Source organism: Bifidobacterium angulatum DSM 20098 = JCM 7096 (assembly GCF_001025155.1).
In the GTDB taxonomy this organism is placed as follows: domain Bacteria; phylum Actinomycetota; class Actinomycetes; order Actinomycetales; family Bifidobacteriaceae; genus Bifidobacterium; species Bifidobacterium angulatum.
The window spans coordinates 1,441,785-1,499,455 of the sequence record NZ_AP012322.1 but is presented as its reverse complement, the minus strand read 5'-3'; the positions used below and the strand labels follow the sequence as shown (position 1 = coordinate 1,499,455).

37 protein-coding genes, 1 tRNA gene, 3 pseudogenes and 1 CRISPR repeat array (2 of these 42 cut by a window edge) are annotated in these 57,671 nt (G+C 59.0%); of the genes and pseudogenes, 32 read left to right on the top strand and 9 right to left on the bottom strand.

The window, feature by feature from the left end:
• The 7 genes in view from casA to cas2e are tightly spaced (at most 57 nt apart) and all read left to right on the top strand, a layout consistent with a single transcriptional unit that may run on beyond the window.
• On the top strand, nt 1-610 hold the end of the coding sequence (gene casA / locus BBAG_RS06040; RefSeq protein WP_003827012.1) for a type I-E CRISPR-associated protein Cse1/CasA. 1,112 nt of this gene lie to the left of the window's left edge; only the last 610 of its 1,722 coding nucleotides appear in the window; its start codon lies off the left edge, out of view; its stop codon occupies nt 608-610.
• The gene (gene casB, locus BBAG_RS06035) at nt 591-1,226 is read left to right on the top strand and encodes a type I-E CRISPR-associated protein Cse2/CasB (protein ID WP_003827011.1); all 636 of its coding nucleotides are present in this window, start codon (nt 591-593) and stop codon (nt 1,224-1,226) included. The genes casA and casB overlap by 20 nt, the downstream gene beginning before the upstream one ends.
• Nucleotides 1,227-1,283: 57 nt before the next feature.
• A complete protein-coding gene (gene cas7e / locus BBAG_RS06030; RefSeq protein WP_003827010.1) occupies nt 1,284-2,447 on the top strand; it encodes a type I-E CRISPR-associated protein Cas7/Cse4/CasC in 1,164 nt (387 codons plus the stop codon).
• Nucleotides 2,448-2,465: 18 nt separating this feature from the next.
• Nucleotides 2,466-3,212, top strand: a complete 747-nt coding sequence (gene cas5e, locus BBAG_RS06025; RefSeq protein WP_033509054.1) for a type I-E CRISPR-associated protein Cas5/CasD — start codon at nt 2,466-2,468, stop codon at nt 3,210-3,212.
• Nucleotides 3,213-3,222: 10 nt separating this feature from the next.
• Nucleotides 3,223-3,924 (top strand): type I-E CRISPR-associated protein Cas6/Cse3/CasE, encoded by a 702-nt coding sequence (gene cas6e / locus BBAG_RS06020; protein WP_003827007.1) that lies wholly within the window; start codon nt 3,223-3,225, stop codon nt 3,922-3,924.
• Nucleotides 3,921-4,964, top strand: coding sequence for a type I-E CRISPR-associated endonuclease Cas1e (gene cas1e / locus BBAG_RS06015; protein ID WP_003827004.1), 1,044 nt, complete (start codon nt 3,921-3,923; stop codon nt 4,962-4,964). Before cas6e ends, cas1e begins: the two co-directional genes overlap by 4 nt.
• A complete protein-coding gene (gene cas2e, locus BBAG_RS06010) occupies nt 4,958-5,317 on the top strand; it encodes a type I-E CRISPR-associated endoribonuclease Cas2e (RefSeq protein WP_033509052.1) in 360 nt (119 codons plus the stop codon). The genes cas1e and cas2e overlap by 7 nt, the downstream gene beginning before the upstream one ends.
• 61 nt (nt 5,318-5,378) lie before the next feature.
• A CRISPR array of direct repeats spans nt 5,379-16,283; the repeat unit is 29 nt; unit sequence GTGTTCCCCGCACACGCGGGGATGATCCC.
• A gap of 45 nt (nt 16,284-16,328) precedes the next feature.
• On the opposite strand, the pseudogene BBAG_RS08910 reads toward cas2e, so the two are convergent.
• Nucleotides 16,329-17,091, bottom strand: a pseudogene (locus BBAG_RS08910) (IS30 family transposase).
• 230 nt (nt 17,092-17,321) lie between these two features.
• Here BBAG_RS08910 and BBAG_RS08670 point away from each other — a divergent pair.
• The 7 genes from BBAG_RS08670 (at nt 17,322) to BBAG_RS05975 (ending at nt 26,711) form a co-directional block, all read left to right on the top strand.
• Entirely contained in the window at nt 17,322-17,777 is a 456-nt protein-coding gene (locus tag BBAG_RS08670; protein ID WP_197540489.1) for a hypothetical protein, read from the top strand.
• A 10-nt stretch (nt 17,778-17,787) separates the two neighbouring features.
• Entirely contained in the window at nt 17,788-18,543 is a 756-nt protein-coding gene (locus BBAG_RS08665) for a Fic family protein (protein WP_003826970.1), read from the top strand.
• 613 nt (nt 18,544-19,156) lie between these two features.
• Nucleotides 19,157-21,928 (top strand): carbon-nitrogen hydrolase family protein, encoded by a 2,772-nt coding sequence (locus BBAG_RS08145; RefSeq protein ID WP_231855851.1) that lies wholly within the window; start codon nt 19,157-19,159, stop codon nt 21,926-21,928.
• A 499-nt stretch (nt 21,929-22,427) separates the two neighbouring features.
• Nucleotides 22,428-23,372 (top strand): DMT family transporter, encoded by a 945-nt coding sequence (locus tag BBAG_RS05990; RefSeq protein WP_033508531.1) that lies wholly within the window; start codon nt 22,428-22,430, stop codon nt 23,370-23,372.
• 77 nt (nt 23,373-23,449) lie between these two features.
• Entirely contained in the window at nt 23,450-25,393 is a 1,944-nt protein-coding gene (gene recQ / locus BBAG_RS05985) for a DNA helicase RecQ (protein WP_033508529.1), read from the top strand.
• Nucleotides 25,394-25,528: 135 nt separating this feature from the next.
• Nucleotides 25,529-26,014, top strand: a complete 486-nt coding sequence (locus BBAG_RS05980) for an S-ribosylhomocysteine lyase (RefSeq protein ID WP_033508449.1) — start codon at nt 25,529-25,531, stop codon at nt 26,012-26,014.
• A gap of 211 nt (nt 26,015-26,225) precedes the next feature.
• Nucleotides 26,226-26,711 carry a GNAT family N-acetyltransferase gene (locus BBAG_RS05975; protein WP_045920183.1) on the top strand — a complete coding sequence of 162 codons (486 nt, stop codon included), beginning with the start codon at nt 26,226-26,228 and terminating at the stop codon, nt 26,709-26,711.
• Between the two features lie 207 nt (nt 26,712-26,918).
• Here BBAG_RS05975 and BBAG_RS05970 read toward each other — a convergent pair whose 3' ends face one another.
• On the bottom strand, nt 26,919-28,346 hold the full coding sequence (locus BBAG_RS05970) for an amino acid permease (RefSeq protein ID WP_003826961.1): 1,428 nt from the start codon (nt 28,344-28,346) through the stop codon (nt 26,919-26,921).
• A gap of 300 nt (nt 28,347-28,646) precedes the next feature.
• Here BBAG_RS05970 and alr point away from each other — a divergent pair, with 300 nt between their 5' ends.
• The 6 genes and pseudogenes from alr to BBAG_RS05945 all read left to right on the top strand — a co-directional run bounded on the left by alr (nt 28,647) and on the right by BBAG_RS05945 (nt 34,852).
• On the top strand, nt 28,647-30,005 hold the full coding sequence (gene alr / locus BBAG_RS05965; RefSeq protein ID WP_003826959.1) for an alanine racemase: 1,359 nt from the start codon (nt 28,647-28,649) through the stop codon (nt 30,003-30,005).
• Between the two features lie 108 nt (nt 30,006-30,113).
• Nucleotides 30,114-31,898 (top strand): annotated as a pseudogene (gene dnaG / locus BBAG_RS05960) (DNA primase); the annotation flags it as partial.
• Nucleotides 31,899-31,970: 72 nt separating this feature from the next.
• Nucleotides 31,971-32,177 (top strand): annotated as a pseudogene (locus tag BBAG_RS08865) (hypothetical protein); the annotation flags it as partial.
• A 495-nt stretch (nt 32,178-32,672) separates the two neighbouring features.
• Nucleotides 32,673-33,851 (top strand): anion transporter, encoded by a 1,179-nt coding sequence (locus tag BBAG_RS05955; RefSeq protein ID WP_003826957.1) that lies wholly within the window; start codon nt 32,673-32,675, stop codon nt 33,849-33,851.
• 114 nt (nt 33,852-33,965) lie between these two features.
• Nucleotides 33,966-34,039, top strand: a tRNA-Arg gene (locus tag BBAG_RS05950).
• Between the two features lie 234 nt (nt 34,040-34,273).
• The gene (locus BBAG_RS05945) at nt 34,274-34,852 is read left to right on the top strand and encodes a DUF805 domain-containing protein (protein WP_003826956.1); all 579 of its coding nucleotides are present in this window, start codon (nt 34,274-34,276) and stop codon (nt 34,850-34,852) included.
• Nucleotides 34,853-34,934: 82 nt separating this feature from the next.
• On the opposite strand, the gene BBAG_RS05940 is transcribed toward BBAG_RS05945, so the two are convergent.
• Together BBAG_RS05940 and BBAG_RS05935 are read right to left on the bottom strand one after the other, a co-directional pair.
• On the bottom strand, nt 34,935-35,300 hold the full coding sequence (locus BBAG_RS05940; protein WP_003826955.1) for a phage holin family protein: 366 nt from the start codon (nt 35,298-35,300) through the stop codon (nt 34,935-34,937).
• 154 nt (nt 35,301-35,454) lie between these two features.
• The gene (locus BBAG_RS05935; RefSeq protein WP_047750146.1) at nt 35,455-37,323 is read right to left on the bottom strand and encodes a 1-deoxy-D-xylulose-5-phosphate synthase; all 1,869 of its coding nucleotides are present in this window, start codon (nt 37,321-37,323) and stop codon (nt 35,455-35,457) included.
• A 204-nt stretch (nt 37,324-37,527) separates the two neighbouring features.
• Between BBAG_RS05935 and purE the strand changes: the two genes are divergently transcribed.
• The 8 genes from purE to BBAG_RS05895 all read left to right on the top strand — a co-directional run bounded on the left by purE (nt 37,528) and on the right by BBAG_RS05895 (nt 46,839).
• A complete protein-coding gene (gene purE, locus BBAG_RS05930; RefSeq protein ID WP_033508443.1) occupies nt 37,528-38,025 on the top strand; it encodes a 5-(carboxyamino)imidazole ribonucleotide mutase in 498 nt (165 codons plus the stop codon).
• Entirely contained in the window at nt 38,009-39,196 is a 1,188-nt protein-coding gene (gene purK, locus BBAG_RS05925) for a 5-(carboxyamino)imidazole ribonucleotide synthase (protein ID WP_003826951.1), read from the top strand. Before purE ends, purK begins: the two co-directional genes overlap by 17 nt.
• Before the next feature lie 8 nt (nt 39,197-39,204).
• On the top strand, nt 39,205-39,612 hold the full coding sequence (locus BBAG_RS05920; protein WP_033508525.1) for a Fur family transcriptional regulator: 408 nt from the start codon (nt 39,205-39,207) through the stop codon (nt 39,610-39,612).
• A gap of 158 nt (nt 39,613-39,770) precedes the next feature.
• Nucleotides 39,771-41,807, top strand: a complete 2,037-nt coding sequence (locus tag BBAG_RS05915; protein WP_003826948.1) for an LTA synthase family protein — start codon at nt 39,771-39,773, stop codon at nt 41,805-41,807.
• A 212-nt stretch (nt 41,808-42,019) separates the two neighbouring features.
• Nucleotides 42,020-43,060 carry a LacI family DNA-binding transcriptional regulator gene (locus BBAG_RS05910; RefSeq protein ID WP_003826947.1) on the top strand — a complete coding sequence of 347 codons (1,041 nt, stop codon included), beginning with the start codon at nt 42,020-42,022 and terminating at the stop codon, nt 43,058-43,060.
• A gap of 228 nt (nt 43,061-43,288) precedes the next feature.
• Nucleotides 43,289-44,245: a nucleoside hydrolase gene (locus tag BBAG_RS05905; protein ID WP_047750144.1), complete on the top strand. Its 957-nt coding sequence runs from the start codon at nt 43,289-43,291 to the stop codon at nt 44,243-44,245.
• A gap of 32 nt (nt 44,246-44,277) precedes the next feature.
• Nucleotides 44,278-45,720 (top strand): MFS transporter, encoded by a 1,443-nt coding sequence (locus BBAG_RS05900; RefSeq protein ID WP_003826945.1) that lies wholly within the window; start codon nt 44,278-44,280, stop codon nt 45,718-45,720.
• Between the two features lie 138 nt (nt 45,721-45,858).
• Nucleotides 45,859-46,839, top strand: a complete 981-nt coding sequence (locus tag BBAG_RS05895; RefSeq protein WP_003826944.1) for a ribokinase — start codon at nt 45,859-45,861, stop codon at nt 46,837-46,839.
• Between the two features lie 181 nt (nt 46,840-47,020).
• Here the strand turns inward: BBAG_RS05895 and purD are convergent, their stop codons facing one another.
• The 3 genes from purD to purF form a co-directional block, all read right to left on the bottom strand.
• The gene (gene purD, locus BBAG_RS05890; protein ID WP_003826943.1) at nt 47,021-48,289 is read right to left on the bottom strand and encodes a phosphoribosylamine--glycine ligase; all 1,269 of its coding nucleotides are present in this window, start codon (nt 48,287-48,289) and stop codon (nt 47,021-47,023) included.
• 121 nt (nt 48,290-48,410) lie between these two features.
• Nucleotides 48,411-49,445: a phosphoribosylformylglycinamidine cyclo-ligase gene (gene purM / locus BBAG_RS05885; protein WP_003826942.1), complete on the bottom strand. Its 1,035-nt coding sequence runs from the start codon at nt 49,443-49,445 to the stop codon at nt 48,411-48,413.
• Between the two features lie 64 nt (nt 49,446-49,509).
• On the bottom strand, nt 49,510-51,015 hold the full coding sequence (gene purF, locus BBAG_RS05880; protein ID WP_003826941.1) for an amidophosphoribosyltransferase: 1,506 nt from the start codon (nt 51,013-51,015) through the stop codon (nt 49,510-49,512).
• Nucleotides 51,016-51,178: 163 nt separating this feature from the next.
• Between purF and BBAG_RS05875 the strand changes: the two genes are divergently transcribed.
• The 3 genes from BBAG_RS05875 to BBAG_RS05865 all read left to right on the top strand — a co-directional run bounded on the left by BBAG_RS05875 (nt 51,179) and on the right by BBAG_RS05865 (nt 54,364).
• Nucleotides 51,179-52,807: a Y-family DNA polymerase gene (locus tag BBAG_RS05875; RefSeq protein ID WP_003826940.1), complete on the top strand. Its 1,629-nt coding sequence runs from the start codon at nt 51,179-51,181 to the stop codon at nt 52,805-52,807.
• Complete coding sequence (locus BBAG_RS05870) at nt 52,804-53,022, top strand: hypothetical protein (RefSeq protein WP_003826939.1); 219 nt, start codon at nt 52,804-52,806, stop codon at nt 53,020-53,022. Before BBAG_RS05875 ends, BBAG_RS05870 begins: the two co-directional genes overlap by 4 nt.
• A 481-nt stretch (nt 53,023-53,503) precedes the next feature.
• Nucleotides 53,504-54,364: a hypothetical protein gene (locus BBAG_RS05865; protein ID WP_003826938.1), complete on the top strand. Its 861-nt coding sequence runs from the start codon at nt 53,504-53,506 to the stop codon at nt 54,362-54,364.
• Between the two features lie 468 nt (nt 54,365-54,832).
• On the opposite strand, the gene BBAG_RS05860 is transcribed toward BBAG_RS05865, so the two are convergent.
• Nucleotides 54,833-55,780 (bottom strand): BsuBI/PstI family type II restriction endonuclease, encoded by a 948-nt coding sequence (locus BBAG_RS05860; RefSeq protein ID WP_003826937.1) that lies wholly within the window; start codon nt 55,778-55,780, stop codon nt 54,833-54,835.
• On the bottom strand, nt 55,771-57,168 hold the full coding sequence (locus tag BBAG_RS05855; RefSeq protein WP_003826936.1) for an Eco57I restriction-modification methylase domain-containing protein: 1,398 nt from the start codon (nt 57,166-57,168) through the stop codon (nt 55,771-55,773). Before BBAG_RS05855 ends, BBAG_RS05860 begins: the two co-directional genes overlap by 10 nt.
• Before the next feature lie 380 nt (nt 57,169-57,548).
• On the opposite strand from BBAG_RS05855, the gene BBAG_RS05845 reads away from it, so the two are divergent.
• Nucleotides 57,549-57,671 carry the 5' end (the start) of a DUF4230 domain-containing protein gene (locus BBAG_RS05845; protein WP_003826935.1) on the top strand. It continues 126 nt past the right edge of the window, so 123 of the gene's 249 nt are visible here — the first part of the coding sequence; its start codon is at nt 57,549-57,551; its stop codon lies beyond the right edge, outside the window.

Sequence of the window (57,671 nt, the reverse complement as noted above, 5' to 3'; positions counted from 1 at the left end):
TCATGTGTTGAATCTGGTGACGATTCATGCGCAAGGTATGGTCTATGGATCGCAGAGCAGCGTGTTCGAAACCGGAATCGACGATACGCTTTCGCTGAATACAATTATGTTCCGCCATGACTATGATGGAATAGCGGCGGTGATAGATGTGGCCAAAAGCGCTGACAACGCAGTGCAGGCCTTAACCCAATTCATTCGTAATCTGCAAATGTCAGCAGGTGATAAAGGCAAATCTGCAAAAGTGGAGAATCGAATCGAGGAACGAATTCGGGAAAGTGCATATACGGAGCTTGATAGACTTTGCCGAGACGAGCTGGCGGCTTTCGATAAATCCAAAGATTTCATTAAGTACTCTAATGATTGGAAGGATAAGATTCACCGCCGATTGCTTGAGATGGAACGGGACTATTTGGACCAGTCTTCGGTTCCGGTTTTTGACGAACATGAATTTGATAATAAACGTAAATCTCATACATCAAACATGATGAAGGCAACCCGTGCGCAATTATCGTTCCAGTCTAAGCTCAACAGGGAGCTTGGCTCGCTGAAACGAGAATCTTCAGTACATTCGGATAAAGGAGCAAGTGACTATGACGTCATCCATATATGACAAAGCGAATGCCGTCGGCAAATATGCTGCCAAACTGATATTCAGTGTGCAGCATGAATATGCCGCCGAAAGCGGCAGCAGCCCAAGCAGCCGTGCCCGTCTTGCTCGAATGCGCCGGGATCTGGATGGAATGTCCCCATCCTGGATGCTGATTGGTGACGAATTGTTCACGGATTGGCCTCAGGATCTTGCCGAGCCTTCAGATGGTTCGCCTGAATTTGATCGTCAGGTTAATGCCGTCCGTGCCGTGTTGGGGCTGTATGCGGTGCATCAGCAATCGAAGAGGCAAGGGGTTGCTCAGCCTTATCAGAAAGATCCGAGCAAGAGAATGACGTTCGGCCGTGCGTGCAGGGAACTCGCTCCCGATTTGGAACAGGGTAAGGGTATCTTGCGACGGTTGCGAGTCGCCGAGAATGCTCCTGATTTCAATGGAACGGTACGTGCTGTTCGTGCTCTCATCACGTTGATGCGTAAGACAGATGTTCAGGTCGATTATGGTTCTTTGGCCCGTGATCTGTACCTAGTACAACTTGCGGATAAACGTGGCAAGGTATTCCAGCAGTGGGGCAAGGATTATTACTGTTGGAAGCCCGTTTCAGCGCAGAAGCAGCAGTAATTAGGTTCATTCAAAAATATAAAACCAGCAAAATCTATTAGAAAAGAGACAAAGACCATGTTCATGGATATCCATTGCATTCAGCAAGTGCCGCCGAGCAACATCAATCGCGACGATACTGGAAGCCCGAAAACTGCATACGTTGGAGGTGCTCTGAGATCTCGTGTCTCCAGCCAGGCTTGGAAGCGCGCCATGCGTGGCGTTTTCGACGACATGCTGGATAGCGACAAGTTGGGAAAGCGCACCAAGGGTGTTGTAGCTCTGATTGCCAGTTCTATCACTGCGAAGCGGCCTGATCTGGCGGAATCTGCTGAAGAGCTTGGACAAAGGGTACTGGCTCTGGAGGGTATAGGTGTTAAAGCCTCGAACCGTGCTGGATCTGATAAGGGAACGTTGGTAACGGACTATCTGATTTTCATCGCCAATAACGAGATTGATAAACTCGCTGATTGGGCAATTGCAGCTTCAGACAAGGGCAGGGATTTTTCCAAGGTGGGAAAGAAGGGCCTTTCCAAGGCAGAAAAAACGGATCTTGCTAAGATGAAGAATGAAGTGTCTGAGATTTTCCACGGACCGCAGGCCATTGATATCGCCTTGTTCGGCCGTATGCTGGCTAATGCCCCGGATCTGAACACCGACGCCTCTGCACAGGTGGCTCACGCGTTCTCCATCGATCAGATTACGCCTGAATATGATTACTTCACCGCAGTCGATGATTGTGCGTCCGAGGATAATGCGGGTGCGGCCATGCTCGATACGGTCGGTTTTAACTCTTCGACGTTGTATCGCTATGCGGCGGTGAACATCGACGCATTGAAAGAACAGTTGCAGGATGCATCTGCGGCGGTGGAAGGTGCTGTTGCCTTTGTTGAGGCCTTCATCAAATCTATGCCTTCCGGCAAGCAGAACACCTTTGCCAACCATACGCTGCCCGAAGACGTGGTGGTGGTGCTCCGCGATTCCCAGCCGATTAGCGCTGCGGATGCGTTCGAGGAGCCGGTGAGGCGCAAAGAAGGCGTATCCGTTTCCCGCCAGGGCATCGAGCGTCTCGGCAAGCGCTTGAACGAGATCCGCGTGAATTATAGTGAGGAGCCGGTGAAGGCATGGTATATCGCATCCGGTGGGGAAGTGGATTCTCTGAAGGAGTGGAGCGAACAGGTCTCGTTGCCGGACCTCGAGCATGGTTTGCGGGAAACTCTGAACGCCGTATACTCGGCGTGACATTCGAGGGGGTCTACAATGAGCGTTCTGTTATTGCAATTGGCGGGTCCATTGCAGTCATGGGGCGATTCTTCGCGATTCGTTCGGCGTGAGACACGTAACGAGCCGACCAAAAGTGGCGTAATCGGTATGCTGGCTTCGGCGCAGGGTCGCAGTCGTGAGGATTCCATAGAGGATTTGCTGGGAATATCGTTTGGTGTGCGCACTGAACAACATGGCAGAGTGATTCGTGATTTGCAAACAGAGAAATCTATGACGCGGAAACGCAACTCCAATAAATTCGACAAGGAGATGCCGCTAACATACCGCTACTATTTATCGGATGCGCGCTTTCTGGTCGCACTTGGTGCTGATCGAGCGGTTCTGGAAACCCTGGAGCAGGCGATTCGTTCGCCCAAGTGGCCGCTTTACCTAGGCAGGCGTTCCTGCCCGCCGGATTATCCGCTGTCATTGGGAATTCGTGACGAGTACGAGGATGTTAGGAAGGCTCTGGAGTCTGAGCCTTGGCATGCTGCGGATTGGTATAAAAGACGCTACGGGCATCAAAAATTGGAGATCGTCTGTGATGCGTTGGAGGGTGATGACACGGAGGCTTGGTCTGATTTGCCATTAAGTTTCAGCTCCAGCGGGCGTCGGTACGCGGATCGTGCCGTGCGGCGATATCACATATCCAACCCTGATGAGCCGAAGGACGGGGATGATGACAACAGCAGGCCTCCCTCCTTCGAATCTACAGGTGAAGATGATCCCATGAACTTTGCATAGGGGAGAAGCAATGTTTATCTCAAGAATTCCTTTGAATAAGGTGCGCTATGGTGCGCGGCAGCTTATCGGTTCGCCATACAAGCTGCACGCCGCAGTGGAGTGCAGCTTTCCTCCCGATGCTGTTCGGAAGAACGATGAGGGTCGCATCCTTTGGCGGTTGGATGCGCTGACGAACGATAAAGGTGTCTGGCTCTATGTAGTGAGCCCAGAAAAGCCGGATTTTACTCATATCGTCGAACAAGCCGGTTGGCCGATGCATGAGGAGTGGGAGACGAAGAACTATGCCCCGCTGCTCGAGCGTATCGCAAAAGGTCAGCAATGGCATTTCAGGCTTCGCGCGAATCCGGCTCGAAAGGCAAGCGAGGATAAAGGGCGCCGGCATCGAGCCGAGGGAATTGTCGGCAAGATCCAAGGCCATGTCACGGTCGATCAGCAAATGCAGTGGTTGATTGATCGTTCGGCATCACATGGTTTTAAGATTCTTGACAATGAGGCCGGGCAGTCTGACGTAGTAGTGAAGGAGCGCCATAAAGAGCAGTTCAAACGAGGCGATGCGACTGTTACCTTGGTTACGGCTGTTTTCGAGGGGCATCTCGAAGTCACTGATGCTGACCTATTCCGTGAAACCTTGTGCCAAGGCATAGGAAGAGCGAAAGGGTTCGGATGCGGATTGCTGACGGTCGCTCCGGACGTAAAGAACAAGGTTGAATGATGATCGAGCAGACTGAGGACGGTGACGGATCCCGAATCGTCTCTTCAAGTGATACGTCTGGTGGCAGTCCTGCCAGAGGAGCACACTCATTTTTGGGGACGCCGCCGCCGGAGATCACTGAACTCGTTCGTGCCGAGGATCGTTTGTCCTTCGCCTATTTCGAGCATTGTACTATCGGCCGCGATGATAATGCCATTACCGCGACCGATAGCGCCGGTGTGATTCATATTCCTGCGGCGACGCTGAGCGTGTTGATGCTGGGGCCTGGAACACGAGTGACACATCAGGCGATGACCGTCATAGGCGAAAACGGTGCCACTGTGATCTGGGTCGGGGAACGGGGCGTGCGCATGTATGCGTTTGGGAAGCCATTAACCCATTCGTCCGCGCTGTTGCAGAAACAGGCGGAACTGGTATCGAACACCAGGAAGCGCCTTTCTGTGGCGAGGAGGATGTATCAGATGCGTTTCCCTGGCGAAGATGTGAGTGGTTTGACCATGCAACAGCTTCGAGGACGCGAAGGGGCGCGTATACGACGTGTCTACCGCGAATGCTCTGCTCGCACGGGCGTGGAGTGGAATAAACGAACGTATGACCATGATGATTTCATGGCCGGTTCGGAAATTAATAAGGCACTGTCTGCCGCGCACACGTGTCTGTACGGTTTGGCTCACGCTGCGATCGTGGCGTTGGGGTGTTCTCCGGGATTGGGCTTCGTGCATGTAGGGCATGAGCGATCGTTCGTCTACGACATCGCCGATTTGTACAAGGCCGAACTATCGATTCCAGTTGCCTTTGAAACGGCAGCTGCAGAGCCTGAAGACATTGGATCAGCAACCCGTCATAACATCAGAGACGCGGTGTATGATCTCGGTCTCCTTAAACGGATGGTGAGAGATATCCGTGCATTACTGGGATCTCCGGAGACCGACGAGACTGTTGTGGATGCGGACCATGTGGGTTTGTGGGATGAACGGGTAGGGGAGGTCTCTGCTGGAAAATCCTATGGTGACGATGAATGGGACGGCGGCGAATGGTAGTGATTGTGCTGACGGCATGCCCAATCGGTTTGCGAGGAGATCTTACCCGTTGGTTATTGGAGATATCACCAGGGGTGTTTGTGGGGCATGTCGATGCTCGAGTTCGGGAAAAGATATGGAAACGTATCGTTGAACTATCAAAAGATGGCCGTGCCATCATGGTCTATTCTGCGCGTAATGAGCAGCATTTGGCATTTAAGGTACATCGAGCGGACTGGAAGCCCACGGATTGCGACGGGCTGGAGTTGGTGAAACGACCTAAAGAAACGAAGGAAAAATCATTCGCGGGCACGCCTCGCCGAGGTTGGAGCAACGCCAGTAAATATCGGAAGGCAAAGAAATATTCAAAGTAAAACTGAATGAAAAATACTCACGTGATGAGAATGTGCCTTGATATTATGCTATTTTCTTAGTGTGTTCCCCGCACACGCGGGGATGATCCCGCGGCGATACACACCATAGACGACACGCTGCTGTGTTCCCCGCACACGCGGGGATGATCCCATGCTCTCAATCTTCAAAAAAGAGAATCTCTAGTGTTCCCCGCACACGCGGGGATGATCCCCAACGGCGCGCTTACCAAATCACGGCCATATCGTGTTCCCCGCACACGCGGGGATGATCCCGGATGTGCTCGGAACTCCTGCGCAGCCCCCTCGTGTTCCCCGCACACGCGGGGATGATCCCACGGCCATCCGGTACCGGTAGGTCGTGTCGCCGTGTTCCCCGCACACGCGGGGATGATCCCGGCCTGCCTGTAGCAGTGCTCAGCGCCTGATAGTGTTCCCCGCACACGCGGGGATGATCCCGCTTACGCGAAGGCCACCGAGAAGGCAGTGCGGTGTTCCCCGCACACGCGGGGATGATCCCTTGTCGTGTGCGTGTTGCCTTTGGAATCGGTCGTGTTCCCCGCACACGCGGGGATGATCCCGGTAGAATTGACTCCATACATATATACCTCCTGTGTTCCCCGCACACGCGGGGATGATCCTTGTTCGGCAACGGTGACGTTTCGCTGACATTCGTGTTCCCCGCACACGCGGGGATGATCCCCAATGACAACCTACACCAAGACAGACAATTACGTGTTCCCCGCACACGCGGGGATGATCCCGGGGTGGTGTTAGGGAACGTCTGGAACATGCCGTGTTCCCCGCACACGCGGGGATGATCCCCGGTGGGGGAAGAAGAACATGCCGCCGTTCACGTGTTCCCCGCACACGCGGGGATGATCCCGCTTAGGCGTGAAGGTGCAGGCTATCGGCTATGTGTTCCCCGCACACGCGGGGATGATCCCTTCTTTTTCGTGACCACGTTCAAACGGTATCAGTGTTCCCCGCACACGCGGGGATGATCCCGGTTGGTGGCCGACGTGGCGGGCGAGATAGACGTGTTCCCCGCACACGCGGGGATGATCCCTCGATCCACGATTGCTCGATATTCGAGTAAGTGTGTTCCCCGCACACGCGGGGATGATCCCGGTGACGTTAGGCCGGTGCTTCCGCGTCGACTGTGTTCCCCGCACACGCGGGGATGATCCCTTCTAGGCCATGAATCGGTTGAGACCACGGAGGTGTTCCCCGCACACGCGGGGATGATCCCTACCCACGAAAGCATGAGGGAAACCGGAAACCGTGTTCCCCGCACACGCGGGGATGATCCCGGTGACGTTAGGCCGGTGCTTCCGCGTCGACTGTGTTCCCCGCACACGCGGGGATGATCCCCGCATTGGCCTTACCGTGATGGCGCAGAACGAGTGTTCCCCGCACACGCGGGGATGATCCCGACATACAGAACACGTGGAACGCGTTCTATCAGTGTTCCCCGCACACGCGGGGATGATCCCGGGCTGCTGCTAGCACGAGGACACGCACCACTGTGTTCCCCGCACACGCGGGGATGATCCCGGTTGGAAGCTTTTGACGGGAAAGGAATTGGAGTGTTCCCCGCACACGCGGGGATGATCCCATGATGATGGATTTGCATGGATACGCGCAGGCCGCGCCGCTCTAGTGTTCCCCGCACACGCGGGGATGATCCCGTGAGCTTCAATGTCTCCGCATCCGCCTGTTCGTGTTCCCCGCACACGCGGGGATGATCCCCCGCTCAGGCCGAGCTCGCGGGAGGTCAGGTCGTGTTCCCCGCACACGCGGGGATGATCCCAGGAACGAAGCGGAACTGCTCGACATGTCCGAGTGTTCCCCGCACACGCGGGGATGATCCTTGAGTCCATACATATATGTACCTCCTATCTCTGTGTTCCCCGCACACGCGGGGATGATCCCGGGTATGCAGTCACCCACATCACACTCCATATGTGTTCCCCGCACACGCGGGGATGATCCCACGCGCTGAAACACGGAAAAGCCCCTCCCCCCGTGTTCCCCGCACACGCGGGGATGATCCCTGTCCGTGTTCGGTGCGCGCGTTAATCAAATCGTGTTCCCCGCACACGCGGGGATGATCCCGAGAGCAAGACCTTCAACTCTAACGCGCCCCAGTGTTCCCCGCACACGCGGGGATGATCCCGAGCTTGGTAACGCTTGCTTCATCGATACTGGGTGTTCCCCGCACACGCGGGGATGATCCCTACACCGACGAACTCGGGGACAATCTTGCCGAGTGTTCCCCGCACACGCGGGGATGATCCTCCGCTTGGCCGACACAAGATCGCCGGCATCCAGTGTTCCCCGCACACGCGGGGATGATCCACCACATGGGGGCGCTCATATCTCGACCGCGGACGTGTTCCCCGCACACGCGGGGATGATCCCGGTTCCGGTCGTTCGACGGTTTCCTGCCGTTCGTGTTCCCCGCACACGCGGGGATGATCCACAAGCTTACCCGCGAGAAATTCCCGGAATTGCGGTGTTCCCCGCACACGCGGGGATGATCCCCAATGGCCGTAACCTGATAACTAACCCCAAGCGTGTTCCCCGCACACGCGGGGATGATCCCACGCCATGCTCTTTCAGGACGCGGAAACACTCGTGTTCCCCGCACACGCGGGGATGATCCCTTCCTGTAGCGCTTCTTGTCGAAGCTCATGTTGTGTTCCCCGCACACGCGGGGATGATCCCTTGCCGATATGCTCCAACGTACTCGCCATGTCGTGTTCCCCGCACACGCGGGGATGATCCCGATGCGCAATACATGCGTTGTTGTCGCAAGATGTGTTCCCCGCACACGCGGGGATGATCCCCGGTAACGGTTTGCGTGACAACGTTGATGCTTGTGTTCCCCGCACACGCGGGGATGATCCCAATGCATTAACCCAAGCACAGACCAACGCAGCGTGTTCCCCGCACACGCGGGGATGATCCCGGAGAAGCCGCCGTGGGTGATCGAAACGGTCAGTGTTCCCCGCACACGCGGGGATGATCCCAAGGCACACGCTTCTGCGCCATCCACACACACGTGTTCCCCGCACACGCGGGGATGATCCCGGCATATGGGGCGTATGGCGTACCCCTGCCACGTGTTCCCCGCACACGCGGGGATGATCCCGGGACGCGCACCGTCATGCCGTCCTCCGTCTCGTGTTCCCCGCACACGCGGGGATGATCCCTGCGTGGTGCCATAAAGGGTGTCTCGCACCTGGTGTTCCCCGCACACGCGGGGATGATCCCGACGAAGCCGCGTGGCAAGCGAAACTATATAAGTGTTCCCCGCACACGCGGGGATGATCCCCGGCGGCGCGCTTACCAAATCACGGCCATATCGTGTTCCCCGCACACGCGGGGATGATCCCCGTTTGGTTAACTCCAATATTACCCGTTCGGCGTGTTCCCCGCACACGCGGGGATGATCCCATCAACTACACCGGCCTTCCATGCGCCACGACGTGTTCCCCGCACACGCGGGGATGATCCCCCGCGAAAGAGTCAACCAGCGTATCCAAACCCGTGTTCCCCGCACACGCGGGGATGATCCCTCACCAACGCCATCAACAATCTAAGCGCGGACGTGTTCCCCGCACACGCGGGGATGATCCCCGATTATGCCACCAAGCAGTACGTCAACAGCAGTGTTCCCCGCACACGCGGGGATGATCCCGGGGTGGTATTAGGGAACGTCTGGAACATGCCGTGTTCCCCGCACACGCGGGGATGATCCCACCAACCGTGATATCTACCGCGAACTCGCCGTGTGTTCCCCGCACACGCGGGGATGATCCCACTATTAGGCAAATAGAGAGGATATGACCATAGTGTTCCCCGCACACGCGGGGATGATCCCAGCCCGGCATCAGGATGCACCGGCGCTTCGGCGTGTTCCCCGCACACGCGGGGATGATCCCGCGAACATCGATCGGGTCACGAAACTGCCGGAGTGTTCCCCGCACACGCGGGGATGATCCCGGGCATGAGTCCGGTCGGACTGGTCAAATCCCGTGTTCCCCGCACACGCGGGGATGATCCCTTGAGGGGCGACGCGTCATCGCCCGGTTCGACGTGTTCCCCGCACACGCGGGGATGATCCCTCGCCGGTGAGGATGCGGCAGGTCCTCGGGTCGTGTTCCCCGCACACGCGGGGATGATCCCGGAAACGTGGGCGCTCACCGGCTCCATCAAGGGTGTTCCCCGCACACGCGGGGATGATCCCGGCGGCGGGGGAGGCTCGTCATCCGGCGGCACGTGTTCCCCGCACACGCGGGGATGATCCCAGGTGAGACAAATACAAGCCATCTACCTCAGGGTGTTCCCCGCACACGCGGGGATGATCCCTCGCCGGCCGAACGGTATTGGCCACCGATGACGTGTTCCCCGCACACGCGGGGATGATCCCGGCGGCGACGCGCGACCGCATGGCGACGGATGGTGTTCCCCGCACACGCGGGGATGATCCCGCGAACCCCATCGTCATCGTCATCACCGCGATGTGTTCCCCGCACACGCGGGGATGATCCCTGTTCTGGGTTGGCGGCGATGCGGTCGGCCATGTGTTCCCCGCACACGCGGGGATGATCCTACGAACCCTCACACAACGTGAGGGTCACATTCGTGTTCCCCGCACACGCGGGGATGATCCCGCGATGGGCGCGATGACCACGCGCATGTCCAGGTGTTCCCCGCACACGCGGGGATGATCCCCCGTCAGCGAGGCTGGTGCTTCCGGCCATGCTGTGTTCCCCGCACACGCGGGGATGATCCCCCGGATACACGCAGAACAGCTTCAAATACCCGGTGTTCCCCGCACACGCGGGGATGATCCCACGAAACACGCCGCGATGCCATTGGCGATATGGTGTTCCCCGCACACGCGGGGATGATCCCGTCAGGCCGTTGCCGCTCGTGAAGTCGGCCATGTGTTCCCCGCACACGCGGGGATGATCCCTGCTTATGCGCGTGATCGCCGTGGAATCACCGGTGTTCCCCGCACACGCGGGGATGATCCCGTTACGGGATTGTCAACCCCGCTCCACATCATGTGTTCCCCGCACACGCGGGGATGATCCCGGCCTCGTGCTGTTTTACCCCGACAAGCGGCAGTGTTCCCCGCACACGCGGGGATGATCCCTCGTCACGAAGGTAGGGGAAGTTGCGCATGGTGTGTTCCCCGCACACGCGGGGATGATCCCGTCGATTATGTGATCGATAAAGCAAACCAAATGTGTTCCCCGCACACGCGGGGATGATCCCTGTGCCATCTGCATCTTGATCCCGCCGGTTCCGTGTTCCCCGCACACGCGGGGATGATCCCTTCGCCGGCATCGACACCGCCAACGTCGAAAAGTGTTCCCCGCACACGCGGGGATGATCCCTGCAAATCTGCCGGTTTCATGTCCAAGGGCACGTGTTCCCCGCACACGCGGGGATGATCCACTCTGTCCGGTGGTCAGGTAGTCGCCCGCGTCCGTGTTCCCCGCACACGCGGGGATGATCCTAGGGTACTGATCTTTACGGTTCATCTCGTAGAAGTGTTCCCCGCACACGCGGGGATGATCCCCGCAAGCACCCGCAGACCAAGCACTATCTACGGTGTTCCCCGCACACGCGGGGATGATCCCGATATTCAGAACACTTGGAACGCCTTCTACCAGTGTTCCCCGCACACGCGGGGATGATCCCAAACGGCGGGCGTCAACGTAATTAAGCAAATCGTGTTCCCCGCACACGCGGGGATGATCCCACGCCTTGCGCAATGCGTAGGATTTATAATTCGTGTTCCCCGCACACGCGGGGATGATCCCCCCTACTTCGCCAAGTACAAGCTTGATATCGGGTGTTCCCCGCACACGCGGGGATGATCCCGTCTGAAACATGCCTGTGATATCCGCCGAATCGTGTTCCCCGCACACGCGGGGATGATCCCCGCGACCAAGGCCGGTGCCGCCAAGGCCAAGTGTGTTCCCCGCACACGCGGGGATGATCCCAACGCCTACGCTCAGGCGCAGGTGGGCACGCAGTGTTCCCCGCACACGCGGGGATGATCCCAACGCCTACGCTCAGGCGCAGGTGGGCACGCAGTGTTCCCCGCACACGCGGGGATGATCCCAGGCTAATGAGGAAAACATTGTGTATCTGCGGGTGTTCCCCGCACACGCGGGGATGATCCCGGGTCGTCGTAATGCGCCAGCACATCGGCAAGGTGTTCCCCGCACACGCGGGGATGATCCCAAGAAAAGCCTGAGCGCGGTGGACCTACTGCCGTGTTCCCCGCACACGCGGGGATGATCCCCTGCGACAAGATGACTCTTAGCAAAGGAGGATGTGTTCCCCGCACACGCGGGGATGATCCCTGCTTCACCCTCTGCACACGTCTACCGTCCTTGTGTTCCCCGCACACGCGGGGATGATCCCCTGTTCAGGTCGAGGCGCCCGGACCAGCCGCTGTGTTCCCCGCACACGCGGGGATGATCCCTGGTCGGCGAGTTTTCCGGTTGCGGTGGTGGTGTGTTCCCCGCACACGCGGGGATGATCCCTGGGACGAAGCGCCCTCGATGCGGTATGCAATGTGTTCCCCGCACACGCGGGGATGATCCCCATCATGGGCGATACGCACATCATCGCTGTCGGTGTTCCCCGCACACGCGGGGATGATCCTCGGCTGCGGCTTGGGCGGACCGGGCGGCATTTGTGTTCCCCGCACACGCGGGGATGATCCCAGCCGATACTTAGGAAACATGACAGATTATAGGTGTTCCCCGCACACGCGGGGATGATCCCTGGTACGACTGCCACACGTCCAATTGGATATTGTGTTCCCCGCACACGCGGGGATGATCCTGCAGCAGCACGTCGAAGATCTCCGGGTTCGCCTTGTGTTCCCCGCACACGCGGGGATGATCCCACGTATGACAATTTTGCGTGTGCGTGCGGTTTGGTGTTCCCCGCACACGCGGGGATGATCCCCGTGTAAGCGCTATGGAAAAATCACTGGCGGCGTGTTCCCCGCACACGCGGGGATGATCCCAGAAGGATTGTCAGACACGATACCATTATTTCGTGTTCCCCGCACACGCGGGGATGATCCCTACCCCATGACCATCTGCTCGCTGGGCGTGACGTGTTCCCCGCACACGCGGGGATGATCCCATGGCGAAAGAGACGGTAATCTCACGCACCGGGTGTTCCCCGCACACGCGGGGATGATCCCACCAGGAACCAAACAATGAATGACAGCACACTGTGTTCCCCGCACACGCGGGGATGATCCCCGGTCGTAGTGTGCCTGGGAACGATAATAGAGGTGTTCCCCGCACACGCGGGGATGATCCCCAGGGCAAGCTCACCATGACATCCACCGAACTGTGTTCCCCGCACACGCGGGGATGATCCCCATGTCCTCGACGGACTTCCTACGCCCGTCCGGTGTTCCCCGCACACGCGGGGATGATCCCGATGTGGAAGAACTTGGGGATGGCATCAGGGAGTGTTCCCCGCACACGCGGGGATGATCCCCGCCAGAAGGAGCCTGATGGGTTGCGCTGGTGGTGTTCCCCGCACACGCGGGGATGATCCCCGGATCGCCGCCTGTCTCAGTTCGGGCAGTTCGTGTTCCCCGCACACGCGGGGATGATCCCTCGACGACGAGAAGGCGCTCAAGACATACGCCGTGTTCCCCGCACACGCGGGGATGATCCCCGCATGCAGGCATGACCCGAGGCCGTCACGGAGTGTTCCCCGCACACGCGGGGATGATCCCGATTTCGGCTCGGGCTCGCCGCCTTCGCCGGAGTGTTCCCCGCACACGCGGGGATGATCCCTGCCAGCGTGCGGTTTTGGACGTGCCTTCCGTGTGTTCCCCGCACACGCGGGGATGATCCCCGTGCATCGAAGAGGCATGCGAGGGGCGGAGCGTGTTCCCCGCACACGCGGGGATGATCCCGACGGCCCGTGCGAAAGCCTCGAGGCGTTCTAGTGTTCCCCGCACACGCGGGGATGATCCCCTCATGGTCCGCCCGGTGTACGGGTCGTGGAAGTGTTCCCCGCACACGCGGGGATGATCCCGATGAACGAACCCACCGCACCAGACTGGAACCAGTGTTCCCCGCACACGCGGGGATGATCCCCGCTTCCGCCGGCCAGGGCCGGGTGCGCTTCGTGTTCCCCGCACACGCGGGGATGATCCCTACCTCCCAACGGGAATATGTCTCGTGTGTCCGTGTTCCCCGCACACGCGGGGATGATCCCGCGCTGCCGGTGGACAGGATCATCAAAAGAGCGTGTTCCCCGCACACGCGGGGATGATCCCGCCAAGCCGGGCGGCGGACTGCCAATCGATTGGTGTTCCCCGCACACGCGGGGATGATCCCCAGCAAGACACTACAAGAAAACCACCACAGACGTGTTCCCCGCACACGCGGGGATGATCCCTTACCCAGACAGCGAATTCCATTAAATCTCAGGTGTTCCCCGCACACGCGGGGATGATCCCCAGCTGCAGAATATGGATGTCGGCACCTTCCAGTGTTCCCCGCACACGCGGGGATGATCCCAGTGGACAACAAACAAGGCTATATCAAGACACGTGTTCCCCGCACACGCGGGGATGATCCCCTGCTCGTCAACAGCGACTTCAGCCAGGGCACGTGTTCCCCGCACACGCGGGGATGATCCCGGTCGTGCAGTGGGCTGCCGACGCCTGGGCTTGTGTTCCCCGCACACGCGGGGATGATCCCCTGCTCGTCAACAGCGACTTCAGCCAGGGCACGTGTTCCCCGCACACGCGGGGATGATCCCGGTCGTGCAGTGGGCTGCCGACGCCTGGGCTTGTGTTCCCCGCACACGCGGGGATGATCCCAGGCCGAGAAGACCGACGACGATACCTTGCAGGTGTTCCCCGCACACGCGGGGATGATCCCTGCGCGACCTTCAAAACACCTTGCATGACCTCGTGTTCCCCGCACACGCGGGGATGATCCCGAGAGGAAGAGAATGGAGGGAAGAAGAATCATGTGTTCCCCGCACACGCGGGGATGATCCCCAGCCTCGGCAAGGAATTCCAGACGCTGAAGAGTGTTCCCCGCACACGCGGGGATGATCCCTGGTGGGGAGCTCCAGGCAGATCATGTGGGCCGTGTTCCCCGCACACGCGGGGATGATCCCCCGGGTGGGTTATGCACAATGCTTGAAAAGGGGTGTTCCCCGCACACGCGGGGATGATCCCGGACGTGTTCGTGGCATCCACATCGACGGCCGGTGTTCCCCGCACACGCGGGGATGATCCCGTTTCGGTCGGAGCCGCGCCGTCGATAACAAGGTGTTCCCGCACACGCGGGGATGATCCCACCTACGGCGGCTACACCACCCTGAGCCGCCAGTGTTCCCCGCACACGCGGGGATGATCCTGTGGATGCGCCCGTGGCTGGCATGTTGGATTTGTGTTCCCCGCACACGCGGGGATGATCCCACTGAGGGGCAAGTCATGTGTGAGAAGTGCCCGTGTTCCCCGCACACGCGGGGATGATCCCGCGCCCACGCACGTAGCACACAACACGCCAAAGTGTTCCCCGCACACGCGGGGATGATCCCCGTCATCCGCAGATCGACCAGGGCACCACCGGGTGTTCCCCGCACACGCGGGGATGATCCCGCGATGAAAGACGGCAAGAGGAACGAAGGCAAGTGTTCCCCGCACACGCGGGGATGATCCCGCGATGAAAGACGGCAAGAGGAACGAAGGCAAGTGTTCCCCGCACACGCGGGGATGATCCCTCGGCGACCTTCCAGGCAAAAGTGTTATCTGTGTGTTCCCCGCACACGCGGGGATGATCCCGGTGATGCACGACGAGATCATGGCCGCGCACAGTGTTCCCCGCACACGCGGGGATGATCCCAGCACCAAGAAACGGCTTAAGCCCCTCCAAGGGTGTTCCCCGCACACGCGGGGATGATCCCGGTGCGGTTGGACCCGTCCTGCGCCTGGTAGGGTGTTCCCCGCACACGCGGGGATGATCCCCATTCAATAGGCCGTTAAGAATCGCGCTACCTGTGTTCCCCGCACACGCGGGGATGATCCCCGTGAGGTGCACCGGCTTCGACGGTGCACAACGTGTTCCCCGCACACGCGGGGATGATCCCGAGTTGTGCAATCTTCTGATTCCCCTCGTGTCGTGTTCCCCGCACACGCGGGGATGATCCCGCCAAGATTCAGGCTCAGCGTTTGGTCGAGATGTGTTCCCCGCACACGCGGGGATGATCCCCCTCCAGGTAAACCCTCCATGTGAACCCTCCTGTGTTCCCCGCACACGCGGGGATGATCCCGCGTAGGCGGCCGTCTCGGCACTGAAGCATGTGTGTTCCCCGCACACGCGGGGATGATCCCCGCATCAGCCGCCAGCCGGCCGGACCCGTCTAATGTTCCCCGCACACGCGGGGATGATCCCCGTGAGGTGCACCGGCTTCGACGGTGCACAACGTGTTCCCCGCACACGCGGGGATGATCCCGAGTTGTGCAATCTTCTGATTCCCCTCGTGTCGTGTTCCCCGCACACGCGGGGATGATCCCGCCAAGATTCAGGCTCAGCGTTTGGTCGAGATGTGTTCCCCGCACACGCGGGGATGATCCCCCTCCAGGTAAACCCTCCATGTGAACCCTCCTGTGTTCCCCGCACACGCGGGGATGATCCCGCGTAGGCGGCCGTCTCGGCACTGAAGCATGTGTGTTCCCCGCACACGCGGGGATGATCCCCGCATCAGCCGCCAGCCGGCCGGACCCGTCTAATGTTCCCCGCACACGCGGGGATGATCCCTCGGACGAGGCCGCGGCTGCCATCAAACGCATGTGTTCCCCGCACACGCGGGGATGATCCCAACGGCGGCAACTGGTACCCCGTCGCCAACAGGTGTTCCCCGCACACGCGGGGATGATCCCCTATGAGGATATCCGAATGCAGATGCTATGGGGTGTTCTCGTTGTCTATTTAGAAGTGCAACACCCTTGTTGGTCCTGTAATTCTAGCAGTTTGTCGGCGAACGCCTCGGCGGGCGTGCGGTAACCCAGCACGCGCATGGGCCGGTTGTCGGTTTCGTCGACCATCTCCCCGACATCCCCAGCCATATCCATCCGGATCCCGCTTCTTTTGGACGGATGCCGGCGGATCAAGCCGTTGCGGTTTTCGTTGCCTTCCCGCTGCCAGCTGGAGTACGGGTCGGCGAAATAGGCGTCCATGCCCAGCTCGTCGCGCAGGCGCGCGCCGGGCGAGCTCGGTGCCGTTGTCGTGTGTGACGCTGATTCTGGCGCCTTCGGGCATCCGGGGGAATATCGCCAGCTGCGCTCCGATGTTCTCCCCGGCGGTCTTGTCAGGGACGATCCGGGCCATGAGGAACCAGGTCTTCCGTTCAGCCTCGGTGTGCAGGTTGCATCCCACGCCGACCATGCTGTCGGCCTTCCAATGGCCGGATTCGCTCCTGTCTCCGGCCGTTCGGATATGGGCGTGCGTGGCCGGCGGCGATGTAGCACTTGCCGGTCCATGGGTCCGTCTTGAGCCGTTTTGACCGGTACGGCCGGTAGGACTCGCTCTCGTTGGACGGGAACCACGTGCTGCGCCTGATCTCCCGACTGACCGTCGAGGCGTTGCGGCCGAGCATGGCGCGATCCCGTTGGTGCTGGCACCGTTGCCGATCTCGATCCAGACGGCCTGGCGCTCCTCCTCCGACAGGCGCGAATATGCTTCTCCTATGGGTTCGACATCCCCTCGGACTGGTTTTCTAAGCAATCTCCAATCTAACGGGGTGTTGCACTTTCATTTAGACAACGGGACGGGGAAGCAGCGGCAAATAATCTTCCCTGCATGTTGGCTGTAGACATACCCAGCATTTGCGTTTAGCTACAGTTAATCAAATAAGTGTAGCTAAACATAATTTAAGCTACAGTTAATTAAATAAGTGTAGTTAACTGAAAGAGGGGATCATGGATAATGACGAGAGGCTTGCTGTCCCGCCGCTCGGAAAAGAACGTCATATCTGGCATATTCCGGAAGATGCTCCTGTTTCACGGTCCCGACGTTCCCGTGGCAATGGCGAATACGAGTCGGCCGTGCCGATCAGACTTGCGGATCTACATGTCGGTTTTCCATCCGAAATGCTTGCAGATTGTGAAGAGGCATCATGCTCATTGGCATCTTTTGACTCTTATGCCGCTGCGAAGTTAGGGGAGGGCAATCATGTGCTTGGTCCGATGAGTGCCGTGTTGCTGCGTACGGAAGCGTCATCGTCTTCTCAGATAGAGAATCTGACAGTCGGCGCGAAGAACCTTGCTTTGGAAATTATTGATGAGGGAACAAGTGACAATGCGGCGGTCGTAGTCGGTAATGTGCACGCCATGGAGGCTGCGCTGAAGTTGGGCGATAGCATGACGGAAGAATAACATTCTTGCCATGCATGAGGCTTTGCTTTCCGCTCAGCAAGGTTGGGGAGAATACGCGGGCACGTATCGCACTAATCTGGTATGGGTCGGTACCGATGGTTATTCGCCACGTGGCGCCGCTCATGTCGGTCCACAGCCTGAGTTGATTGCTGGTGCGATGGCGGATCTGCTTGAGTTTATCGAGCGTGATGATTTGCCGGTGGTCGCGCAGTGTGCGATTGCTCACGCGCAGTTCGAGACCATTCATCCGTTTGCGGACGGCAATGGGCGTTGTGGACGTGCGCTGGTGCATGCGATTCTTCGCAATAAGGGATTGTCGCGTAATACCGCGCCTCCCGTTTCTGCTGGCCTACTGCGCGATACTGAAGACTATTTCGCTGCATTGACTCTTTTCCGTGAGGGTGATGCCTCGCCGATTGTCAGGCGATTCGCGGAAGCCTGTCGATTCGCCGCGACGAGCGGCAGGAAGCTGATTGATGATTTGTGTGAACAGTTGGATGAAGCGCGTGCCGATTTGTATGGGGTGCGTTCTGACGCCGCTGTTTGGCGGGTGTTGCCGAATTTGATTGCGCAGCCGATCATCAATACGCGGTATTTACAGAAGACTCTTGGCTTGTCCAAGCCGCAAGCGGAGCGTGCAATCAAGACCTTGACCGAACGCGGTGTTGTAGTGGCGCGTACAGGAAAGCAGCGCAACGTTGTATACGAGCACCGTGGCATTCTCGATGTGCTTGACGAATACGCGGCGGGGTTGCGGAGGGGATAGTGAGAGTTGGACAGCCTCCGGTGATTTTTGCAATTCATTGATATCGGGTATCCCCCAGAATTGTTTTATTTCCTGAGCTTCCTAGCTCAGGCTTCATTGATGGATCTCAAAAATATTCGGTCCAACCGCTGAATAACCCCGCGTAGGATCTTCGTCGTCTCTCAATGCAACGGGCTGATTCGCAGTGCTCGAATGCTGTCATCTGTATGCGCTGCATCCGCGCACTGTATCCGAACACAGCGCATATTCAAGCAGGAAGAAAAACGTGCGCATCACGGCGTAGCGGCATTGTAGCGCTAGAAAAAGCACCGTGAAACCAGCGTGAAACCGCACGGCAAACGATTGATAACGCGAATCGCATCGTATGGAAACTGTTCGGAATTCATTCAGAAAATTTCAAGGTTGACAATCCTCTCGTTGCTCAGTCATGCCTGTGTGGCGGAATTGGCAGTTTTGCGCATTGTGCTTCAGTCGCATTACGCACATTGCAACTAGCCAGTGAAGTCGTTCGATGATCAGGAGACATCGGCAGGCAAATAACAGAGAGGAAAAGGATATGGCGGAATCTAAACAGTCCACCACAGAACCAGCATCGGCAAGGACCGGCGTGCCCATGGCAGAACAGACGGCCGCGCACGCTACACGATTCCCGATGAAGCGCCGCATCACAGCTGCCGTCGCGGCGGTCGGCAGCATTGCCTTGTGCGCGACCATGGCCCTCGCCGGAGGCTCCGCAGCCTACGCGGACACCTACTCCAGCACAACGGTCGCAGCCGCGTCCACCGTCACATCAGGGACCATCCCGGCAGGGCAGCTTTCCGTGGTGAACTTCCACCCCACATGGGGCAACAAGCAAGCCAACAAGGCCAGCATGCTGAAATACATTGCCAGCGCACACGCGAATGGCGTCAAAATGATCGTCTTCCCCGAGATGGCGCTCACAGGCTATGTTTCTTCCAGCGATCCGGACTCCGCAGCGTATAAGATGGCGGTTTCGCAAGCGGAGACTACCGAAAGCCCCATAACCCGTGAACTGGCGAAAGCCGCTGCGGAAAACGATATGTGGGTAATCTACGGTACTTCCGAAAAGATCCCAGGCGACACCGAGCACGCCTACAATTCCGCCTTCGCGATCTCCCCGAAGGGTCAGGTCAGCGCATACCAGAAAATAGCCCCGGTGGAAGGCAACTGGGCCACTCCAGGCAGCACGCCGGTCATTTTGCAGACCGAATGGGGCCTGATGGGTTTGAGCATCTGCTATGACACCTATGCGCAGCCAGAGATCGAGCGTTATTATGCGGCTCAAGGTGTGAGCCTGCTCGTCAACCCGACCGCAACATCCCGCAGCTACACGGATATCGATGGCGATGGAGTAAAAGACGCTAAGGGTTGGGAGTGGTACTACAAGAATCGCCTTGAATCCATTGCCTCCCGTGATGGGCTGACCATTGCCAGCGCCGATCTGGTTGGCAAGGACGGCTATGCAGGTGAAGGAGAGAACCAGCCGTATGACTTCCCCGGTGGCAGCGTGATTCTGCAGGGCGGGTTCTCGGCGGCCAAATACTACGCCGGTTTGAACGCGGACGGGACCATTCTCACCGCCAAGGAAGGCGCGCTCGTCAATGACAAGGACATGCGCCTGACCGTAGGCAGCACCACCAAGGTCGCCAACGACTTCCACCCGGATTATTACGCCAAGTGGTATGCGCAGCTTGCCGACAAGCAGGAATCCGGGCAGAACCTTTCATACCGTTACGGTTCTTCGGATGCGCCGACTACTGCGGTCGCCAATGTAAGCGCAGTGTGGGGCGATAAAGAAAAGAACACCGAAATGATGCTCAAATACATTGATGAGGCGCATGGCAAAGGCGTTGACATCATCGTATTCCCCGAAACCATCCTCACCGGTTACGACAGCACCGATCCGGAAGGTAAGGACGACGCACATACATCCAACGCATCGGTCAATACGCTGCTCGCCAAGAGTAACGACTACATGCAGGTCGTGCTCGCCGAAAAGGTGAAGGGCGCGGACGGTGACACGACGCGCGGCGAATCCGTGCAGAAGATCGCGGCAGCCGCCAAGAAGTACGGCATGTACGTGGTGTTCGGTCTGCCCGAGATGCCGGACGGCGGCCCGATTACCGACACCGATGGCGTGAAGAAGGTCTACAATTCCGCAGCGGTTGCCTTCCCCGATGGCCATACCGACTCGTTCCAGAAGATGCATCGTGCCGGCTCCGAGGAAACGGCCTGGTCCATGCCCGGCAGCACACCGCTTATGTTCGAGCTCCCCGAGTGGAAGGATGCCAATGGCAATCCGCTTAAGGCCGGCGTCGACATTTGCCGCGATGGGCATTTCTACCCCGAACTCGGCCGCTACTATGCAGCCTCCGGCGCCGAACTGCTGCTGCACCCCACCGCGACCACAGGAAATGCCTGGTATCGTGAAACCCGCATGGGCAGCTACACCGATCGCGATGGTCTTGGCGTGGTCACCGACAACGTGTGGGGACCGGACGGCTACCCGCTTGACTCGGATGGTAATCCGATCTACTCCGTGAACGACAATGGCGAGACCGTCTCCTCGGGCAAAACCGTAGCGGGCTATAACTACATGGGAGTCGGATACGATCCGTTCCGCACGTCAAGCCTCATCATCAACGCGTGGAGCGGCAAAAACGGCACGTCCTTCGACTATGCAACTGGTAGCGCGCTCGACACCAGCGGTACCGGTAAGGGCGCGTCTCTAACCGAATCCGCCAACATGACCTTCGCCGAAGGTGCCTATGATCCAGATAATCTCGAATACCGGACCATGAACCTCAAATCCGCAGGTTTCCGTGTGATGAACTTCCAAGCACGCCTGTATTCCAAGATGTACGATCAGCTCGCGAAGCGATTCATCGCTGGCTACCAGTCCATGTACCCCGAGAGCTCAGCATTGGATAAGACCGCGCTCGCCGATCCGATTGCACGGGCCGTGGCCAAGCTTGCGGAATCCGGCAAATACACCGATGCCACACTGTCTGCTCTTACTGACGCCTACGAGCAGGCGCTCTCGCTGCAGAACAACACCACGTTCAGCAGCGAACAGAGCGACTTGGTCACTGCGGCGGCAAAGCAACTTGATGAGGCGATCGCAGGGCTGCAAGTTAAGAGCGCCGACAATGGTGAAGCTAATCTGACTAAACCGTCTGACAATGGCGATGCCGCTGATTTCGTTGCCGGATCTACTACGGAAGGTGTAAAGCAGAAGAGCAATGAGACGACATCGGCAAACACCGGTTCTAGTGTGGCTGCAGTGGTCATGGTTATGATTCTGCTGCTCGGCGCAGGAACGACAGTTGGTGCCTATGCCTGGAGGAAAACTGTCGGCAGGTGATTCTCGAACAGCGGGATTGTCGAGATGCCGATCTGCGGCATCGGGCCGGTTATCTGCGATAAGTTTGTGGTAACGCCATTACGTTCTTGTTGCAAATAATCGGCCAACCCCGTTGATTGCCATGTATTTCGCTGTTTGTGGCAGATTTGCCCTGTTCGGGAAACCTATGCTTATTTGTGGCACTGAAATCGAGATATGCCATGTATGGCCGTTGCAATTGCAACGGCCATACTCGCGTTACAGGATTTACGATGCCACGAATAAGCCACATAGATGGTAGGGGACATCGAATCTGCCGAGACCAAGCGAGATAGCCCACATTCTGCCATACTGTGACATATTTCGCTCCGTTTCAGTCCTAGTGGTTTTGCGACTGCATCAGCGTGCCCATCTTCCCCTCCCATCCGCATCTGCCACCCCACCCTGCTAGACTGTCCGCGGCAAAAGAACAATAAAAGGGCAGCGCAAGGGCAGCACAAGGAGAGCGATTATGTTGGCTATGCTTACCGCACCGTTGGGTATTTTCTCTGGTCTGATCACACCGGTGCAGACCGCGGTGAATACGCGGCTCGGCCGTTCCATTGGCTCGCCGTTGCGCGCATCGTTGGTTTCGTTCAGCGTGGGGCTGCTTGCCATGCTCACGTTGACTCTTGTGGTAGGCCCGTATCCGCTGGTTCCCGCTTCCGCGCTCCATGGCCCATGGTGGATGTGGCTGGCTGGCGTCTTCGGTGTCACATTTCTCACCGGCAACGTGCTGCTTCTGCCCAAGCTCGGAAGCTTGAAAACCGTGATCATGCCGGTTACGGGGCAGATCATCATGGGATTGCTTATCGACATGTTCGGCTGGTTTGGCACGCAACGCCAGCCAATCGCCCCGCTGCGCATCGCCGGCACCGTATTGGCCTTGGCCGGCTTTCTGATTGCCGTCGCCGGAGTGAAACCACGCAACCATGTCAACGATGCCGCCACCGGCCAGGGCTCTGGCAAAACCAGTAACCTTTCCACGTTGCTGTGGAGCTGCGTCGGCATCGCCTTTGGCATGTGTTCGGCCATACAAACCGCGCTGCTTGGGCGTCTGGGCGTCGCATTGCAGTCTCCGGTCAAAGCATCGTTGGCTTCCTTCACGGTCGGCTTGGCGGCGCTCGCGCTCGTGGTGGCGGTGAAGGACCGCACCTACAGTCTGGGTGACGCTCCGAAGAAAGGCAATCCGTGGTGGATGTGGACCGGCGGACTGCTGGGTGCGACGCTGGTGATGTGCAACTCGTATCTTTCCGCACACATCGGCACCGGCTTGACGGTGATGCTGATACTGCTCGGCCAAGTGGGCGGTGGACTGGTCGTTGACCGATTCGGACTGTTGGGCGTGCCACGCAGGCATGTGGCCGCCGCACAATACGGCGGCATTGCCATCGCGGCCATCGGCATTATTCTCAAGGCCATGTGAACGGCACCGCGAAGATAACGCTCGTTGTTACACTGGGCGATATGGACGACCGCATAGATGAGCGTGTGAACGACCGCATGGACGAACATGGGGACAGCCGCGCACTGGAAGCGCTGCAACGGTATTTCGGCTATGAATCGTTCCGACCAGGGCAGGCGGGAATCGTCAACGCACTGTTGAACGGGCGCGACGTGCTCGGCGTCATGCCCACCGGTGCCGGTAAATCCATCTGCTACCAGATCCCCGCCACCATTCTGCCCGGCATCTCCCTAGTCGTCTCACCGCTTATCTCCCTCATGCAGGATCAGGTCGACGCGCTGAACGATGTAGGCATCCCCGCCTTGTTCGTCAACGGCATGCAAACGCCCGACCAGCAGGATTTCGCCCTGTCCATGGCCGCCAACGGGCAGGCCAAACTCCTGTATGTAGCTCCGGAACGCTTGGAAACACAACGATTCCAAAACTTCGCCAGCCACACGCCCATCTCCATGGTGGCTGTGGACGAAGCGCACTGCGTGTCCCAATGGGGGCAGGACTTCCGCTCCTCATACCTGGGCATCGGCGAATTCATCGCCAAACTGCCAACCCGCCCAGCCGTAGCCGCCTTCACCGCAACCGCCACCGAACGCGTTCGGCGAGACATCATCTCCATACTGGGCCTAGCCAATCCAAGCATTACCGTCACCGGCTTCGACCGCCCGAACCTCTACTTCGACATCCTCAAACTCGACACCAAAAACAAGACGCCGTGGATTGCACGCTACGTGGCCGATCATCCCAACGAATCCGGCATCGTCTACTGCGCCACGCGCAAGGAAACGGAAGCGCTCGCCGCCTCGCTCAACCACACCGTTCCCGTACTGCTCGGTCCGCAAGCCGAAACGGGGCGCGTCGCCGTCGCCTACCATGGCGGCATGTCGCCGGAGGTACGCGAACAGGCACAACGTGATTTTGTGAACGACCGCGTGCCCGTGGTCGTTGCCACCAACGCATTCGGCATGGGCATCGACAAGTCGAATGTGCGTTACGTGATCCACCACAATATGCCCGAAAGCATCGAAGCCTACTATCAGGAGGCCGGGCGTGCCGGGCGAGACGGCGAACCGAGCCGGTGCACGCTGCTGTGGAACGAATCCGACATCGTCACGCGTCGCCGCCTGCTGGACAACGACTACGAGAACGCCAGACTCACCCCTGAAGAACAGGAGGTGGTGCGCGTCTCGAAACGCCATCTGCTCGACGGCATGGTCGGCTACTGCCGTACCACCGAATGCCTGCACACCTATATGACACGCTATTTCGGCGAGCGCTCTGCTGCGGATGCCGGCGTGTGCGATGGCGGGTGCGCTAATTGCGGGCGGGCTTTCGAGACTGTTGATGTGACTGATATGGCTCGTGCCATCAGTATGTGCGTGCATGATGTGCAGCAGAAGGTCGGTGTTGGCAAGATCGTTAAGATTCTGCGTGGTTCGAAGTCGCAGGATCTTGCGGTGTGGCATCCGGAGACTATGGCTACTTATGGCATGCTTGGCAGTGTTTCGGAAGCGCAGGTGCGTGATGTGCTGAATCAGATGGTGGCGGATGGGTTTCTTTGTATTTCCGAGGGGCGTTTGCCGCTTGTTGGATTTGGCGTTAGGGCTGCTGAGACGGTGAGTCCGCAGTTTCATTACGAAATGAAGCGTGTGAAGCGTAGGGTGCCGAGTCGTGCTGTTTCCGGTCAGGGTGGCTTGGATGGTCAATTGGGGCGGTCTCAGGCGGCTGGCGGTGTGCAGGAGTTGGATGGCGAGGAGGAGCGGCTGTTTCAGAAGTTGCGTGAATTGCGTTTGGCTATTGCGCGTGAGATTGGCAAACCGCCTTACATTGTGTTCAGTGATAAATCGTTGCGTGATATGGCTCGTATTCGGCCGACTACTCGTGCGCAGATGCTGGGTGTCAGTGGTGTGGGTGAGGTTAAGATGCAGCGGTATGGTGAACGGTTCCTTGATGTGATCCGGGCTGTGGGCGAACGTTCTGGGCGGTAGTCGCGGTGTTGGCTGTGTGGGCCGTGATGATAATGCGCAATCAAAGACACGCATAACGGTTCGATTGACTTGCGTGCGTGATGCGGCCACAGTGGTATGCGGGTAGTAATACGAATCAGTAGAAAGGCAGTGGCCATGGCAGATGAAAAGCCAGTTGTTGAAAGCTTCCAGCTTGACCATACCAAGGTGAAGGCGCCGTATGTGCGTTATATCGATACGCAGACCGGTCCGAACGGGGATGTGATCTCCAACTATGATCTGCGTTTGGTGCAGCCGAATGAGAACGCCATTCCTACCGGTGGCTTGCATACCATCGAGCATACGATTGCGGTGCTGCTTCGCGAGCGTATCCCCGGTTATATTGATTGTTCGCCGTTCGGCTGCCGTACCGGGTTCCACTTGTTGACGTGGGGTGAGCATTCTACGCAGGATGTGGCCAAGGCGTTGAAGGAGGCTTTGGAGTTCATCGCTTACGAGGCGACTTGGGATGATGTTCCGGCCACGACCATCGAGAGTTGCGGCAATTATCGTGATCATAGTCTGTTCACGGCGAAGGAGTGGGCGAAGGATATTCTCGCCAAGGGGATTAGTTCTGATCCGTTCGAACGCAAGGTGGTCTGATCGCCGGTTGTGCGCGGTGCCGTTGGTGTGCGGCTCGTCTGTGGTTTCGCCCGGGCGGGCCGCACGGTGTTGTATGCCTGTTTGCGGTGAGATGCGCGGGTGGCCATGTGCACCGAACGTGCTAGCTTTAACGCTCGGAATTGCTTACTATGCAAGCGTGAGGTGAGGCGTGACTGAGGATAAGGCTACGAGACGTTTTCGCCATGCCACGATGAGTGATTTGCCACGGATGAGGGTGATCTATCAGCGTGCGCGTGAGTTGATGGCAGCCAACGGCAATCCGACACAGTGGGGAAGTACGTTTCCACGCGAATCCGTGGTGATCGATGACATCAAGCGTCAGCGCATGATGCTTCTGGTCGATACCAAGGATGGCAAGGAGCGTATTCTGGCGCAGTTCGCGGTGTGTCTTGGTGAGGATCCGACATATACGCATATCGATGGCGCTTGGCTGGATAACGACAGCTATGTGACGATTCATCGCATAGCGTCTTCCGGTTTGGCACGTCATGCGGCCCGCGACTGCATTCGTTGGGCGTTGACCCATTACGGTAACGTGCGTGCCGATACGCATCCGAACAATAAGGCCATGCAGCATATTCTCGAATCGAACGGTTTCGCTCGCTGCGGTCTGATCCAGCTTATCGATCGGCCTACAGACACCACGCGTATCGCCTACCAGCGTCACGAATGGTGACGGTTCTCATGTTGTCGATAAGCTAAGCCCCCTCCAAACTACCGATGCTGGGACAGTGTTGAGCGTCGATAGTTTGGAGGGGGCTTAGTCTACTTACACTGATACCGGTCTTGCCGTCGATAGTTTAAGGACTTCCCAAACTATCGACGGCAAGACGGCGCTGAGCATCGGTAGATTCAACATAGTGGGCAGATTGCCCGGGTCAGATCAGAACAATCCCGGCTCGTTCAACTTGGACCGCTTGCGGCTATAGGCGAAGTACACCGCCAAACCGAGCGAGAACCAGATGGCGAAGCGCAGCCAGGTCTCCCAGTTGAGTCCGCCGATCAGGATCAGGCAGAACACGATCGAGCAGATCGGCGTGAACGGTACGCCCGGCGCACGGAATCCGCGGTGCGCGTCCGGCTGGGTCTTGCGCATCCACAGCACGCCAGCGGACACGATGATGAACGCGGACAGCGTGCCGATATTCACCAGCTCGAACAGCACGTTGATATTGATGAAACCGCCGGCAATTGCCGTCAGCAGGCCGAAGAACCAGGTGCCCTTGAACGGGGTGTGGTATTTCGGATGCACCTCGCCGAAGAACTTCGGGAACAGGCCGTCGCGGCTCATCGCATAGCAGATGCGGGACTGACCGTACAACTGCACGAGCATCACGGTGGTCATGCCGATCAACGCGCCGAGGTTCACGATCACGGCCAGCCAGTTCAGGCCGGTGGCCAGAATCACGCCGGCGACCGGGGCGTCCACGAACTTGGCGAACTCCTTATAGGGCACGACGCCGGTCATGATGAAGGTCATGGCGATATACAGCACGGTGGAGATGACCAGCGAGAGCAGGATGCCGCGCGGCAGCGTCTTGTTCGGGTTGATGGTCTCCTCGGCGGAGGACGAGACCGCGTCGAAGCCGATGAAGCTGAAGAACACGATCGAGGCGGCGGGCACGATGCCGTAGGGCTGTGTGGAACCGGGCTGGAACGTGTAGACCCCGTAGGGGGAGAACGGCTTCCAGTTCGCCGGGTTCACGTACCAGACGGTGCAGATGATGAACAGCACGATGATGACGAGCTTGATCATCACCATGATGTCGTTGGCCTTCTTGGTCTGGCTGATGCCGATGGACAGCAGCCAGGTGATGAGCAGCACGATGACGAATCCCGGCAGATTGAAATAGGTGGTCACGCCCGGCGTGGTGCCGTATGCCGCGGTGAGTTCGACGGGCAGGTGCAGCCCGAACCCTTCAAGCAGCTTGTTGAAATACCCCGACCATCCGGCCGATACGGTGGCGGCCTGCAGCGCGTATTCCAGTATCAGATCCCAGCCGATCACGAAGGCGATGAGCTCGCCGAACGCCAGATAGGCGTAGGAATACGCGGAACCGGACACGGGCGCCATCGAAGCGAACTCCGCGTAGCACAGGCCCGCGAAGCCGCAGCATACGGCCGCGAGCAGGAACGACAATGACAGGGCGGGGCCTGCGGTGAGCGCGCCCTTGCCGGTGAGTACGAAGATGCCGGTGCCGATGATCGCGCCGATGCCGAGCATGGTCAGATCGAAGGTTTTCAATGTTCGTTTCAGCGGCGTCGCTTCGGAAACAAGCTGGTCCACCGATTTTTTGCGGAATAGATCCATTGGTCTCTCTCAAATGCAATATGCGAAATTGGGCAAAAACCGGACGGTGCTCCGGGACTCTGGCACGCCTCAACGCCAGAAATCAAATGGTGCGGCTCTCCATATGAGGAAAAATCGCAACGTGGTTCAGTAGTGTACGAGCTGGGACGGAAAAACAGAGTTTTGCGTCTCGGCATACGTTCCGGCGTGCACATCGATGGCGCATTGATAAAACGACCGATGCCGCAGATGAGACATCCGAGTGAACGACGGCGATTCATGCATGGATTTTGTTACACGTGCGAGTGACAATAGGGAACCATGAGTATGAATGCAGCACCTGAAATCGCGTTTTCATCCGAACAGGGCAAAGCCAATTATGAAGCCGCCCGCCGCCAGTACCCGGCGCAGGCGATCGTCGATCTGAAGGCGATGCGCGACAATATGCGTCACCTTGTCGCCACCGTGGGAGGACCGCAATCCGGCACCGCCGTCATGGGAGTGGTCAAAGCCGACGCCTACGGCCATGGACTGCTTCCCTCTGCACTGGCAGCGCTGGCCGGCGGCGCCACCTGGCTTGGCACCGCGCAATCCCATGAGGCGCTGCTGCTGCGCCAGTTGGGCATCGGCCCCGACCGTTGCCACATTCTCACCTGGGTGTACAACGGCACCGCCGTGCCCTTCGACGAACTGATCGACAACGATATCGACGTGTCTGTCGGCTCGCTGGCGGGCATCGACGCCATCGCCGCAGCCGCCCGCAAACTAGGCAAGGCCGCCCGCGTGCATGTGAAGGTCGACTCCGGGTTCGGCCGCAACGGCTTCACCCCGGAAGGTTTCGACGCGGCATTGGCCAAGCTGGTGCAGCTGGCCCAGGAGGGTGTGATCGAGGTCATCGGTCAGTGGAGCCACCTGGCCGTGGCTGACAGTCCCGACGTTCCCGAGTTCGTGGAATCCACCGAACGTCAGATCGCGAACTTCAACGCGTTCACCGACCGTATGAAGCAGGCCGGCATCGCGCCCAGCATCCGTCACCTCGCCAACACCGCCGCCACGCTGGACCGCCCGGAGATCCATTTCGAACTCACCCGCCCGGGCATCGGCCTGTACGGCTACGAGCCCGACCCGGCGATGGGCACGCCGAACACGTATAAGCTCAAGCCGGCCATGCGTCTGCAGGCACAGCTCGGCACAGTCAAGGACGTTGAGGCCGGTCACGGCATCTCGTATGGCCGTACCTACCTGACCCCGCAGAACACGTCGACCGCCATTGTGCCGTTGGGCTACGCGGACGGCATCCACCGCTCCGCATCCGGCTTCGATATGGAAGGCGCCAAGCATGTGGACAAGCCGGGCGGCCCGGTGCGCGTGATGACCAAGCAGGGCCCGCATATCTACCATGTGTCCGGCCGCGTGTGCATGGACCAGTTCATCCTCGATCTGCACGGCTCCGCCGCGGAACTCGGCATCGCGGAAGGCGACACTGTCGAACTGTTCGGCCCGGGGCGCGGCGAGGAATACGGCGAGCCCACCGCCGACGATTGGGCGCGCGCCGCCGATACCATCAGCTATGAGATCTTCACCTGCCTGCGCAATCGCATCCCGCGCCTGTACGAGCATGCGCCCGAAGTGCTGGCTCCGGAGGATCTCGCCAAGCTCGATCCCAAGAGCATCCTGTAACACGCGCTTTGCGCCATGGCCGCTTTTGCCCGCATGCCTACGGTTGCGACGGGCGGAAGCGGCCATAGCCGTGCATGACGTGCGGCATAGCTGATAGGGTTGGGGACTATGCCGGGAATGATCAAGAAGGAAGACATCGAAAAGGTGCGCGCCGCCGCGGACCTGTATGACATCGTATCCGCCTCAGTATCGCTGAAGCCTTCGGGAACCGGCACGTTTGTAGGCCTATGCCCGTTCCACGACGAGAAGACCGGCAGCTTCAACGTGCGTCCGGCGCTCGGCGTGTGGCATTGCTTCGGCTGCGGCCTGGGCGGTGACGTGTTCAAGTTCGTGGAGGAACAGGAGAACATCGACTTCCGCGAGGCGGTGGAACTGCTCGCCGACAAATACCATATCGAACTGCACTACGAGCAGAACGGCAACGCGCGCGCCGAGCATTCCGGGTCCAAACGCGCCCGTCTGCTCGAAGCGAACGAGGCCGCACAGCGCTTCTTCGCCAGCCAGATCATGACCAAGGAGGCGCTTGCCGCACGCAAACTGCTCGGTGGACGCACCTTCACCCAGGCCGACTGCGAGCGTTTCGGCTGCGGGTATGCGCCGCAGGGGTGGGATAATCTGGTGCGTCATCTTGCGTCGCAGGGGTTCACGCAGCAGGAGATGCTGGATGCCGGTTTGGCACGGCAGGGTCAGCGTGGCGTCTATGACTATTTCCGTGGGCGTGTGACGTGGCCGATTCGTGATTCGACGGGTCGCACGTTGGGGTTTGGCGCTCGCAAGCTGTATGACGATGATCAGATTGCGGCGAAGTATATTAATACGCCTGATACGCAGCTGTATCACAAGAATCAGGTGTTGTATGGCATTGATTTGGCCAAGCAGGCCATTGTGAAGAAGCGTCAGGCGGTGATCGTCGAGGGGTATACCGATGTGATGGCCATGCATCTGGCGGGTGTGGATACGGCTATCGCCACGTGTGGTACCGCGTTCGGCGAGGAGCATGCGAAGATCGTGCGCCGTTTGGTGAAGGATGATTCGCTGGGTGCGATTCAGCTGGTGGGGCCGTTGAAGGTTGACGGGCAGCCGGTCAGTTCGCGTATCGTGTTCACGTTTGATGGCGATGCGGCTGGGCAGAAGGCGGCATTGCATGCGTTCGGCCTTGATCCGGCGTTTTTGTCGCAGACGTTTGTGGCGGTGGCCGAGCATAATCTCGATCCGTGCGATTTGCGTATCGAACAGGGTGATGAGGCGGTTCGTGCGTTGGTTGCCAGGGCGAAACCGTTGTATGACTTTGTGATCGGTGCGGCGATCAACCGTTTTGATACGAGCTATAGTACGGGGCGTTTGGGTGCGGTGAAGGCTGTGGCGCCGTTGATCGCGCAGATTCGCGACCGTTCTCAGGTGGATTTGTATACTCGCCAGGCGGCTCGGCGTATTGGCGGTGTCGATCTTGACATGATGCGTCGTGAGGTGGAGCGGTGCAGGCGTCAGTTGCGTGTGCGCGATGAGGATGCGTATGCGCCGAAGCGGCGTCTTGTGCAGCCGCAGCATGCTGACGGTGCCATGATGCCTGAGCGTGTGCGCCAGATCGAGCGTGAGAATGCACACAAGCAGACGTTCTATCATGTGGATGACGCCGTGTTCATTGCCGAAGAGCAGTTCATGGCCGTGCTTGTTCAGATTCCCAACGCCATCCGTGTTGACTGGTTTGATTCGTTGACTCCTGCCAGTTTCGAGACTTCGGTGTTCCGTGCCCTGTTCCAGGCGGTTGTTGCCGCCGGCGGGCTTCCGGAGACAACCACTCCGCAGGGGTTGTGGATGCATAATCTCACCAAGGCCGGTGGACCCATGCTTGAGCCGGTGATTAATGAGCTGGCCGTTATGCCGTTGCCGTTGGCCGATCGTTCCGCAAACGGCGATGACGCGCAGGGGCAGCGTGTGCAGTCCGATGCGAACAGTCCCGCTTCGGCCACCAAGGCCGAGGTGCGGTATGCTTCCGAGTTGTTGGCGCGTCTGCTGGATATGGGTTTCGTGCGTAGTATCGCTTCGGCGCGTGCGCGTATGTCGCGCTTGCCCGATGGCGAGGAGAAGATCGCGCTGCTTGGCACCATTACGAATATGGAGGCGTCGCGTAAGAGCCTGCAGAATCAGGTGCATGGCAACAACGTCAATTAGCGGTGTGTCGCCCGATGCCGGGCATATGCAGCCGGGCGTGTATTGGTATGGGCGGTATGGGCGGCATGGGCGGCATGGCGCTCGATGAAGGGCCGCGTTCCGTAGGTGGTTTTGCGCTTCCGTAGGTGGTTGTTGCTGGAGTCGGCTTGAAAGAATGGTCGAATATGGCCGTTTCTCTACGGGTGTGTCATAGATATCCGCCTACGGAACGCTCGAACACCCTACGGAAGTCGTGTTCGGCCGTGTCGGTTCCTGGAATCGCTGTGCCGCAGTGCCGAGAATCCCTATTAATAAGGCAACTTGGATGGTTTTGTGGTATATTTCTGGCGCCGTTTACGAAGGCGGCCGCCGAGTGTCTGGCAATTGGGGGTGATCGGCTGAATAACAGCACGCCGCAGGCATGCTGTAGTCGGGGTTTCGGGTAAAGTGGTTACGGCATTGAATGAAGAACCCGTTGTGCGCAGGGTGCGCAGGCGGGATGCATGGAGGACATGGATGCGGCGTTTGGTGGTCAAAGTCCTGAAGAATGAGACCATTCTCGTTGTGGCTTCGGTACTTGCGTTGGTTTCCTGCTTTATCGTTCCACCAGATAGGGAATATGCCGGCTATATTCATGCCAGCACCATTTCTCAGCTGATCTGCCTCATGATCGTAGTGTGCGGTTTTCAGCGTATCGGCGTGTTCCGTATTATCGGCTCGCGTCTTCTGGAACATGTGGGCAGCTTGCGGGGACTTGTGGTGACGCTGGTGGCGTTGACCTATTTTTCGGCGATGCTGATCACGAACGATGTGGCGTTGGTTACGTTCGTTCCCTTTGCGGTGGCTGTGCTGCTTATGGCCGATATGGGGGAGAGAACCGTTCTGGTGGTCACGTTGATGACCATCGGCGCGAATGTGGGCAGTATGCTCACGCCGATCGGCAATGCGCACAACCTGTATCTTAAAGCGCTTACCGGCATGCCGGCCGGCGAGATGATGGGCATTATGGCGCCGTATTCGGTGTGTGCGGTTGTTCTTCTGCTGATCGTGATCTATTTCGCGTTCCCGAAGCTTCCTGTTTCCGAACTGAATAATCTGGAGACCGGCGTGCTTGCCCCGGAGCGGAGCAAGCATCAGCCGGATGAGATTCGCATCACCGGCTATGGAGCCGGCTATGGCGGCTGGCGTACCGTGGTGTACGCGCTGCTGTTCGTCGTCTGCCTGCTGGCCGTATCCGATTTCATCCCGCTGTGGGTGATGTGCGTGGTGGTCGTGGCCACGTTCCTGTTCACCGACCGCCGTGTGTTCCGCTACGTGGATTGGGGGCTGCCGCTTACCTTCTGCATGTTCTTCATCTTCATCGGCAATATGAAGCGTGTGCCGGAGTTCTACCAGCTGGCGCAGTCGCTGGTCAGCGGGCATCCGCTTGAGGTGGCGGTGGTGTCCAGCCAGGTGATCAGCAATGTGCCCACCACGCTGCTGCTTTCCGGTTTCTGCGACCAGTGGCGTCCGCTGATCATCGGCACCAATCTTGGCGGCATGGGTACGCTGATCGCATCCATGGCCTCGCTGATCTCCTACAAGAACGTGGTGCGTCAGTACCCTGACCGCAAGGGCCGTTACCTGGGCGTGTACACCGCGGTGAACGTGCTGTTCCTCATCGTTCTTGTCGGGTTGAGCTGGATTATCGAATAGGATCGAGGCATCGCCGCCGATGCCACAGGTTGGGCGGAAACGTCCGGAATCTGGAAATCAGGCAGGTGCGGCGCGTGTCTATTTATGCACCCCCCATTATGATGGGTTTGGTTTGGCCCCGTAGCTCAGCTGGATAGAGCATGTGACTTCTAATCTCAGGGTCGCCGGTTCGAGCCCGGCCGGGGTCACGAATAATCCTTGGAATCGCATGGTTCCAAGGATTTTCTCATATTGTCTAGTTTTTCCGATATCCCGGCGAGGGTATTGGTCACGGCGGGCCGGTCGCAACCCCTACGCCGGAATCGTGCCATAGTGCGGGTGGGAAGGCTTGCCGGCGCGTGGATATGCGCTGCAGGGCAGATGGGCATAGGTATAGTTGGAGTGCAAAGAGGCATTGACTTCCCATAGGGGGCATAGTGATTATGGATACCGCGAGATCAGATAGAGCGAAGACCGTGCCGCCACTCGACCAGCCGTTTGTCGGAATTGGTTTTCAGGAGGCGAGCAGCCGCTTGCTGAAGAAGTGGCGGATCTTTTCCGGCCGTGCCAGCCGCGGCGAATACTGGTGGGCGCTGCTGTACGTCTGCCTTATCGACGTGCTGTTCATCGTGTTGGAGTATTTCTTCGAAAGCTTCGTCCTTGCGGTCTACGGATGGTGGCTGTTTGTGCTCGTTCCGATGCTGGCCGTATCGGTGCGCCGTCTGCATGATGCGAATATGTCCGGCTGGTGGGCGCTGGCGCCGTGCATAGGCAACGTCGCCGGACTGTGCATCCAGGTGTCTCCCGTCATCAAAGTGATCAGCGCGCTCGGCACCATCTATCCGACGCAGTTCGCGGACACTCTGGCCAGGGGCGTCGCCCAGCAGTTCAACGGCGGCGCGGTCGGGACGGTACTGGTCGGACTGCTTCTGCAGCTGGCCGCCGTGGTATTGCAGATCTGGCTGTACACGAGACCCGGCAAGCCTGAGGGCAGACGCTTCGACAAGCGGGGCGACAAGTAGCTGTTCGTTTGCCGGAAAGAACGGGCGGGGATCGATGCCTCTGAATCGCGTCCCCGCCCGTTGTGCATTGCCGCCAGTGCGTTCAATCGCCGATAATCGCCGAAACGATACCCGATATGATCGAGATGATCAGCGAGGCGAGCACCGACCACCAGAATCCATTGACAGTCACGCCCACGTCGAACAGGCTGATCGCCAGCCATGAGGCGAGGCGCATGAACAGCCAGTTGATGACCAACGCAACGATGCCGAAACTCAACACGGAGAACGGCAGTGCGATCAAATGCGTCAACGGTTTGATCGAGGCGTTGATCAGCGCCATGAACAGGGCAAATGCGACGATGCCGAGCACCGGCGGATGCCCGACGACCTGCAGGCCCGGAAGCAGCAGCACCGTCACGGCGACCGCAACACTCATAATGAACCAACGGCTGATGAAATGTCCCATGACACCATGGTAAGCCAGGCCATTGCGCAGCCGTTCGCACACGGTGAAAGAGCATCGCGATTGCAGCAGTATACGGATCTGCGGATGCGTGACACATGACGCATGATGCGTGGCATGCATCACGCGAGCATATGGACAGGCCGTGCGGCCGAGCCTAATCGCTGATGCCGAGAGCCTGAAGAATCGCCTTGCGTACCGCATCGACGGTCAGACCGTATCGGCGGTTCAGCTCGGCCAGCGGAACACGGTCGGTGAACTCCTTGGCCGCGCCGAAGGTCAGCACGCGGGGGAGCGCATCGGCGGGCAGTCGGAGATTGCCGCAATAGGCCGCCACCTTCGCGCCCCAGCCGCCATCCAACTGGCCGTCCTCCAACGTGACAAGCAGACGATGCCTCTGATCGATCAGCGTATGCAGCGCATGCTCGTCCAAAGAGCCGAACTGTCTTGGATCGATCACGGTCGCGTCGAAAGGCAGCGCATCGGCCACGCGCAGCGCCAACGGCAGCGTATTGCCCAGGCCGAGAATCGCCACACGTGCCCCGGCGCGTACCGTATGCCAGCGCAGCCAGTCGGAGCCGCTCGTGGCGGTGCTTTCGCACAGGGCCTTGTACGCATCGTCGGAATCGGCGTCAAGCACCGTCTCGCCAGGCACGCGGATCACTACCGGGCCGGGATGCGAGCCCATGCGGCGTGCCGGATCGGTGGCCCAGTCGAGCATGGCGAGGAAATCATGCCCGTTGGTGGGTGCCAGGCAGATAAGTCCGGGAATATTGCCGAACATGGCGATATCGTATGCGCCGGAATGCGTGTTGTCCGAACCGGACAGGCCGCTGAGGAACGACAGCAGCGTTACCGGCTGACGGTTCAACGCCATCTCCTGGAAGAACTGATCGTAGGCGCGCTGGAAGAACGATGCGGTGGTCGCCACAACAGGCGTACCCCCCGCGCGGGCGATGCCTGCGGCGAACGCCGCCGCATGCGATTCGGTGATGCCGGTGTCCACGTAATGCGCTCCGGCATGTTCGCGGAATGCGCGGGTGATGCCGTTGGACCCCGGTGTGGCGGGGGAGATGACCGTCAGCCCCGGCTCGGTGGCGAAACGGCGTTCCAATGCGGCCATGGCAAGCTTGCCGTAATGTTTGCGCGGATCATCCGGCCTGTCCAATGCGGCGTCGGGCGTCTGCCAGTGCGATGCCTCGCAGCGGCCGGCATGGGGGTCGCTGCCGGACAGGTCGCAATGGTCGACCTCATGCCGGTCCTCGTCGGCCGGAAGCCCCAGTCCCTTCAACGTATGAATGTGCACCACGACGGGATGGTCGATATCCTTCACCTCGGCGAAGGCCCGGACCAGCGCGTCCACGTCGTTGCCCTGCTCCACATACCGGTAGTCCAGGCCGAAGGCGTTGAAGATATTGGGCTGCGCAGTGCCGCCCGACGCGCGCAACCGGGCCAGCGGCCCGTACATGCCGCCGAAATCCTCGGCGATCGACATTTCGTTGTCGTTGAACACGATGATGAGATTGCCGCCCTGCTCGGCCGCATTGTTCAGCCCCTCGAACGCCACGCCGGAGCTCAGCGAGCCGTCGCCGATCACCGCGATCACATTGCCGCTGCCGCCTGCCGCGTCACGGGCTTTGGCCAATCCGCAGGCCAGGGAGACGGAAGTGCCGGTATGACCAAGCACGAACTGGTCGTGCTCGCTTTCCTCCGGGTTGGTGAATCCGGTGGTTTCACCGGCGTGTGCGGGATCGAAATAGGCGGCGGCGCGGCCGGTGAGCATCTTATGCACATAGCTTTGATGGGATACATCGAATACGATGCGGTCGCGAGGCGAGCTGAACACGCGGTGCAGGGCGACAGTGGCCTCCACCAAACCGAGATTGGAACCGATATGGCCACCATGCCGATGGCCGTATTCAAGCAGGGTCGCACGGATTTCGGCACATAGATCGGTCAGCTGACCGGGCTCGAGCGCTTTCACATCGTCCGGTCCTGTGATGGTTCGCAGCAACCCATCGCGCATCTATCTGCTCCTTCTCTCTATGTATGCCAGTATGTTCCTCGCTCCAAATGGCACATCATACAGCTGTACGGCCTGTATCGTTCGATTATTCCGCAAATGCTCCCTACTTCCCCCACATACCCTCGTAAGGCGCAAAGCGCTTCACAATGACAGGCGGCAAGGGTACAGTGAGTACGTATTCTCAATAAACGGAGGTAGATGATAATGAGCGAAAGCACGCCCGAAGTTGCCGTGGTCATGGGCTCTTCCAGCGATTGGGAGACGATGAAGCATGCCTGCGAGATCCTCGACCAGTTCGGTGTCCCGTACCACAAGCAGGTCATTTCCGCTCATCGTACGCCGGAACTGATGGGCGAATTCGCCCACGCCGCACGCGGCAACGGCTTCAAGGTCATCATCGCCGGAGCGGGTGGCGCGGCTCATCTTCCCGGCATGATCGCGGCGCAGACCACCCTCCCCGTCATCGGTGTTCCGGTGCGCTCGCACGCCCTGTCCGGATGGGATTCGCTGCTGTCCATCGTGCAGATGCCGGGCGGCATCCCCGTCGCCACCACTGCAGTCGGCAACTCCGGAGCCACGAACGCCGGCCTGCTCGCCGTCTCCATTCTCTCCACCACCGATGAGCGCCTGGCCAAGGCGCTGCAGGAATACCGCGAATCGTTGAAGGAAAAGGTGGCCGAATCCAATGCCCAGCTTGTCTGAAGAAACCAACGGCCGTATTGAGCGTTTGATGCCCGGCTCGACCATCGGCATCATCGGCGGTGGCCAGCTTGGCCGTATGATGGCGCTTTCCGCCCGCTACATGGGATTCCGCGTCGGCGTGCTCGACCCGACCCCGGACTGCCCGACCGCGCAGGTCGCCGATTTCCAGATCGTCGCGGAATACGACGACAAGACCGCCATCCACGATCTCGCCGTCAAATCCGACGTGCTCACCTACGAATTCGAGAACGTGGACGCCGACGCCATCGACGAGGTGCGCGGGCTGGCGGCCGTCCCGCAAGGCACCGACCTGCTGCGCGTCACGCAGGATCGCGTGAACGAAAAGCAGTTCATCAACGACCACGGCACCGCAACTGCACCATGGCGCGCGGTCAACAATTTCGACGAGCTTGACGCCGCACTCGACGAGATCCACTATCCGGCAGTGCTCAAAACCCGTTCCGGCGGCTACGACGGCCACGGGCAGACCGTGCTCAGGTCCGACGCCGATCTGGAACAGGTTCGCGCACGCGGCGACCGCGGTGGCGGATTCCCGCCGAGCATTCTCGAAGGATTCGTGGACTTCGCCTTCGAAGCAAGCATCCTCGTGTCCGGCAACGGCACGGATTTCGTCACATTCCCCATCGTGCGCAACGAGCATCGCAACAACATCCTGCATATGACCATCGCCCCGGCCACAGTGAGCGAAACCGTGGCCCGCAAAGCCCACGAGCTTGCCCTGCGCCTGGCCAAGGGATTCGAACTAGCGGGAACGCTCGCCATCGAACTGTTCGTCACCAAGGACGACGATGTGATCGTCAACGAGCTCGCCCCACGCCCGCACAACTCCGGGCACTACACCATCGAGGCATGCTCCTTCGACCAGTTCGACGCCCATGTGCGCGGCATCGCCGGCTGGCCCCTGGAACAGCCGAAGCTGCTGAGCCCAGCGGTCATGGTCAATGTGCTCGGCCAGCATGTGGAGCCGACGCGCGTCCTGATCGCCGACCATCCGGAATGGAACGTGCACGACTACGGCAAGGCCGAGGTGCGCCATGACCGCAAGATGGGGCACATCACGGTGTTGACCGACGACACGGCGAAGACCGTGGCCGACCTTGAAGCCACAGGCTGCTGGGACGATTTGCAGCCGCAATCGGCTAAGGCGTGATGCCCGCGATGGCGGAACATATCGAACGGCAGACCAAGCAGAAGGACGCGATCCGCACCCAGCTCGCGGACTGTGACGAATTCATCTCCGCCCAGGATCTGCATCGCAGCCTGCAGGATTCAGGCATGCGCATCGGCCTGGCCACCGTTTACCGCCAGCTGAACTCCCTGGCGGAATCCGGTGCGGTGGACACGATTCGTCTCAACGGCCAGCAGCTGTTCCGACTGTGCGGCGATGACGCACACCATCACCACATGGTGTGCACCGACTGCGGGCGTACGGTCGAGATCGAATCCCCAGGGGAAAGCTGGCTGCGCGGGATTGCGCAAAAACATGGATTCGTCATTAAAAGCCACACCATCGAGGTGTTCGGGCTGTGTTCTGACTGCCAGAGGAAAAACAACCACAGTGAATGAACTGTGGCCGATTCGCATGGGCGGGGTGCAATGCTCCGCCCATGCGTTACGCTGAAGAAGCACAAGAGGGAATACAAGAAGAAGCGGTGCGGAGTCACTGCGGCGTTGAAGCATGCTACGCCAAGTAATGGAAATTCGATTCGAACGAAGAGAAGCGTATGGATAACCAGGAACACGAAGTAGAGATCACCGAGAAAAGCAAACGCAAACCGTTCCCCGGCTGGTTGTACGGGGTGCTGTTCGTCTTGTTTGACGCCATCGGCGTAGGCATACTCGAATGGGGCGTCACCGCCACGTCGAGGGTCAAGCTGTCAAGTCCCACCATCGGCTGGGGATTCGTCTCGAAGATGTGGACCGACCTGAACTTCGTGGCCGTGCTGAACCTGCTGCTGTGCGGCATCGTCTACCTGATCCTGCTGATGATCTCAAACCGCTTCTGGGTGGCCACGCCGATATATCTCGCGCTTGCGATCATCATCGCCGTCGTCGAGCATTTCAAGATCACCATCCGCTACGAGGCCGTGATCCCCTCCGACCTGAGTTTTCTGAAATCGGATGCGGGCAATCTCATGAGCTTTATGCCGTCCGGCGCGCAGTGGATCATCCTCGGCGCGGTGGCGGGATTCCTGGTGCTGCTTGGACTGTGCCTGTACCTCAACCGCATCGACGCTCGCCACGGCCGCATGTTCCGCGCAGCCGACCATCGAACCGGTCTGGCGAACGCCGCGGCCCGCATCCTGCTGGTCATCATTCCCGCCGGTTTCTTCGGCATGTACGCCATGCAGGCGGGGACCGTGGGCTCCTGGGCGAATACTCTGAGTGTCGCCATGGGCGACCAGTCGTCCATGTGGGATTCCGTATACGACGCGCAGCGCAACGGCCCGGTCGTCTCCTTCCTGCGCCAGCTTAATCCGAAGGTGATGGAGAAGCCGGAAGGCTACTCCGAAGCCACGATGAAGCAGGTCGCCAAACGCTACGCAAAGGCGGCGGAAAGCATCAATGCCAAGCGCAGCGCCAATCTGAACGATTCGACCGTGGTGTACGTGCTGTCCGAATCCTTCTCCGACCCGAGCCGCGTGCCCGGGCTGAAGGTCAACAAGGATTCCATGCCGAACATTCGTAAGATCAAGGAGAACACCACCTCCGGCTATATGCTGTCGTCCGGGTACGGCGGCGGCACGGCCAACCTCGAATACATGGGTCTGACCGGCATGAGCATGGCCAATTTCGATTCCTCGCTTTCCAGCCCCTACCAGCAGTTGGTGCCAGGGCAGCATTGGACGCCGACGATCAACCAGCTGTGGGGCGCTCCGAAGAACTCCATCGGCGTGCACCCGTACGAGTCCTCGATGTATTCGCGTGCCATCAACTACAAGAAGTTCGGATTCTCCCACTTCTACACGTTGACGGGCCCTGACATCATCTCCCATCAGGACAAGCTGGGCTCCAGTCCGTACGTCTCCGACGAAGCGGCCTACAAGAGCACGTTGGAAGAGCTGAAGAAGACCAAATCCAACCAGTTCATCCAGCTCATCACCATGCAGAACCACATGCCATACCACGATTGGTATCCGAATAACGAGTTCACCGCGCAATCCACCACCGGCACCGCGCTGGGCAAGACCGAGCAGGAATCGATCCAGACCTACCAGAAGGGCGCGGCCATCACCGACCAGGAGACCGAGAAGTTCCTCAAGCAGCTCGACAAGATCGACAAGCCCATCACTGTGGTCTTCTACGGTGATCACCTGCCGGGCATCTACTCGACCGCCAGCGAGGATTCGAACAATTCGCTTGCGCTTCATCTGACTGATTACTTCATCTGGTCGAACAAGGCGTCTTCGTCGCAAGGCAACAAGGCGGAGAACAGCGCATACACGTCGCCGAACTTCTTTATGGCTCAGACGGCCGAGCATATGAACGCCAAGGTATCGCCGTTCATCGCGTTCCTGACGCAGATGCACCAGAAGATCTCCGCCATGGAGCCGCCGGTGGTCAACCAGATCCAAGGCTGGCAGCGCATCCCCGAAGGTCAGAGCCTGTACCTGGACGCTTCCGGCAAGCCCATGGCCGCAAGCGACTTCGACAAGAAGACGCAGCGGCTGGTGGATGATTACAAGCTGATCCAGTACGACATCACCACGGGACGCAACTACCTGAAGAGCCTCGGCTTCATGGATCTGCCGAAGCAGTGACGGGCGGCTGCAGCCTCTGGCAGCGGGTGGGCGCGGCATGGGGTGGTCCCATGGCCGCGCCCCGGTTTTGCAACGGAATTGGCACATCGGTACGTCAATCGTTGTATCGGCGGTATTCTGGTGGCAGAACGATATGACCGGTGGAGCCCTGGGACGATGGGGTCCGAGGTATACCGGTATGGAAGAAACGAATTCGAGGAGGGGCAGAACCTATGGGGACCAGGGTCACGTTGAAGGATGTCGCGGCGGCGGTCGGGGTATCGCCGGCGACCGTTTCGCTGGTGCTCAACGGCAAGCCGGTGCGCATCTCCGATGAACGCCGTGCGCAGATACAGAAGGTGGCTTCGTCCATGCGCTATCGGCCCAATCAGGCGGCCCGTGCGTTGGTCACCCGGCGTTCGAACATGGTGGGGCTGGTGGTGCCCGATATCGAGAACATGTTCTTCTCGTCGTTGTTCAAGGCGTTGGAGGATGTGGCCATTCGTGATGGCTATTCGGTGATCGTGGCCAATAGCGACGATTCGAGGGAGCGCGAGCGTTCGCTGATCTGCGGCGTGTCCGCTCGCGGCGTCGATGGATTGTTCCTGGTTCCTGCCCTGCAATCCTGCGCACAGGAAGCGGCGTTGCGCCGTGACGTCGAGGAATGCCCCTGCCCTGTGGTGTTCGTGGATCGTCTGGTTGACTCCGGGTACTGCGATGGTGTGGGCGTGGATAACAAGGAGGGCGGCAGACTGGCCGCCGAAGTGCTGATCGACTCATTGGCGGCCGGGGCGCGCGATGCGGGGAAGGGCCGTGTCGGATGCGTCTGCGTGGAAAGGACTGATGGCATATCCGATTTGCGGTTCCGTGGATTCGCCGATGCGTTGGCGAAGGCCGGGGTGCCGCTTGACGCCGAATGCATCGTGAAGGGGGATTACCGGTATTCGAGCGGGTATGAGGCCGCCGATCGCCTGCTGGATGCCGGTGTCGGCGCAGTGTTCTGCGAGAACGACCTTATGGCCATGGGGCTTCGCCGGCGTGTGGAGGAGCGTGGGCTGCATGTGCCTGAAGACATGTCGATTGTGGGCTACGACGATGTGTTGCCCAGATTCGGCCTGCTTAACGATCTGACCACCATCTCGCAGAATGTGGACGCGTTGGCGGCGGAATGCTGGTCCGTGGTGAGGGAGCGTTTCGCGAAGCCGAAGGCGCCGGCGCGTACAAGCAGAATCCAACCCCACCTGGTTACGCGCTCGACCGTGTTTGGCGTGTGAACGGTCGCTGGCGGCTATGGGCGGCCTGCAAAACGGCAGATGAAGCGCGGTCGACCGTCGTCCAGTCGTGCCATGGCGATGGCATAGGTTGCATGATGGCTGATTTTCCAAGCGACACACGGTGATTTTGGCTTTTATGATAAAACGTTTTATCATGAGGGGGAAGTTACACGGAATCCCATATACGATTCCGTGGCGAAGGCCATCAATGTTGAAAGGCGAATTCCAATGAAGAAACTCATTCTTGATCTTGACACCGGTGTCGACGACGCTCTGGCCATCTCATACGCCTTGGGCAGCCCGGAGATCGAGCTCATCGGCATCACCGGCACCTACGGCAACGTCCTGGTCGAGCAAGGCGTGCGCAACGCGCTCGCCATCACCGATCTGCTCGGCCACCCGGAAGTCAAGGTCTACCGGGGGCTGCCGCACTCCAGCACCACCGACTCCTTCTCCGTCCTGCCGGTCTCCGCATTCATCCACGGCGAGAACGGCATCGGCGATGTAACCATCCCGGATTCCAAGCGCGAAGTCGAAACCGAATCCGCGGTCGACTTCATCATCGACGCGATCAAGACCTACGGCAAGGACCTCATCTACGTGCCGACCGGCCCGATGACCAACATCCAGGCCGCACTCAAGAAGGCGCCGGAAATCAAGGACGAGATCGGCCGCATCGTGCTCATGGGCGGTGCACTCACCGTCCCCGGCAACTGCAACGCCTGCATGGAAGCCAATATCTCACAGGACCCGGAGGCCGCCGACTACCTGTTCCGCTCGGGCGCCCCGACCACCATGATCGGCCTCGACGTGACCCTGCAGACCCTGCTCACCTACAAGGAAACCCAGCAGTGGCGCGAACTGGGCACCACGGCCGGCACCTTCCTGGCCGACATGACCGACTTCTACATCAAGGCATACGAGACCACCTCGCCGCACCTGGGCGGCTGCGGCCTGCACGATCCGCTCGCCATGGGCGTGGCCGTCGATCCGACGCTCGTCACCACGCTGCCGATCAACATGAAAGTCGATCTGGAAGGCCCCACCCGCGGGCGCACCATCGGAGACGAGACCAGGCTCAACGATCCGGTCAAGACCATGCAGGTCGCGGTCGGCGTCGACGTGCCCAGGTTCCTCAACGAATTCATGACCCGCATCACCACACTGGCAAAGAACGCCGACTGACGTCCAACGGCAATAGGAAAGAGAGAGCAACCATGGCCACACAGACTACGGCAGTCGAACCACAGGACCCGTTCGACGACCCCGTCACCAGCAACAAGATGGCGGTTCGGGCGCTGATCCCGCTGCTCATCACCTTCGTGCTCGGCACCCTGTGCCTGCAAGGCTTCAACCTGGTATTCCAGCAGGTCGGCGCCGACGTGGGCGCACCGAACCAGGCGTCGCTGATCACCGCATTCCCCAGCATCGTGCTCGGCATCGTGTGCTTCATCTACGGCTCGCTTGGCGACTTCGTCTCGCTGCGCAAACTCGTCACCGTAGGCCTGGTCACCCTGTTCATCGGATCCCTCTTCGGCTTCGTGACCAACTACTTCTTCACCGCGAACCTGTGGACCGTCATCATCGCCAGAGTCCTGCAGACCGCAGGCGAACAGGTGGCCGGTTCCGCCTTCCTGGTGGTGGCGACCAAATACCTGCGCAATGATCTCAAGGTGATCTTCTTCGGCCTGTTCACCGCCGCCTACCAGCTGTCCGCATCCATCGGCGTGTTCGCCGCGGGCATGCTCAGCTCCATCGCATGGCAGTACCTGTTCCTCATCCCCTCCGTGACCATCCTCTTCCTGCCGATCCTGCTCAAGACCTTGCCGTCCAAGAGCGGCAACGGCCAGAAGGTCGACGCGTTCGGCTTCGTGATCTTCGGCTTCGCCACCGCGTTCCTCACCCTGTTCTTCTCCTACATGGCATGGTGGATGCTGCTGGTGTCGGTGGTGCTGTACGTGGCGTTCGGCTTCTACATCAACAAGGCCGCCAACCCGTTCATCACCCCGGCGTTCTTCAAGAACACCCGCTGGCTGCGCGCTATCAGCCTCATCCTCGTGTTCTACTTCGTGAACTACGCGCTGAGCCCGATCTTCAACGCCATCGGTACGAACATCTACCACATGACCACCACCCAGGTCTCCCTGCACATCGTGTGGGCCTTCGTGGTCGCCGCCGTCGTGGGCACCTGCTCGGGCATGATCATCGGCAAGATCGGCATCAAGGCCGGCCTGGTGACCGCAGGAACCCTCATGTTCGTAGGCTGGACCGGCGCCGCGTTCTGCGTGAACTCCGGATTCGTGGTCCTGACCATGTGGGCCTGCGTGTTCTACGCCGGCTGCGGCATGATGTACTCCCCGGTCGTCTCCACCGTGCTGGGCACCATCGAGAAGGACGAATCCGGCCGAGGCGTGGGCATGAACGATCTGGCTATGAACGTCTCCCCGTCCATCGGCATCGCCATCATCGGCAGCCTGCTCGGTTCCAACGCGCTCGCCGGCCACTCCATCACCGGCACCACCGGTGTGGCGGCCAACTACTCCAACCTGCTGCTTATCGGCTCCGTAACCGCGCTGCTGGGCCTGATCGTGTTCTTCGTCTTCAAGAAGAAGATCTACGAAGGCAATCATGCGTTGGAAAATGACAAAGCCAACGCCTAGCGAATCGGCGCATCTGTGCGCAAGACGCGGGCCGGGTCGTCGCCTCGACGATCCGACGGTCCGGCCCGCGACCATTCTCAATCCTCAATCTCGTAAGACGAGACAATCCATAGACACAGTCATCTAAGGAAGGCAACGATGAGCATCCCCGAAGTACTCTCCGCACTGGATCGCATCCACGGCACGGTATCGGTGATCGGATCCATGAACGCCGACTACACCGTCACCGCTCAACGCCTGCCCGGGCCGGGGGAGACCATCACCGGCGGGCCATTGCAGCTGCTGCCCGGCGGCAAATCGGGCAATCAGGCTGCCGCGGCGGCCAAGATAGGGGCTGCTGTCCGCATGTTCGGCGCGGTCGGCTCGGACTCCAATGCCGATTTTCTGCTTGAACAGCTTGAACAGGCCGGCGTCGACGTGTCGAACGTGCGTCGTGTGCTGGGGCCAAGCGGCACCACCGTCATCGTGGTGGACGCCGAAGGCGAGAACATCATCGTCTATTCGCCGGGCTCTAACGCGCAGGTCACCGTCGACTACGTGCATTCCATGAAGGAACAGCTCGTTTCCTCCAGCGTGCTGGGCCTGTGCCTAGAAAGCCCCATCGAAACCGTCACTGTGGCGGCGCAGATGTGTCACGAGGCCGGTGTGAAGGTGCTGCTCAACGATTCGCCGTTCACGCCCACGATTCCGGCGGAACTGATCGAAGCCTCCGATGTGCTGCTGGTCAACGAGCATGAGATGGCGCAGCTGTTGGGCATCGACGAGCCTGACGACGACGATTGGGACGGCTTCGACTGGCAGAACGCGGCCGACCGCATGGCCGAATACGGCTTCAACGAGGCGATCGTCACCTTGGGCGGCGACGGTTCCGTGGTACTGAACACAGCAGCCCCCGAAGACCAGCGGATCGTCCGCATCGCGCCGGTGAAGGTGGATGCCGTCGACACCACCGGGTGCGGCGACTCCTTCATGGGAACCGTACTCGCCGGGCTTGCCTCCGGGTTCAGCCTGCAGGACGCGGCAAAGCTCGCCTCGTACGTGTCGGCCTACGCGGCCACCGGGTACGGTGCCCAGGCCTCGTACGGCACTGCGGCGCAGATCAAGGCACGATTCGCCTGAGCGAAGCGTAACCACTGAGGGACCACGGATCATGACGGTGACATCATGATCCGCGGTCCCTTTTTCATGCTCCGAACGGATGCACGGAAGTCAAGCGGCGATGTGCGCGGTGGCTAGGCGCACCGAGGGAAGGCATATGTTGGTATGTCGACCGAGGGGCGACGCAGCCAACGCGCCATCGTCACGCATCCAGGGCTTTGGAACCGATGTCGTGACGATAGAACATCCCCGTCGTGTCGAGGTTGTCGATGATCGCATAGATCTTGTCCTGTGCGGCTTTGATGTCGGGCGCGGAGGTTTCGACGAGGAGGACGCGGCCGGAGTTGGCGATGAGGCCTTCGTCGGAGTTGGCGACGCCGGCATAGTAGACGTGGGAGTCTTCGTCGACGGGGATTTCGGGGATGTGGGCGCCTTTGATGACGTCGACGGGGTAGCCGTTGGAGGCGAGGACGACGCCGAGGGTGGTGTTGTGCTCATCCCAGGTGAAGGTCGGGGTGTTGCCGTTGAGGATGGCCCAGATGCCTGCGGCGAGGTCGCTGGTGAGCTGGGGAAGTACGACTTCGGTTTCTGGATCGCCGAAGCGGGCGTTGAATTCGATGACCTTGGGGCCGTCTGCGGTGGCGATGAGACCGGCGTAGAGGATGCCGGTGAAGGGGGTGCCTTCGGCGGCCATGGCTTCGACGGTTGGGCGCACGATGGTTTCGATGGCCTGGTCGACGACGCTTTGCGCAATCTGCGGAACGGGGCTGTATGCGCCCATGCCGCCGGTGTTCGGCCCCTTATCGCCGTCGTAGGCGCGCTTATGATCCTGGGAGATGGGCATGGCCCAGAATTCGGTGCCGCGTACGAAGCTCATGAGGGAGAATTCCTGGCCTTCGAGGAAGTCTTCGATAACGACTTTGGCACCGGCTGCGCCGAAGCGATGGTCGACGAAGATGTCGTCGAGGGCGTTGATGGCGGTATCGATGTCCATGGCGACGGTGACGCCCTTGCCTGCGGCGAGACCGTCGGCTTTGATGACGATCGGCGCGCCATGTTCCTGCACGTATGCCTTGGCCGGTTCAAGCTCTTCGAAAGTGTGGTATTTGGCGGTCGGGATGGAATGACGTTCCATGAGCTGCTTGGCGAAGTCCTTGGAACCTTCGATTTGGGCGGCGGCCTTGTTCGGGCCGAACGCCTTGATGCCTGCCGCTTCGAAATCGTCGACGATGCCTTCGATCAGCGGCACTTCCGGTCCGACGAACACCCAGTCGTAGTTGTTGCTGCGTACGAACTCGATGAGCGCTGCGTGGTTGGACGGGCTGATCTGCGTGGTGCGGATGCCGTCGAGTTCCATGCCGGGGTTACCTGGGGCGACGGTCACTTCATCGACGCTGCCGCCACGCATGAGCGCGTGGGCGATGGCGTGTTCGCGTGCGCCGGAACCGATAACCAGAACCTTCTGACCCATAATCTTTTTCTCCTCGAAATTGCTTGAAATCCGGATGGTTGAAATAGGAACAATGTATTGCGTATGCCTGGAACGGCATAAGTTAAGGCCTCCTCAAAAAAGGGGAGGCCTTAACCATTCGTCACACGAGCTCCACGTCGGTGCCGGTGTTCTTCACGATGTTGCCGAGCACGTATGCGGCTTCGCCGTTGGCTTCGAGCAGCTTCATGGTTTCGTCGGCGCGGTCGGCGCTGACTGCGAGCACCATGCCGATGCCCATGTTGAAGATGTTGAACATTTCCATATGGTCGATGTTGCCGGCCTTTTCCAGCACGTCGAAGATCGGCAGCACGGGCCAGGAGCCGAGATTGATGTGTGCGGCCAGTCCGTCGGGGATCATGCGCGGAATGTTCTCGATGAAACCGCCGCCGGTGATGTGCGCGACGCCCTTGACCACGCCGGCCTTGAACAGCGGGGACAGGGTCTTGACGTAGATCTTGGTCGGGGTGAGCAGCACGTCGCCGAGTTTTTCGCCGCCGAGTTCGTCCAGCTGGGTGTCGACGGTGTAGCCGGCCTGTTCGAACAGGGCCTTGCGCACCAGGGAGAAGCCGTTGGAGTGTACGCCGGTGGACGGCAGACCGATCAGCACATCGCCTTCGACGATGGTGGAGCCGTCGACGATGGCGGATTTCTCCGCAACACCCACGGTGAAGCCTGCCAGATCGTATTCGTCTTCGTCGTACATGCCTGGCATTTCGGCGGTTTCGCCGCCGATCAAACCGCAGTCGGCCTGCACGCAGCCGTCCGCCACGCCGGACACGACCTGTTCGAGCAGTGCCGGATCGTTCTTGCCGCAGGCGATGTAGTCGAGGAAGAACAGCGGTTCAGCGCCCTGAGCGGCGATGTCGTTAACGCACATGGCCACGCAGTCGATGCCGATGGTGTTGTGCTTGTTCGCCATTTTGGCGACGACCAGCTTGGTGCCAACGCCGTCGGTGCCGGAGATCAGCACCGGCTCCTTGTAGCCGAGGGAAGCGAGATCGAACAGGCCGCCGAAGCCGCCGATGCCGCCGACCACGCCCGGTCGGTTGGTGCGTGCCACATGGGACTTGATTCGCTTGACGACTTCGTAACCCGCTTCGACGCTGACGCCGGCGTTTGCGTATGCTTCTGGCATTTTGGCCTTTCCTGTTGCTGTAAGTGGTTGGGTGGATATGGGGTTAAGTGTTCTGGTGGGTTCGTCAGGCCTGGGGAAGAGCCTGGTATTCGTTGCCTTCGTACTTGCTCTTGTAGAGTGCGAATTCGGGCAGGCGCACACGATCATCCGGGGTGAGGGACTTGAGGAAGTCGGCCTCGTAATCGTCCAGGGCGGTGGGGTAGTCGCCGTTGAAGTATGCGACGCATAGGCCGCCGTAAGGGGCGTCGGCTCCCAATCCGATCGACTCGACCAAGCCGTCGAGCGACAGGAATGCGAGCGAATCCGCGCCGATGTAGTCGCGGATCTCTTCGACGGACTTTTCGGCGGCGATGAGCTCCTTGGTGGTGGAGATGTCGATGCCGTAGAAGCACGGGTACTTCAGCGGCGGCGAGCTGATACGCATGTGCACTTCGGCGGCGCCGGCCTCCTTGAGCATCTGCACGATGCGCTTGGAGGTGGTGCCGCGCACGATGGAATCGTCGATGACGACCACGCGCTTGCCTTTGACTACGCCGCGCACGGCGGACAGCTTCATGCGCACGCCCTGTTCACGCAGTTCCTGCGTGGGCTGGATGAAGGTACGGGCCACGTACTGGTTCTTGATCAGACCCATTTCGTTCGGCAGGCCGGCCTCTTCCGAGTAGCCGGATGCCGCGGACAGGGAGGAGTTCGGCACGGCGATGACCATATCCGCGTCGACGGGGGACTCCTGGGCCAGGCGTGCGCCCATGCGCTTGCGGGCGGAATGCACGTTCACGCCGTAGATGTTGGAATCGGGGCGTGCGAAGTAGATGAACTCCATCGAGCAGATGGCCAGCTGGGTCTGATCGGTGTAGTGGTCGATGTGATAGCCGCTGTCGTCGACGACCACGATTTCGCCGGGGCGGATGTCTCGCACCAGTTCCGCGCCAACCGTGTCGAGCGCACAGGTCTCGGAGGCGAGCACGTAGGCGCCGTTCGTCATCTTGCCTAGGGACAGGGGGCGGAACCCGTTCGGGTCAAGAGCGCCGATCATGGCATGCTCGGTCATGATCAGGTAGGCGAAACCGCCGTGCACGGTGTTGAGCGCCTCCTTGAGCTTGTCCATGAACGTGGGCTTGGAGGAACGGCGGATGAGGTGCATCAGCACTTCGGTATCGGAGTTCGAGTGGAAAATCGCGCCCTCGTCCTCGAGTTTGCGGCGCAAAGAGGGGCAGTTGGTCAGATTGCCGTTGTGGCACAGGGCCATATCGCCGTCATGGAAACGGAAGATGAACGGCTGGATGTTGTCGCTGCCGCCGGAACCGGCCGTGGCGTAACGCACGTGACCGATGGAGTGGCTTCCTTTAAGCCTTTGAATTTCGCGTTCGTCGCTGAACACCTGAGTGAGCAGGCCTTTGCCGCGGTGACCGATCAGGTTGCCGTTGTCGTTCGACACGATGCCGGCGCCTTCCTGCCCGCGATGCTGCAAAGCGTGTAAGCCGAAATAAGTGAGTCTAGCTGCGTCGGGATGCCCCCATACGCCGAAAATACCGCATTCCTCGTGGATGTCTTCGAGTTCTGCTGACACGCCAAAGCTCCTTCCGAAACTGTGGAGACAGGGGATTTCTACTGGGGTCAACCCTATCAAGCGCCGGCTACAATCGCACGGTGCGTCTCGTCAAGACGGTATGGCGTGTATGATGAGAGAAATCGAACGTATGTTCGAATCGTGATGTTGGCTGTGCAAATAAATGGAACGGAAGATAGCGTCGCAAGGGGGTGTAGGTGTGGAACGCACATATATCGCCATCGATCTGAAATCCTTCTATGCATCATCCGAATGCGTGGAACTGGGCTTCGACCCGTTGCGTACGCATCTGGTCGTCGCCGACGAATCACGCACCGACAAAACCATCTGCCTGGCGGTGTCGCCATCGTTGAAGGCTTACGGACTGCCCGGCCGTGCGCGCCTGTTCGAAGTCAAGGAGAAACTGCGCCAGATCAACGCCGAACGGCAACTGCGTGCGCCAGGGCGTCGATTCCACGGAAAATCCTATTACGCCGATGAGGTCGAAGCCGACCCGAGCCTGGCCGTCGACGTATATATCGCCAAACCACGAATGTCGCATTATCTCAATGCCAGTGGAAAGATATACGGCATCTACCTGCGGTACGCCTCCGCCGAAGACATCCATGTATACTCCATCGACGAGGTGTTTATGGACGCCACACGGTACCTACGCGCCTACGGCAAAAGCCCGCACGAACTGGTACGCGACATCGTGCGGGCGATCTACAACGAGACCGGCATCACCGCCACCGCAGGCATCGGCACCAACCTATACCTGGCCAAAGTCGCCATGGACATCGTGGCCAAGCACATCCCCGCCGACACCGAAGGCGTGCGCATCGCCCAACTCGACGAGGCGTCGTACCGCAGATTGCTCTGGGGGCACAGGCCGCTTACCGACTTCTGGAGGGTCGGGCGCGGGTATGCGAAGAAGCTCGAAGCCCACGGGCTCATGACCATGGGCGATATCGCCCGCTGCTCACTCGGGCGAGCCTCCGACTATTACAACGAGGAACTGCTCTACCACTTGTTCGGTGTCAACGCGGAACTGCTCATCGACCACGCATGGGGCTGGGAGCCGTGCACGATCGCCGACATCAAGGCATACAGGCCCGCCGAACACAGCGTGGGGTCCGGGCAGGTGCTGACCAGCGTGGCGTTGTTCGACACCGCACGGCTCATCGCGAAGGAAATGGCGGAGAGCCTGGCCCTGGACTTGGTCGGTAAAGGACTGAAAACCAACAGGGTGGCGCTCGCGGTCGGCTATGATACGGCAAGTCTTGACCCGGGAAGACTGGACTCTTGTGCACCGGTCGAGTTGAAACGCGCAGCCGAGGCCGCTGCCGCATCGTATGCGGGGCCGGTAGGCGCGGATCATTACGGCAGGCGCGTGCCCAAACCCGTGTCGGGGTCGATTGATCTTGGCGGCTTCACCTCGTCGGCGTCAACAATCCGCACTGCAATCGACAGACTGTTCTGCCGGCTTGTCGATTCGCGCCTGCTGGTGCGCAGGCTGAATGTGACAGCGCTTGACGTGGCGACGCCGGCGGCATTGGCGGCCGGCAAACACTATGAGCAGCCCGACCTGTTCTCTGCTGCCGATGAGGGCGAGAACGACGATGCACAGACGGGTTTGCGGGAGCAGGGAAACCACGGCGAAGCGGATGAGGATTCCGAACTGGCTGTACAACAGGCATTGCTCGATATCAAACGCAAATTCGGCAAGAACTCGGTGATCAAAGCCATGGACATGTTCGACGGGGCGACCGGACGGCAGCGCAATAATCAGATCGGCGGCCACGCCGCATGAGTTTGCAGCAAACCGACCGTTACGATGACATCATCAACTTGCCGCATCATGTGTCACATAGGCATCCGCGGATGTCCCGTCATCAGCGTGCCGCCCAGTTCATGCCGTTCGCGGCGCTTACCGGTTACGCGCGGGTCATCAAACAGACGGCGTGCGACGCCGAGGCCGCTGTGGCCCTGGGTGACGCTGCCGGCGACACCGACTTTGGTGCCTGAAACGCCGGACTTTACCCAACGCTGATTTCGCTGGCGCCGTGGTGAGTGAGCGAATAATGGAAGAACTATCTATTAGGAGGTTCATCGTGATTGATCACATCGGACTGTTCGTCGCCGATGCCGTCAAGCGCGCTGAATCTTATAGGTTTTCCTCGCATTGGGCTTGATGTAACCGGCTGCCTTCATCGCGGCGAGCAATGCCTCGTTGATCGGCATATCGACAGTTCCTTTCGCTTGGTGCGTTCCGCCAATCCCACTGTAGTCGATATCCGTCCGGCAGCTTTGCCGTTGCGTCGGAAGATGATTCACACCGACCGCTGCGACGTTGGGAATTTCACTCGAAATTCCTTGCGAAACTCAGTTGGCAACTGAGGCGGAACGACGAATATGTTGTTACGCTTTGTAAGTGTGGTGCATTGTATCTCCTTCTGGGAGCGGTGGTGTGCCAAAAGCAACGACTGACCACGAATAGGGAAAAACGATGAGTGAAAAGAATGCCGAAGAGTCGACGTCGAAGTCGAAAACCAAGAGAATTATATTGTGCGGTTTGGCCGCTGTGCTAATTGTCGCCGTGATTTGCAGTTGGTGGTTCCTGTATCAGAGCCCATACAATGATGCGGTTGCCGAGTATGAGACCGCAGTAGAGAAAGTACAGGCGAAGAACGATAATCTTGATGCGGCGATTACCGATATTAATGCGGTGGTTAAAGGTGGCGAAAAGCCGCTGGACGAGAAAACAATGGAGTCCGCGAAGCAAGCCATCGATACGGCGAAGAAAACCAAACACGAAATAGGCGATCGCCCTACCAAAATATCGGAGATCCGCTCTCGTACCCAAGAACTGTCCAAGCCGCTGGATTATCAGAGCGTCACTGATGACCTGAAATCTCGCCAAAAGGAACTGGAGAACAGCATCCTGCAGATGAAGCAGGTCACGAATCCGAACGAAGAATTCGTTGTGACGCGTCTGAAAACGGTTCCGACGGTTACTGGCATCAAGGCGGCGACGGAAGACAATGATCCGAACGGCAAATTGCATAAAAGCGGTGGATATACGTCTGCTGTGTTCTTCTGCAGCAGCAATGTGGATCAGAGCGTCTTGTTCTACGACGATATCTTGGAGAACGGAACGGATTGCGGCGGTTCCGTTGAGGTGTATGAAACCGCTGAAGCAGCCGAGAAAAGAAACGATTATTTGGGTGCTTTTGATGGAGGCATCCTGAGTAGCGGTTCGCATACCGTGATCGGGACGGTGGTGGTTCGCACATCCAACGAGTTGAATGCGACGAAGCAGAAAACACTTACTGATGATGTCATCAGTGCGCTGACCCAATTGCAGTGATGATGCTGCGCCATTGAATCTGATGCTCGTTAGAAAAATTAATAGAAAAAATATCTAGCGCATGGACTTATTGATATCAAAATAGTACAACGAGACAAAAAGATATCAATTAAAGAGGAAAAGAACGAAAGAACAGATTGCTCATTGCCTTAGCGGAAACAGATCATGACAATAAAATCGTTAATCTTCAGGATGGGACTATTGCCGATGATCTCGAAGCGTCAATGCAAGAGAGGATAAATCTCACTCAACACGTCAACAAACAAATCAATTATTGTATATTGCATAATTTTTTTGGATGCCTTATATGATATGGGCTTCTACGGGATGAAAGTCCCTCAGACTCTTTTGAAACGAGCTGAGACAGCTATTCAGCAAAGCTGAAAATAGAGGCGCCACATCGCCAAAGACAAGCATTATGGACGACATAGACATACAAGTGATTTCTCTAAATGTTTCAGAATCAAACTAGTTTCCATACGGCCCCATGAAGCGGGAGCCGTTGAAATGCATCATGTGGTCGGGGGTATCGGCGCACCATGCCTCCGTTTCCCACGCGAGCAGGGCAAGGTACCTCTGCATGGTTCTGCGGTCGGGGAAGCAGGAGACGAGTACGACGTTATTCCATTGATCGGCGAACAGATCATGCAGTTCGGCCTTGCGGGTCACATCGACCGGGCCGTGCGTACTGGCGGCTTCCATCAGGAACAGCCAGTCGCGCTTTTCGTCCCATGCGATTACGTCGGGAGCTTTTTCGCGTGCCCTGAGATTGATGCCGAGTCTGTCCATGAGTTCGGCGTTGACGACGCCATGCTTGTGGTCGGTGTCATCGATGTAGGCGATCTGACATCCGGGAGCGAATCGTGGAAGCATCTCCTCAATCATTGCCTTGATAAGCGTCGACTGGCCGCTGGGCGACAGTTCAAGAGTCGTACCGGATGGCATCACGACCGGCGTTTTCGGCATGTTGCGTCGTTCCTCGGCCAGCGACGCATAAGAAGCGTGTTCGGACAGGAACTGTTTCAACTCGGATTCGAACGTCGATCTTCCCTGATTGCGGAACACCTCAAGCGCCGCATTGGTTACTCGGTAGTTCCATTTCGGAGAGTTGATCGGGCGATCGGGCTGGTCGGCATTTTCCTCGACGATTTCAGCCATAACAAACTGATGCAGAGTGAACCGGCGAATCGTCTCACGTGTGTTCGGCTTGTAATCCACACCGAACTGGTCGCGAATCCAGTCCATGATCGCACGAGTGCCCAGCATCGGATTAGTGGCCTGTTCCCACGAATCTCCGTCTTTGAGCTGCAATAAGGCGAGCAACGTCATGGCGCTGCGCTCGTTCAGCTGATCTTTGCCGACCTCGAAATCTCGCAGTATCTCCAAAGCTTCATCGATCAGACTACCTATGCCCATGAGAACAACCTTTCAATCGTTTCGTCAATACGATCCTGACCCACGTCATTGCTCACCGGTAGCAAATCAGACAGTGTGGCAAGCTGGTTCTTCGTCGGACATGGCATCTGTCGCAGATCTGTCGCGTTGACCTGCGTGCTGCCGGATACCTGCCGATACCACTCATCGATGATCGATGACGACAGCCACAGCGTCAGACCACGTGCGGCCTTATCGTCCAACGGCACTGTTTGGCGCGACGTGCCCTGATGTACATAGTTCAGCTTGTTATCGGCCACGAAACCTACGCCGCTGCGCAGATACGACGCATAAATGCGATGCCGCTGCTCCTTGGCCGAAAAACGGTTCACCAGACAATAACTGCCGGCGGGCAACACGACTTTGCGTGAATCGGCCTTGTTGGTCACCCACTGCTCCCGGTCACACTCAACCGGGTGCACCGTCACCATGCCATCCTGATTATCCGACCAATACAGCGGATGCCCATCCGGCTCCTCAACATCCGACAGTACGTCGCGGTTGCGGAACCACACCAGTTTGCCCGTGGACACCCACAAACCCTGATCAGCCATCGTCCTGAAGTTCGATAGGCGTGGGTCCTGCTGCCGAACGCGCACAATCCGATCACGGCCCATCAGCAACGCCTTGAGTGCGACAGATTCATGCGGTTGCCGTTCAAGGGAGCCGACAGGCATGGCATCCGCATAGACCGTGACCTTCTTGGTTTGAGGCTGCTTGGATACTTTCACCAGCATGATCTCCTGCAGGATGTTCATATCCTTGAAATGCTCCTGACGCGACTCATATACGGCCAACACGTCAAGACTGCACTTGCTCAGCATCCACTTGCGGAAATCCTTGAAATAATCGCCGTTCATCCACGAACGCGGAATGATGGCAACGCATTCGCCGCCACTGGCCAATGCTTGAATCGCCGTTACAAGAAACGCCGCATACAGGTTCGTGACCTTCACACCGCCGCCGCTTGTGACGATTACAGTCGGGCTGATCTTCTTGTATGGCGGGTTCAGAATCACCCGGTCAAAACTGGATTCAAGCAGCACATCGAAAATCGATTTGTTAATCACCTCGACATCATCACACACCTGACGTAATGAGGCTTCTGAATCGGCCGCGAGAGCGGGATCCTGCTCAATGGCCACTACGCTGCTACCATGCGAAGACCGCTTCGCCGTTACCGCACTCAGGATACCGGAGCCGGAACCCAGATCGAGAATGCGAACCGGATTACAGGTAGGGGTAAACAGACTTGCTGCCTGCTCGGCAACGGGTGCGGGTGTCAAAAACTGTTCCCACTGCTGCTGTCGTTCAGGGGAAAGCGACGCCGCAGCTTCGTTGCGAATCTGCGCGATGGTCTTGGATGTCATACTTAGCAGAATAGACGAAGGGCAACCTATACTGAGCAATAACAGCCAATTGCAGAAACACTCATGGAAGAGTTTGGAGGCAACAATGTGGGATTATGCGCAGCTTTCTAAAATCGCAAAGAGATGTGGCGGCCCCATCGGATTAGTCGCAACCATAGCAGGCGCCTGCCTTGTTTGCGGAACAGTCATTGGAAGCGTCGGCAATACGCTTGTTCGTAAGCTAAAAGACGAAGAACTTCCCGAGCATGAGGCATCCGAGGAAGAAGAGTAACCGACTGCCGTCTCAGGTTAGTACCCTTCTGGAAAATCCGATTAAAAGTACACATTAAGGTACACAAATTCGAGAATAGTGAATATTTGGCGGAATTCCAAGCATCTTTGTGATTACTGTCAATCCCGATTCCCTACGATTTTTTGACAAGTCAGATTCCATCTTCAACGCGGCTGATGTTCAGGATACCGCGGATGCGTTGAAGGATGCCAAGAAGCAGTCCGAATCCAAA

Excerpts from the sequence above, each read along its gene's own strand:
- casB (WP_003827011.1), top strand. The coding sequence starts at position 591 with ATGACGTCATCCATATATGACAAAGCGAATGCCGTCGGCAAATATGCT.
- cas7e (WP_003827010.1), top strand. The coding sequence starts at position 1,284 with ATGTTCATGGATATCCATTGCATTCAGCAAGTGCCGCCGAGCAACATC.
- cas5e (WP_033509054.1), top strand. The coding sequence starts at position 2,466 with ATGAGCGTTCTGTTATTGCAATTGGCGGGTCCATTGCAGTCATGGGGC.
- cas6e (WP_003827007.1), top strand. The coding sequence starts at position 3,223 with ATGTTTATCTCAAGAATTCCTTTGAATAAGGTGCGCTATGGTGCGCGG.
- cas1e (WP_003827004.1), top strand. The coding sequence starts at position 3,921 with ATGATGATCGAGCAGACTGAGGACGGTGACGGATCCCGAATCGTCTCT.
- cas2e (WP_033509052.1), top strand. The coding sequence starts at position 4,958 with ATGGTAGTGATTGTGCTGACGGCATGCCCAATCGGTTTGCGAGGAGAT.
- BBAG_RS08670 (WP_197540489.1), top strand. The coding sequence starts at position 17,322 with ATGGATAATGACGAGAGGCTTGCTGTCCCGCCGCTCGGAAAAGAACGT.
- BBAG_RS08665 (WP_003826970.1), top strand. The coding sequence starts at position 17,788 with ATGCATGAGGCTTTGCTTTCCGCTCAGCAAGGTTGGGGAGAATACGCG.
- BBAG_RS08145 (WP_231855851.1), top strand. The coding sequence starts at position 19,157 with ATGGCAGAACAGACGGCCGCGCACGCTACACGATTCCCGATGAAGCGC.
- BBAG_RS05990 (WP_033508531.1), top strand. The coding sequence starts at position 22,428 with ATGCTTACCGCACCGTTGGGTATTTTCTCTGGTCTGATCACACCGGTG.
- recQ (WP_033508529.1), top strand. The coding sequence starts at position 23,450 with ATGGACGAACATGGGGACAGCCGCGCACTGGAAGCGCTGCAACGGTAT.
- BBAG_RS05980 (WP_033508449.1), top strand. The coding sequence starts at position 25,529 with ATGGCAGATGAAAAGCCAGTTGTTGAAAGCTTCCAGCTTGACCATACC.
- BBAG_RS05975 (WP_045920183.1), top strand. The coding sequence starts at position 26,226 with ATGAGTGATTTGCCACGGATGAGGGTGATCTATCAGCGTGCGCGTGAG.
- BBAG_RS05970 (WP_003826961.1), bottom strand. The coding sequence starts at position 28,346 with ATGGATCTATTCCGCAAAAAATCGGTGGACCAGCTTGTTTCCGAAGCG.
- alr (WP_003826959.1), top strand. The coding sequence starts at position 28,647 with ATGAGTATGAATGCAGCACCTGAAATCGCGTTTTCATCCGAACAGGGC.
- BBAG_RS05955 (WP_003826957.1), top strand. The coding sequence starts at position 32,673 with ATGCGGCGTTTGGTGGTCAAAGTCCTGAAGAATGAGACCATTCTCGTT.
- BBAG_RS05945 (WP_003826956.1), top strand. The coding sequence starts at position 34,274 with ATGGATACCGCGAGATCAGATAGAGCGAAGACCGTGCCGCCACTCGAC.
- BBAG_RS05940 (WP_003826955.1), bottom strand. The coding sequence starts at position 35,300 with ATGGGACATTTCATCAGCCGTTGGTTCATTATGAGTGTTGCGGTCGCC.
- BBAG_RS05935 (WP_047750146.1), bottom strand. The coding sequence starts at position 37,323 with ATGCGCGATGGGTTGCTGCGAACCATCACAGGACCGGACGATGTGAAA.
- purE (WP_033508443.1), top strand. The coding sequence starts at position 37,528 with ATGAGCGAAAGCACGCCCGAAGTTGCCGTGGTCATGGGCTCTTCCAGC.
- purK (WP_003826951.1), top strand. The coding sequence starts at position 38,009 with ATGCCCAGCTTGTCTGAAGAAACCAACGGCCGTATTGAGCGTTTGATG.
- BBAG_RS05920 (WP_033508525.1), top strand. The coding sequence starts at position 39,205 with ATGGCGGAACATATCGAACGGCAGACCAAGCAGAAGGACGCGATCCGC.
- BBAG_RS05915 (WP_003826948.1), top strand. The coding sequence starts at position 39,771 with ATGGATAACCAGGAACACGAAGTAGAGATCACCGAGAAAAGCAAACGC.
- BBAG_RS05910 (WP_003826947.1), top strand. The coding sequence starts at position 42,020 with ATGGGGACCAGGGTCACGTTGAAGGATGTCGCGGCGGCGGTCGGGGTA.
- BBAG_RS05905 (WP_047750144.1), top strand. The coding sequence starts at position 43,289 with ATGAAGAAACTCATTCTTGATCTTGACACCGGTGTCGACGACGCTCTG.
- BBAG_RS05900 (WP_003826945.1), top strand. The coding sequence starts at position 44,278 with ATGGCCACACAGACTACGGCAGTCGAACCACAGGACCCGTTCGACGAC.
- BBAG_RS05895 (WP_003826944.1), top strand. The coding sequence starts at position 45,859 with ATGAGCATCCCCGAAGTACTCTCCGCACTGGATCGCATCCACGGCACG.
- purD (WP_003826943.1), bottom strand. The coding sequence starts at position 48,289 with ATGGGTCAGAAGGTTCTGGTTATCGGTTCCGGCGCACGCGAACACGCC.
- purM (WP_003826942.1), bottom strand. The coding sequence starts at position 49,445 with ATGCCAGAAGCATACGCAAACGCCGGCGTCAGCGTCGAAGCGGGTTAC.
- BBAG_RS05875 (WP_003826940.1), top strand. The coding sequence starts at position 51,179 with ATGGAACGGAAGATAGCGTCGCAAGGGGGTGTAGGTGTGGAACGCACA.
- BBAG_RS05870 (WP_003826939.1), top strand. The coding sequence starts at position 52,804 with ATGAGTTTGCAGCAAACCGACCGTTACGATGACATCATCAACTTGCCG.
- BBAG_RS05865 (WP_003826938.1), top strand. The coding sequence starts at position 53,504 with ATGAGTGAAAAGAATGCCGAAGAGTCGACGTCGAAGTCGAAAACCAAG.
- BBAG_RS05860 (WP_003826937.1), bottom strand. The coding sequence starts at position 55,780 with ATGGGCATAGGTAGTCTGATCGATGAAGCTTTGGAGATACTGCGAGAT.
- BBAG_RS05855 (WP_003826936.1), bottom strand. The coding sequence starts at position 57,168 with ATGACATCCAAGACCATCGCGCAGATTCGCAACGAAGCTGCGGCGTCG.